This window comes from Pseudomonas sp. GM78 (assembly GCF_000282475.1).
GTDB lineage: Bacteria > Pseudomonadota > Gammaproteobacteria > Pseudomonadales > Pseudomonadaceae > Aquipseudomonas.
Map to the genome: position 1 here is coordinate 1 of NZ_AKJF01000019.1, position 44,915 is coordinate 44,915.

The window sequence follows — 44,915 nt, forward strand, 5'->3', positions numbered from 1 at the left end:
CCCCCCCCCCTCTTTCCTGCCTCCCTCCCAACCCCCTCCCATCTCGGGAGGGTTAAGCGTTGTGCAGTCAATGTTTACTTGTCCGGCCAGTCTCTGGCGGCCGGGGTGGTTGGGGAGGGAGGTTTTTTCACAGGGAATCCAAGAGCCAAAGAGTGGTGGATTGAACCGTAGCGTCGGGATTATTTAGGAATGTGAACAATGATAAGAATAAGTTCGCCACAAACAGGCTTTGTCCGGCATCAGCTTGGTCAGGCAGTCGTGCTTGGAATTCTCGGAGTGGGCGCCGGCAATGCCCAGGCATTCAATTTTGATACCGAGAGCGGTTGGTCGGGGAGCCTCGACACCACACTTTCCGTTGGCAGCAGCTGGCGCGCCGAAGGGCGCGATAACGAGTTGTACAGTCGACTCGACGGACAGGTGATCGGCAAGAACGACGGCCTGGGCGGTTCCAATACCGATGGCGGCAACCTCAACTACGATCGCGGCGACCGGTTCTCTACCATCGGCAAGTTCCTCACCGAACTGAACCTGCACAACGGCGACATGGGCGGCATGCTGCGCGTGAAGGGCTGGTACGACCAGGCGCTGGAAGACGAAGACGTGCATTTCGGCAACCAGGCCAATGGTTACCAGAAAAAGCCATTGTCCGATAATGGCTTTGACGACCTGCAAAGGAACAAAGGCGTTTACCTGCTCGACGCCTACGTCTACGACACCTACCACCTGGACGATCACCCGCTGCAGGTGCGCCTGGGTCGCCAGGTGCTGAACTGGGGCGAGAGCATCTTTGTTCAGGGGCTCAACCAGATCAACCCGATCGACGTTCCTTCACTGCGCCGTCCGGGCACCGAGGTCAAGGAAGCGTTGCTGCCGGTGTGGATGATTTCCAGCAGCTTCGGTTTGAGTGACGGGCTGTCGCTGGAAGCGTTTTACCAGTTCAAGTGGGAACCTACTGCCGTTGAGGGCTGTGGCAACTACTGGTCGACCACCGAAACCATCATTTCCACTCATCCGGGTGGTTGCACCATGGCCACATCGCTGCCTAACGTCAGCAACCCGGTCGGCTTTCGCAATGGCATGAACGTCCCACTGAGCACTGGCGATGAAGCCCGGGATTCGGGGCAATGGGGGGTGGCGCTGCACTATCTGGTCGAATCGATCGACACGGAGCTTGGTGCCTACGCCATGACCATCCACTCGCGTACGCCAATCATTTCCGCCCAAAGCGGCGATTGGGGCCGGATTCCCGCCGGGGCGCGCGCACCATTCCTCAACCCGGTGCAGGTCCATGAAAATCTGCCGTTCGGTGCGACCTCGACGACTGCCTTCTGGGAGTATCCCGAAGACATCCACCTGTATGGTCTGAGCGCCGCCACAACGCTGGCCAGTTGGTCGGTCGGTGCGGAACTGAGCTACTCGCCAAACACGCCGGTACAACGTAACGGCAACGACCTGCTTGCCGCCGCTGCCCAAGGGGTGGGGCCGCAAGGCGCGGGCGCGCGAGCCGCTGGCCCGAATGCCTATATCACCGGGTATGACCGCTTCGATAAAACCCAGCTGCAGATCAACGGCATCAACCTGTTCCCCAACGTTCTGGGCGCATCGAGTCTGCAGGTGGCCGGTGAAGTGGCCTTCCAGTGGAACGACATCCCTCAGGGTGACAGCGACATTCGTTACGGTCGCGGTTTCATCTTTGGCCCGGGTTCGGCGCCCAGCTATGGCGGGAACCTCTGCGGCACTGCGACCAACCCGCAACCCGACGGCTGCAAGAACGACGGTTACATCACCGACTTCGCCTGGGGCTACAGATTGCGAGGGCAACTGGAGTACCCGGACCTGTTGGGCGTAGGCGTCAGCACTTACCCGAGTTTGTTTCTGGGGCAGGACGTGGAAGGGGTTTCGATGGACGGTCAGTTCAACGAAGGCCGGTTTACCGTCGGTGCCGGAGTTCGTTTCGACTACCTGAAGGCCCACAGCCTGGAGTTCAACTATGTGACGTACAACAACGACGCCAAGTACGACCCGTTGCGTGACCGGGACTACTACTCGATGAATTACAGCTACAAGTTCTGATGAGGAACAAGGCATGAAAACAATAAAGACTTGCCACACCCCGCGTGCCCTGGCTATTGCCATCGCACTGTTGCTTGGCGGGAACGACGCTTTCGCCAAATTGACCGACGCAGAGGCTGCGCGCCTTGGTAACGACCTCACTCCGGTTGGCGCCGAGAAGGCCGGCAATGCCGATGGCAGCATTCCAGCCTGGCAGGGCGGCCTGACGGCTCCTCCGGCAGGCTGGAGTCCGGAGAAGGGCTACGTTGATCCGTTCCCGCAAGACAAACCGCAGATGGTGATCACCGCGGCCAATGCCGATCAATACAAAGACAAGCTGTCGCCCGGCACCCTGGCTTTGTTGAAGAAGTATGACAACTTCAAGATGCCGATCTACCAGACCCGGCGCACTGCCGCACTGCCGGCTGAAGTCACCGCCAAAGCCAAGACTCAGTCCACTCAGGTCGAGTTGCAGGGTTTCGGTCTGAGCAACCTCAATGGCTCGAACATACCGTTCCCGATCCCGAAGAACGGTCAGGAAGCAATCTGGAACCACTTGGTTCGCTACTTGGGCGGTGGCTTCGAGCGGACCTATCACTGGTTCCCGGTACGTAGCAGCGGCGAGTTCTACAAGGTCGGGTTCCGCGAGAACCGCGTGTTCGACCAGAACATGGATCGCAGTATGGACAACCACCTGTTTTCCTTCCTGGGCTACTTCCTCGAACCGGCCACGTTGCAGGGCACGGTCTACCTGGTGCGTGAACCGGTGGACCAGGTCAAGGAAGCGCGCTCGGCCTGGATCTACAACGCCGGTGCACGTCGTGTGCGCCGCGCGCCGGATCTGGCGTATGACAACGTCAGCGATGGCACCGAGAGCATGCGGGTGACCGACCAGTACGACGGCTATAACGGCGCGCCCGACCGCTATGACTGGAAACTGGTTGGCAAGCAGGAAATCTATGTTCCGTACAACGACTACAAGTTGTCCGATAAGTCGCTGAAATACGAAAACATCCTGCAAAAAGGCACCGTCAATGCCGACCTGATGCGCTACGAACTCCACCGTACGTGGGTTGTCGAGGGCACGCTCAAGGCCGGGCAGAAGCATATCTACGGCAAGCGCGTGATGTATCTCGACGAGGACAGCTGGACCGTGTTGCTCGAAGACGCCTACGACACTCGCGGCCAGCTATGGCGCATTGGCGTGCACCCGATGATCCAGTTCTATGACGTCGGTGTGCCGTGGTACCGCGCCAACATCTTCCATGACCTGAGCAACGGCAACTACATGGTCTCGGGCTTGGACAATGAGGTCAAGCAACCCTGGAAGTTCGGCGTCAAGGGGCGTCAGGCCGACTTCCAGCCCGATGCCCTGCGTCGCGCTGGTCACTAAGCCCTCAGGCAGTCTCAAGGCGACCCGATTGCGGGTCGTCGATTACAAATACAAGAGAGGAGCGGCCAATGGCTATTTTGGGCAAGTCCGTTCACAGGGTGTTGTGGGCGGCACTCATCGCGGCATCTGCTGTACATGCCGAGACGCCTGGCTCGATCCAGACCGGGATCAATTCACAGCGAATCATCCTGCTCGATATCCAGCGTGTGGGCAGTCAACTGTTCAGTGCCGGCGAGCGCGGCTGGATCCTTCGTTCCGCGGACGATGGGCAACATTGGCAGGGCATTCATACGCCAGCCGATCGAACGCTGACCGGGCTTGCGTTCGCCAACGACCGACTGGGCATCGCCGTTGGACATGGCGCGACCCTGTTGCGCACCACCGATGGCGGTCAGCAATGGACAGCCGTAGGGGTGGACGGTATCGGTCATGATTCGCTGTTCGGTGTCACCTACCTGGGCGGCCAGCATTTCGTCGCCTATGGCGCATTCGGTCACTATCTGGAATCCGTCGACGCTGGCTTGAGCTGGAGCAAGAAAACGGTGATGGGGGAGAACTTTGATCGGCACATCGCCAAAGTGCTGAAGGTCGGTGGTGACCTGTTTCTTTTCGGCGAGTCCGGCACCTTGCTGCGCTCGCGTGACCTGGGGCTGAACTGGGAAGCGTTGCAATCCCCTTACGAGGGTTCTTTTTTTGGCGGACTGCAGACGCCAAGTGGTGCGCTGTTGGCTTTCGGCATGCGCGGCAATCTGTATCGCTCAAACGATCAGGGAGATACCTGGCAGCTGATTCCCCTGGACGCCAAGGTTGCACTGCAAGGGGGGCAGGTTTTGCCTGACGGGCGTATCGCCCTGGTCGGCAATGCCGGGCTACTGGCACTGAGTAACGACGATGGCAAAAGCTTTGAGCTGAGTCACACCGCCCGTGGCGGGCTCTCGCAGATAGTTGCGGTGACCGGCGGTGCCCTGGCCGTGGGCGATGCCGGTGTTCAGTCTCTGAGCTTGACGCAAGCGACAGCCAATTGAGGTTTCTATGAGTAAGTACCACGACAATCAGGGGCTCGAGCTTGTGGGCGACGTTCAGGTGCTCGACCGCCACCACTTCTCCCGTAGTCTGGTCGGTCAGGTGTCCTGGTGGATTTTTCACTTGCGTCGCCCGCTTCTGATTTTTTTCATTCTATTGACGCTGCTGTTTACCTTCACCGCCACACGGCTGCGTGTGGAGGCGGGCTTTTCCAAGATGATCCCGCTGCAGCATGAGTACATGCAGTCCTTTCTCAAGTATCAGTCGGTTTTCGGCGGCGCCAACAAAGTATTGCTGGCGTTGAAGAACGAAAAGGGCGAGATCTTCGACCCCGGATTCATGGAGAGCTTGCATCAGGTCACCGAGGAAGTTTTCTACATCAAGGGCGTCGAGCGTAGCTCGGTCACTTCGTTGTTCACCTCCAATGTGCGCTACAACGAGGTGGTAGAAGACGGCTTCAGGGGCGGCAACATTGTTGCGGCCGACTTCTCCGGTACTCCAGAGCAACTGAAGGCGGTGCGCGAAAATGTGCTGAAGTCCGATTGGGTCGGCCGTATCGTCTCCAATGACTTGAGCGCCGCCATGGTGGTGGCGAACTTGCAGGAAGTGGACCCGGAGACCGGCTTACGCCTGGATCTGCAAGCTGTCAGCAAGTCCCTGGAGGCGATTCGCGCCAAGCACGAAAAAGATGGCGTCAGCGTGCACATCATTGGTTTCGCCAAGTCGACCGGGGATATCGCAGACGGTGCCGCCGGGGTGCTGCTGTTCTTCGCCGTGGCCTTCGTGATCACCGCACTGTTGCTTTATTGGTATTGCGGTTCGCTGATGCTGACGTCCTGGGCGTTGGTTTGCGCCATGGTCCCGGTGGTATGGCTACTGGGTCTTCTGCCGCTGTTGGGGTTGGCCCTCGACCCCATGTCGATTTTGGTGCCGTTCCTGATTTTCTCCATTGGTGTCTCCCATGCGGTGCAGATGACCAACGCCTGGAAACTGGAGGTGTTGCGTGGTCACGACAGCATTACCGCTTCGCGCAATTGCTTCCAGAAACTCTTCATTCCAGGTGCCATGGCACTGCTGGCCAATGCACTGGGTTTTCTGGTAATCGCCTTCGTGCAGATCGAGATGGTGCGGGAACTGGCCATCACCGCTACCTTGGGGGTCAGCCTGATGATCCTCACCAACAAACTGCTGTTGCCGATCCTGCTGTCTTACATGCGTATTTCGGCCAAGGATGCCGAGCGCCTGCGGGGCAAGGAAACCTCTGGGGACTGGTTGTGGGAGCACCTGGGGGGATTGGCAACCCGCAAGGGCAGTGTGCCGGTCATCCTGATTGCGATGGTTCTGCTCGGCGTCGGCATGTGGCAGGCGGGAAAGTTGAAGGTGGGAGACACGGGGCAGGGTGTCCCGGAGCTGCGTGCCGATTCGCGTTATAACCAGGACGTGGCGATGGTCACCCGTAACTTCGCCATCGGCGTTGACCTGTTGCAGGTGGTGGTTGAGGCAAAGGGCAACGAGTCGCCCTGTGTTGATCGCAACATTCTGGGCAAAGTCGAAGATTTCGAATTCGAGATGAAGCAGACCCCGGGTGTCGGTACGGTGCGAGGGCTGGCGGGCTATGTCGGGCAGATCACCCAGGGCTACGCGGAAACCTTCATCAAATGGCGCACCATTCCGGAGGAGCAGGCGCAAATTGCCCAAGGCGTGGGGTTCGCTACGCGCCTTGGCAATGAACTGATGAACTCCACCTGCAGTGCCATGCCGATCTCGCTGTACACCGAAGATCACCAGGCCTCGACTATCAGCAACATCATCGAACGGATCAAGGCGTTCAAGGTAACCCACGACGGCGATGACCTCCGTTTTCAACTGGCCAGTGGCAATGTCGGGGTAATGGCCGCGACCAATGAGGCGGTCGAGGCGGCGGACAAGTGGGTGAACCTCGCGCTTTTCGGCTCGGTGACCTTACTCTGCCTGCTGAGCTTTCGCTCGCTGCGTATCACCCTGTGCATCATCCTTCCACTGGCGCTGGTCACGGTGCTGTGCAACGGGTTGATGGCATGGCTGGGTATTGGTCTGAAGGTCAACACGCTACCGGTGGTGGCACTGGGCGTCGGGGTCGGCGTGGATTACGGCATTTACTTGTTCGAGCGGATCAAGCACGAAATGCATTCACGTCATTCGGACCTGCGTCAGGCGTTTGTCGAAGCGCTAAAGCAACGTGGCACTGCCTCGTTGTTCACCGCCATGACAATGACGGTGTCCGTATCCACATGGGTGTTTTCCACCCTCAAGTTTCAGGCTGACATGGGCGTACTGTTGGCGTTCATGTTCCTGGTCAATGTTTGGGGCGCCATCCTGTTGCTACCGGCACTGGCGGCATGGCTGCTACCGCCGGTGCACGCCGGCATGCATCCTGAGCAGCCACCCGCAAACTAACTCCATGCAGTACTTTGGCGGCCTTCGGGCCGTCTTTTTTTGGGGTGCGCCAGGCATGGCGCGTTGCGCGTAAGCGCAGCCAGCTTGGCTGTGGTGGCCAGGCTCGTGACTTGGAGGTGCAAGTCCTCTCACACCCGGCAAGGGGAAGTGTTAGCCAGAGGCAAGGGTGTCGCGGGCGACTGCGAATCTGAAGGAAGCCCGAGGCAAAATGCTGGCCTGACGAACAGGAAGCGGATAGAGGCGGCGCAGCGGGGTGAGACGGCCCAAATCGTCAAAGCCCAATACTTGCACGGGACGCTGTGACGTAAATCCGACAGGCATAAGCAGGAAGGTCGCGCGAATTACCCTGGGAGATCTGCACGTTTGCCAGTGTGCTACCGAGCGTCGAGAGGCGACGGGATGAGCGTGCAGAAGTCAGTCGAAGCCGTAGTAAGTGGCGAATAACCCCGCCACCAAGGGCTGAACAGGTTATGCCGCCAGTAGGCGTCAGAGTCTCGTCGAATGCTGAAACGCAGAATATTCTCCAAGAGAAAACTGTTACCCCAAGTCCCGGACGGTATCCGAAGATGACGGCTGACAGGGCGCAAGCATCGACGGCGTCTGTGACGTGGACGAACGCGGAGCCGGACACGCTGATGGCGCGGGTGCTTGCACCCGCCAACCTCAGGCGTGCGTATCAGCGCGTAGCCAGCAACAAGGGTGCACCGGGTGCCGATGGCATGACGGTCGCCGAATTGGCGGGCTACGTGAAACAGTATTGGCCGACCCTCAAGGCCCGGTTGCTGGCCGGCGAGTATCACCCGCATGGTGTACGCGCCGTCGAAATCCCCAAACCCAAAGGTGGAACACGGCAACTGGGTATTCCCAGTGTCGTGGATCGCCTGATCCAGCAGGCTCTGCTGCAACAGCTCACGCCGATCTTCGACCCACTGTTCTCGGATTATAGCTACGGCTTCCGTCCGGGCAGAAGTGCTCATCAAGCCATCGAAACCGCCCGCGCCCATGTGGCGGCGGGTCACCGCTGGTGCGTGGAACTTGATCTGGAGAAGTTCTTTGATCGGGTCAACCACGATGTATTGATGGCCTACATCGAGCGTCAAATCGAAGATAAACGTGTGCTCACGCTGATCCGTCGTTATCTCGAAGCGGGAACGATGTCAGACGGACTCGTCAGCCGCCGGGAGGAAGGGACGCCGCAAGGCGGCCCGCTAGCGCCGGCAACAATAGAGCAAACTACTCTCGGATAAAATGGGGGCTGCGCATCGCAAGGGAGAGTTTTGCTCCGAGGTATGCGGGATGCCCCGACGTCGAGATTGTTCTCGTCATTGAGGTCATCGCCCCCACTGACGGGAGACTTCAGTCATGAGCCGAAAACCGCGGGTCTGGCGTATTCGCTTGGCTTTTGAGCCAAATCGATTCTCTTGTGAACAGCTCGAGAGGGTCTATGAGCAGCTAAAACCGACAGAAACGCGGGTTTCCTCAGAATCGCCACAATCTCAACCCTCTGTCAAAAAACATCGTGCTGCCAAGCGAGGTGAGCAATGAGCCAGGCTGTGATGGTGGCGTTCTATGCGAGGGTATCCTCTGATCAACAGGCTAAACGCGGCACGATTGAAAGCCAGATTGCCGCGTTGACAGAGCGGATCTGTGGCTGATGGAGCCCAGGTTGCTGAAGACATGCGCTTTGTCGACGCAGGCGTTAGCGGCGCGACGCTGATTCGCCCACAATTGGAACGGCTCAGAGACCGCGCGGCACTTGGCTTGGTCGATCGTCTCTACGTCCTGGCCCCAGACCGGCTGTCGCGAAAATATGCTCACCAGGCCTTGCTGATGGACGAACTATCGGCGTGCGGCGTAGAGGTCGTGTTCCTCAATCATGCCATTGGCGTCACGCCAGAGGAGTCGTTGCTGCTGCAGATGCAGGGCATGATTGCGGAGTATGAGCGTGCCAAAATCATGGAGCGCCATCGTCGCGGCAAGCTTCATGGCGCCAGACGCGGCAGCATCAATGTGCTGTCGACTGCGCCGTACGGTTATCGCTACATTCGTAAGCAACTTGATGGCGCACCGCACAGTACGTTATCGACTTGGCGCAAGCAGCGACGGTCAGAGCCATCTTTCAATGGATTGGGATGGAGCGGCTGAGCATTGGCGAAGTGGTTCGGCGTCTTGGTGCTACTGGCACCGTCACCGCTTCAGGTAAACCGTATTGGGATCGCAGTACCGTGTGGGGGTTATTACAAAATCCAGCGTACATGGGACGAGCTGCTTTCGGTAAAACACAGGCGCGTGATCGTTTACCTCGGATACGCGCGCAACGCCACAGTGCGGAAGTGCCCAGGAAGGGGTATTCAACCGTACGTACGGATCCAAGTCAGTGGGTCGAGATATCCGTACCGGCAATCGTCAGCGAAGGGTTATTTCAGTCGGTTCAGGAACAGCTTACCGAAAATCGCAAATCGGCTCGTCAGCGCGGTCATGGTGCAGTTTACCTGCTTCAGGGCTTGACCGTTTGCGGCCATTGTCACTACGCCTATTACGGTAAAAAAGTCAGCAAGGCAGCGGTCAAAGGCCAACGTCGGAACTATGCCTATTATCGTTGCATTGGAACCGATGCCTACCGCTTTGGTGGCGAACGCGTCTGTGATAATCAGCAAATACGAACGGATCGTCTTGATGAACTGGTGTGGCGGCAGGTTGTTGAGCTGCTCGCCCATCCTGGAAGAGTAAAGAATGAATATGAGCGTCGGCTGGGAATCCTCGAAGAAAGAGAAAAAACAGATCCTGATACTGCCACACTGGAACGACAACGACTGCAACTCGAGAAAGGCAAGTCCCGGCTCATCGATAGTTATGCCGAAGGTATGATCGACAAAATGGACTTTGATCCAAAGATGCGAAACTTGAAGAGCCGTCTGGAACAGCTTGATCGGCAGATTCAGGACTCACGGCGTCATCAGGTGGGTCAACGCGAGCTGTTTCTCGTCATTAATCGTCTCGAAGAGTTTGCCGCTGCTGTCCATGACCGATTGGGTGCTGTGGATTTCGTCACGAAGCGCGAGGTCATCCGTGGCCTGGTCAAACGAGTCGAAATTCATAAGGACGAAATTTTGGTGGTGTTCCGGGTTGATCCGGATCCCGGGTTCAACGCCAGCGAGACGTTGATTGGCTCAGGCACCAGAGAAAAAAGTATGCAAGATCGTACGCGGCGTACTCTCGCCGCTGCTGTCGAACATCCTGCTCAACGAACTCGACCGCGAATTGGAACGGCGGGGCCATTGCTTCGTGCGCTATGCCGACGACGCGAACATTTATGTGCGCAGTTGTCGTGCTGGCGCGCGGGTGATGGCTGGCGTCGAGCGCTTCCTGAGTCAGCGCCTGAAACTGACGCTGAACCGGGAAAAGAGCCGAGTAGCCGGGTCGTGGATGTGTGATTACTTGGGCTATGGAATGAGCTGGCATCAACAGCCAAGGTTGCGAGTGGCGACGATGAGTCTGCGTCGCTTGCGCGACCGACTCAGGGACCTCTTGCGCCGGGTGCGTAGGCGCTCAATGAGTCACATCGTTGAGCAAATAACCCCCGTACTTGTAATGCCAAAATCTGCGCTCCTTCCAAACTTCTCCTTGCCTTGGAAAGTCGCGCTTTGTTGCAATAGACAAAAAGGCCGGCAGCACACCGTTGCAGCGTTCATTCGACCCGGTTTGATGGTTGTCATGCACAGGGTGCTTTCGAGCCTGCCGCTCTACTCGCGTACTAGTCTACAAACCAGTGCAAGCTGCCCCCTTCGGCGAAAAGCCACCCATCAGAAAGGACCGCTTTCGGCTGAAGATGCCTTTCGCTAATGGCAGCTATGTGTCGCGACCTGAAATTGTTATCACTGAAAAATGGTCGCGACAGCTCGATGGGCCCGCGAAGACTGGGATTGAGGTAGGCAGCAGAAATACATGATGTACCTAGCCAAAAATTCCGATTGTCTATAGGTAAAACCGTCTAGTTCGGAACAGTAAAAGGCTGACCCGGCAGGGCGATCGAATTGACTATAATCGCACCGGTATGACCAGTCACTATTACTGTGGCGACTGGTGCATCGGCCAATGGATACGGCATACATGCATTTTGGCAACGTACGTCGGCCCGAATATTCTCCCCTTCAAATTCCGTAGTAGTGTGTGCCCCCCTGAATTCCAAAGTCGCCTCCTGAACGTGAATCCGCCTGCCTGAACATTCGCCGCTGACCGAGTCTTGCTCGATTGTTAGGGGGCACGTTGCGAGGCGTTGGTCAGTACCTCCTCATTATTTTTGTCGAATCTGAGTTCCGGATTGTTATGCGAGTGTCGCGCCTGAAAACATCTATCCGCCCGGACTCACGCCCCTACCTATTGATCTGGTTCAGTTGCATCGCGTTGATCAGCCTGATTATCGGCCTGGGCAGCCTGAGCCTGTGGCGCGACTTTGAGGATCAGCAACGGACGATGACTGTTCGCACGCAAGTATTGGCGGCGGCGATTGCCGGTCATTTGGCCAATGAGCTGGAACAGCGCACGTTCGCCATGGATGCCCTGGCCAATCATTTGCTCAATCTGGACTGGCCATTGACGGACGCGCAGGTGGGCACCGAACTGCTGCGATTTGTCGATTCCGACCCGCAAAACGGCCCCTTGATGGTCAGTGCCGGCCAGCAACACTGGGCATTGCCCGAAGCGGCTTTTCAAGGCATCGACTGGCAACCGCCCAAGGATGCCGGTCGTGGTGTCTGGTTTGGGGCCAGCCGGCACATGAACGGGAAACTCTGGTTGCCGGTCTTTCGTCGCTACGAATGCCCCAATGGCAAGTGGTTGACGGTCGGCGCGCTCATGCCGCTGACGAGCCAGCGTGACTACTTTTCCGGCCTGGGCTACACCTTCGATATTCCTCTGGTGTTGCTCGATCTACAGGGCAACGTCTATCGACAGCAGGGCCAAATGCCCGAACAGGCGCTTGTTGCCGGTGCAGAAGGGGGGCAATGGCTGAACAAGGCGTGGGGCGAGGATGTGCTGCTGGTGCGCAAGACCGTCAACCCATATCCCTTGCAGTTTGTGGTTGCCCGTTGGCCGCAGGAATACCTCGCCCAGTGGAACGAGCAGCGATTCTTCACCCTGATTGCCCTTTCGCTCACCTGCCTGGTGATCTTGTTGGCGTCCTTCGGTCTGGCCGCGGCCTGGCAGCGCATCGGCCGCAGTGAGCATCGCTACCGGCGGTTGTTTCAATCAATACGCGACGGCGTACTGCTGCTGAGTTCCTCCGGTATCCAGGAGGCCAACGAACGTGCCGCCAAGCTGTTTGGCGTAGACAACGCGCAATGCCTGGGGGGGCATCGGTTTGTCGACCTTTGCTGCCCCGAACAGTTGAACAATCATCAGGCCCCGGCGCTGATTGCCCAGCTGTTGCTCGACGCCCATGACGGTGCCGAAATGTGCGTGACCCTGAAGTTCCGGCGCCTGGATGGCCAAGGGACGTTTTTCTGTGAAGTGCATTTATCGCCGATCCAACTGGGCAGGAAGGTCTACGTCCTGGCCTGCCTGCATGATATTTCGGTGCAGCAGCAGACCGAGCATGAGTTGAAGGTTTCGCAACAGAAGCTGTTGGAAGCACAACTGATTGCCGGGCTCGGGGTGTGGTCCTGGGAAGTCGGCGCCGAGAAGGCCACCTGGACAGATGAATGCGCGCGCATTTTCGGGCTGCCCGGTATTTCCGACGAGGTCGCCTACACAGACTTCTTCGACAGCATCGTGTCCGAGCAGCGGCACTCAGCCCGGGAAGCGCTTGACCGGGCGCTGCTGGGCGAGCGGCTGGACATCGAATTGCAGATTCGCCGGCCCGACGGGCACCTGCGCAACATCCTCATCTGCGGCGAGTTGCGTCCGCACGATGACAAACCGTTGCTGCTGGGGGCGTTGCTCGATATCACCGAGCAGAAGCGCGTGGAACGCCAGTTGAGCGAAGGTGAGCGGCATTACCGCGAACTGGTGGAGCTGCTGCCGGAAGGCTTGATGATTTTCCGTGGCTCGCGGGTGGTTTTCGCCAACTTGACCGCGGCGAAGTTGTTTGCCGCTGACTCGGTCGAACAGTTCATCGGGCAGAACATTTTCCAGCTCATGGACGCCTGTTTCCACCCGCAGCTGATGGATGATCTCGAGCGGGTCTTGCGGCCAGAGTATGTTCCGGCCTTTTTGCCGCGCCATTATCGACGGCTCAATGGCATCGAGTTCGAGGTCGAGATGGCCGCGCGAACCCTGTTGATGGAGGGCGAAGTGTGCATTCAGGTGATGTTGCGCGATGTCAGCGAACACCGTCGTTTGCAGGGAGACCTGGAGGCGGCCAATGGTCGCTTGCAGCGGCTGTCCGGACAGATCATCGAGGTACAGGAAAGCGAGCGGCGCCATCTCGCCCGTGAATTGCACGACGATGTCGGGCAACTGCTGACGTGCATCAAGATCAGCGCGGCAGGTATCCAGCGTCATCTGGACGGCACGATCGAAGCGCGCCAGGGAATGCTGGTGCGCATTGCCGATGAAGCGTTGAGCAAGGTGCGCGATCTCTCGCGCACGCTGCGTCCGGTGCAACTGGACAGCCTGGGATTGGTCGCGGCCATGCGCTGGCAGATCGATAACTATTTGCCCGATCTGCCGGGCGGTGTGTGCTGCCTGCTCGATTGTGTCGAGCTGCAACCGCGTTGCGAACCCTGCGTGGAAATCACCCTGTTCCGGATTTTCCAGGAGGCGCTGAGCAATGTGCTCAAGCACGCGGCTGCCGCTTCGGTGGAGATCAGTCTGGCGCGGGTCAACGACAACATTCATTTGCGGATTGCCGACAACGGACGCGGCTTTGACTATCACGATGCATTGTCGGATGGCAGTGGCATGGGGCTGATGAGCATGGCAGAACGCGCCAAACTGCTGGGCGGCGAGTTCGTTCTGACGTCGATCCGGGGGCAGGGCACCCGGATCGAGGTCGTGGTGCCCGACAGGTGTGATACTGAGCGAGGAAACGAGGCATGACTGTTCGAATTGTCCTGGTGGACGATCACAACCTGGTGCGCGCGGGTATCCGGGTCCTGCTGGAAGATTGGGGATATTCGGTGGTTGCCGAGGGCTGTGACGGCGACGATGTCGAAAGGCTGCTGGCGCAGCACAAACCGGACATTCTGCTGATGGATATCACCATGGAGCGTTTGTCCGGGCTTGAGGCGCTGACCCATCTGCGCGTGCATTGGCCGGCGCTGCCGGTGATCCTGCTGTCGATGCACGATACCCGGGATTTCGTCCTCAAGGCCATGCAGGTGGGGGCCTCGGCCTATCTGCTCAAGGACGCCGCCGAAGTCGAGTTGCGCATGGCGATCCAGGCCGTGTTGAGCGGTCATCGTTACCTGAGCCCGAAGATTTCCGGGCGGGTGATCGAGGCCATGACTGCTCCCCGGGCAGCCGACCCCGAAGAGGTGACCCTGACTGCACGTCAACGGGAAGTGCTCTATTGGCTGGTCAATGGCAAGACCAACAAGGAAATTGCCTATCAGCTCAATCTCAGCGTCAAGACCGTCGACGCCCATCGCGCGCAACTCATGGTGCGCCTGAACATCCGCGACCTGGCGGGGTTGGTGGTGTACGCCATTCGGCAGGGGATTCTGGATCTGGGTTAATAACTCCTGTTTGTAGGAGCCAGGCTTGCCGGCGAACCGGGCTCCGCGGTTTGCCGGTTGTATCATCGTTCTTCGCGGGCAAGCCTCGCTCCTACGGGAGTGCGCGTGCCTGTGGCTCGGGCCAGGCGCCCAAAACTGTATAGGTTGTTTTACCTAGTCGTTCCCGGTAATTGGCTCGTAGTCGCTTTCCGTCACCCCCTCTAGACTTTGCCGACAATGGCGTGGCCTTCTGCCAGCATTTTTCGCTTGCTCGAGCAGCGCTGCCCTGGCAGCAGGCGCCCGCAAAAAAATAAAACGATGGGGTGAGTCTGATGGAGCTGAATCCGCTGCGCACGGAGGGGCGTAATCCCTGGGTGCTGATCGCAGGATTGTTGCTGACCATCGGGATTTGCAGCGCCCTGGCAGATGCGTGGTGGAAGGCCGGCCTTGCCGTGCTTGCTCAAGGAACGTGCGCCTGGTTGTGCTGGCGCCGGGTGCCTGTCGCTGCGGTAAAACCTGCCGAAATACCGGTCGAGCATGAAGACTCTAGCGCTCTCTTCGCCCTTCGAAAGCTGCTGTCGAGCGTCCTGCCCCTGTGGGAAAAGCAGGTTGAACTGGCGCGCACGCAAACCGAAAACGCCGCTGACGGCTTGACGCAAAAATTCATCGCCATGAGCCGCCAGATGGGTGAAACCATCGCCTTGAGCGCTGACGACAGTAACGGCGATGGCGTCTTCGAGGTCATCCGCAGTGCGCAGGTCGAATTGCCCAAGGCCGTTACCGCGCTGGATGCAACCCGTGCCGAGCGTGAACATTTTCTGAGTGAAGTCCACACCCTCGGCAGTGTCGTCGAGGAACTGTTCGGTATGGCTGAAGACGTCGCCAAAATCGCCTCGCAAACCAATCTGCTGGCGCTCAATGCCGCCATTGAAGCCGCCCGCGCCGGCGAGTCCGGACGCGGCTTCTCGGTGGTGGCCGACGAAGTGCGCAAGCTCTCGACCCTGTCCGGTGCCACCGGGGCGCGCATCACCGAAAAGGTCCGCGTCATGGGCGGTTCGATGCATGAGTTGATCGAGCATGCCGGGCAAGTCGCCGAGACCGAGCAGGAGAAAATCCGCGAAGCCGAGCACATCGTCAATCAGGTGCTGGCAGAACTGACCCAGGGCATCGACCGGATGGAGCAGCGGATCACCCTTCTGCAGACCTCCAGCCGCGAAGTGGAACACACCGTCAATGAAGTCCTCGTCGATCTGCAGTTCCAGGACCGGGTCAGCCAGATCTCGTCGGTGATCACCAGCGACATGCGCCGTTTGCTCGAACGCCTGTACGACGTGGCACCGCTGGATGCACGCGCCTGGCTGCAGGTGCTGGAGGCCGGCTACACGACGCTCGAGCAAAACCGTATCCATGGCGGTGATACCCAGGCGCAGGTCGAACAGTCTTCAGTGACCTTCTTCTGATCTTCCGAAGCTAAAACCAGAGACAAGCTTATGACAAAGACAGTATTGATCGTCGACGACTCCAGTAGTTTCCGCCAGGTCGTCGGCATCGCCCTCAGAAACGCCGGCTACAGCGTCGTGGAGGCGTTCGACGGCCGCGATGCCCTCGGCAAGCTGGACGGTCGTAAGATCAATCTGATCGTCTCCGACGTGAACATGCCGGTCATGGATGGCATCACCTTCGTCAAGGCGGCCAAGCAACTGCCGGCCTACAAATTCACCCCGGTGATCATGCTGACCACCGAATCGGGCGAGGCGAAAAAGAGCGAAGGCAAAGCCGCCGGCGTGCGTGCCTGGGTGGTCAAGCCGTTCCAGCCACCCGTCCTGCTGGACGCCGTGTCCAAACTCATCCTGCCTTAGAGGTACGACTGCCATGGCGACGATCAGCCACTTTGAACGCGCTGGAAAACACGGTCTCAGCCTGGTCGGTGAGCTGAATATCTACAGCGCTGCAACGTTGCGCCAGGAACTCTTGCAAGCCCTGGAGCCACACTCGCAGTTGCTGATCGACCTCGCCGGTATCGAGGACTTCGACACCGCTGGCGTACAGCTTTTGCTGGTACTCGAACGTGAAGCAGTGCGGCAGGAAAAAGTCGTCAACTTCGTCCGCCATTCCGCCGTCGTGTGGGAAGTGCTGGAGCTGCTCAATCTGGTCGCCGAGCTCGGTGATTCAACGTCAGGCACGCACGATCAAGCGGAGGTCAGCCAATGAATCTGGACAGCGCTCGTGGTGCGTTGGTGCAAGAGGGGCGCGAGTTGCTGGCGGCCATGGAAGAGGCGCTGCTGGCGATCGAAGACCAGGGCTTCACCGAAGAACGGATCAACGCGATTTTCCGTGCCGCCCACACCATCAAGGGCTCCGCCGGCCTGTTTGGCCTGGAGTCGCTGGTCAGTTTTACCCATGTCGCGGAAAGTTTGCTGGATCAGGTGCGCACCGGTGAACTGTTCGTCGAAGGGGCCATGCTTTCGCTGCTGCTGACCTGCGGCGATTACATCGGCAGCCTCCTCACGGCAGTCGAGGAGGGCAGCGAAATGCACGAGCCGAACGCAGTGCTGCGTGCGCATTTGCTGGTGCAGTTGCAAGAGTATCTGGACCGCACCCACAGCGACCCCGGGCCGGAAGGCGAGGTGTCCGGTTCGAGTGAATCCGCGCTTGATGAGACATCCGGTGAACCGCTGAACAGCCACTTCTGGCACTTGTCCCTGCGCCTGTCGGCGGACGTGCTGCGCAATGGCATGGACCCGCTGTCCTTCCTGCGCTATTTGAGCAAACTCGGGCGCATCGTCCATCTGCATACCGTCACCGAGCAACTGCCCATCGGCGACAGCTTCGATCCCGAAAGCTGTTACCTGGGCTTTGAGCTGGAGCTCGAATCCTCAGCCAGCAAGCAACAGATCGAGGACGTCTTCGAGTTTGTCCGCGACGATTGCCAGCTCAGCATTCTGGCCCCCCACAGTCGGGTCGAAGAGTACCTGGACCTGATCAAGGTACTGCCGGAATCGCCGCAGCGCCTGGGCGAAATCCTCTTGCAGAGTGGCGCACTCACGCCGACCGAACTTGACCGCGTGCTGGATCGTCAGCGTCTTGAAGCACCTCCTGCGCCGCTACTGGGTTCGCTGCTGCTGGAAGAACAACTGGTTCCGCCACCGGTGATGACCGCCGCGCTGAACAAGCAGAAACACAACGAAGACAAGCGTGTTCACGAACAGGTGTTCATCAAGGTCGAGGTGGGCAAGCTCGACCAGTTGATCAACCTGGTCGGTGAGCTGGTGATCGCGGGCGCGGCGACCAATCTGCACGCCCTGCGCCGGGACATGGACATGCTGGAAGAGGCGGCGCAATCCATGTCGGTGCTGGTCGAAAGCATCCGTGACGCATCGCTGAGCCTGCGCATGGTCGCCATCGGCGAAGTGTTCCAGCGCTTTCCCCGGGTGGTGCGGGACATCTCCAAAGAGCTTGGCAAGGACATTCAGCTGCTGGTGACTGGTGCCGACACCGAACTCGACAAATCCATGGTGGAAAGACTCGCCGACCCATTGATGCACATCGTGCGCAACGCCATGGACCACGGGATCGAGACGGCGCAAGAGCGCCTGGGCAATGGCAAGGTCGCCAGCGGTTCGTTGCGCCTCAACGCCTACCACGAGTCCGGCAGCATCGTCATTGAAGTCAGTGACGACGGCCGTGGGCTGGATCGCCAGCGCATTCTGGCCAAGGCGATTCAGCGTGGCCTGGTCCCGTCGGATCAACCGCTGAGCGATGCCGAAGTCTATCGGCTGATATTCGAACCGGGTTTTTCCACCGCCGAACACGTGACCAATCTGTCCGGTCGCGGTGTGGGCATGGATGTGGTGCGCCGCAACATCGAACTGCTGCGCGGGGAAGTGGAAGTGCTCAGTGAGTTTGGTCGCGGCACCACCGTGCGCATTCGTCTGCCGTTGACCCTGGCGATCATCGACGGGTTCCAGGTGCGGGTCGGCGAAGAACACTTCGTACTGCCGCTGGAACAGGTGATCGAGTGCGTCGACCTGCCACCGCAGGAAGGGCGTCATCACCTGATCAGCCTGCGTGGCGAACCCTTGCCATTCCTGCGTCTGCGCGATCTGTTCGGCATCACCGGCGGTGCCACCGGGCGCGAAAGCCTGGTGGTGCTGCAGCACGGCGCACACCGTGCCGGCCTGGTGGTGGATCAACTCGTTGGAGAATTCCAGGCGGTGATCAAGCCGCTGGGCATGTTGTTCCAGAAAAGTCGCGGTTTGAGTGGTTCGACCATCCTCGGTGACGGGCGCGTTGCGCTGATCCTCGATGTCGCCAACCTGCTCCAGCGTGCCAATGCCTTGTCAGTCGAAACGCCCGGTCGCCCCATGGATGTTGCACCTGACGTCAATCGCAGTGTGATGAATTAACTTAAGTCGTCGGAGAGAAAATATGCAGTGGTTCGCGAATCTGAAGTTGGGTGCAAAGCTGATCTCCACGTTCCTGGTGGTCGCCCTGGTCGCGCTGGTAATCGGCCTGGCCGCGGTCATCAATATCGGCAAAGTCAACGATCTGATGACCTCGATGTACAGTGATCGACTGGTGCCGATCCGTGACTTGAACAAGCTGCAGATCGAGTTGGTTCAACACAACCGCCGGGCCTATGTTTCCGTGGCCATGAACGACCCGGCGATCACCACTTACCAGCAAACCGAAAACGCCAACTCGGTGCGCAAGATCGAGGAACTGGTTGCGGCCTACCGCCAGACCTATCTGGTCGACGCGGAAAAACGCCTGCTGGAACAATATGATCAACAAATGCCGGCCTACCTGGCTTCGGCCAAAACCGTGACGGATCTGTTGCTGGCGAGCCAGTCCGCAGAGGCGCTCGAACGTCTGCGCAATGAAACCAAACCAACGTTCGAAGCCGTGCTGAAAACCGTCTCCGATCTGGTTGAGGTCAACAGCAAGACCGCCGAGACGGTCAACCTCGAAGCTGACCAGATCGTTGTCGGCATCAATAACTTCATGATCAGCCTGATGATCGGCGGCTTTGTCCTGGCCCTGGCATTGGGGTTGCTGATTACTCGCATGATCGTGCGTCAGGTGGGTGGCGAGCCGGCGGCGGCAATGGATGTCCTGCAGCGTGTATCGGGCGGTGATCTGACGGTCGACGTGCAACTGCGCCAGGGCGACAACACCAGCATGCTCTACAGCTTGCAACTGATGGTGGGCCGTCTGCGGGCGATCATGAGCGACGTACGCATGACCGCCGATTCGCTGGCCTCTGCCTCGGAACAAGTCGCGGCGTCTTCCGAAGCCTTGAGCCAGAACGCTTCCGAGCAAGCGGCCAACGTCGAGGAAACCAGTGCATCGGTAGAGCAGATATCCGCCACCGTGGCGCAGAACACCGAGAACGCCAAAGTCACCGACAGCATGGCCAGCCAGTCGGCCAAGGATGCGGTCGAGGGCGGCGAAGCGGTGGGCCAGATGGTCCATGCGATGCGCCAGATTGCGCAGAAGATCAGCATCATCGATGACATTGCCTACCAGACCAACCTGCTGGCGCTCAACGCGGCCATCGAAGCGGCGCGCGCCGGCGATCATGGCAAGGGCTTCGCGGTGGTCGCGGCCGAAGTGCGCAAGCTCGCCGAGCGCAGTCAAGTGGCGGCCCAGGAGATCGGCGGCGTGGCCACCGACAGCGTGACCCTGGCCGAGCGCGCCGGGCAGTTGCTTGATCAGATGGTGCCGTCGATCCGCAAGACGGCCGACCTGGTGCAGGAAATCACCGCGGCTTCGCGCGAGCAGAATACCGGGCTTGAGCAAATCAATCTGGCGGTCAGTCAATTAGCGCAGACCACTCAGGTCAACGCGTCGGCCTCTGAAGAGTTGTCCTCGACGTCGGAAGAAATGAGCACCCAGGCGGTGCAGCTGCAAGAGATGATTCAGTTCTTCCGCATCGGCGATGAAAACCTGAAAAAGTCCAGCCAGGCACTGGCTCCGGCACGCCGGCCACAACGGGCCGAGGTGATTCCGATGCGACGTCCTTCGCAGGAAGAGATAGTCGATGAAGCAGCGTTCACTCGATTCTAAGAGGTTGTCGCCATGTCTTCGTCAACACTGAGTCAGAGCCGTGCACCGGCTCTGCAAGAAGCTCCGCTGATTCAACAGTTCCTCACGCTGACCCTGGGTGATGAGCTGTACGCGCTGCCGATCGAGCACATCCGCGAGATCATCGAATTCGGCGGCCTGACGAAAATCCCGATGATGCCGGCGTTCCTGCGCGGGGTGATCAACCTGCGTGGGGCGGTGCTGCCGGTTGTCGATCTGTCGGTTCGTTTCGGTCACGAGCGAACGACGATCGGCCGGCGCACCTGCATCGTGATCGTCGAGGTGGTACAGGACGACGAGGCCCAGATGCTGGGCATCATCGTCGACGCGGTGAATGAAGTGCTGGCTGTCGAAGCCAACCAGGTGGATGCGCGGCCGGCGTTCGGCGCACGCATTCGCGCCGACTTCATCGCCGGCATCCTCAGCCAGAACGATCGGTTCGTCATCGTGCTCGACATTCGCCAGGTTCTGTCGGTAGACGAAATCCGCGAATTGGTGGGCATGACTTCGCACGACAAATAGGACGCAATGCATGCCAGTCGATAGTGCGTGTTCAGCATTGGTTTCGACCATCAGCGATCAGGAGTTCGGCCTGTTCCAGCAGTTTTTCCATGAGCAGATCGGGCTCCAGTTGACCACCGTGAAAAAGCCGTTGCTGTGTGGACGGCTGTCGAAGCGACTGACGGCTTTGGGACTGGACAATTACCGCGCCTATTACAATTTGCTGGTGTCGAAGGCTGGCGCGCAGGAGCGGGAAACGGCGATCGACCTGATTACCACTCATGAGACCTACTTCTTCCGCGAGCCCAAGCACTTCGAACTGCTGCAGCACAAAGTGATTCCCGGCCTGCATGCCAGCCCGGAGTTGCGGGTGTGGAGCGCCGCCAGCTCGACCGGAGAAGAGGCCTACACCCTGGCGATGATTCTCGACAGCTTTCGCTCGCCCAAACCCTGGACGGTCATCGCGTCCGATATCAGCCGCCAGGTCCTGGTCAATGCCCAGCGCGGGCTGTACCCGATGAGTCGCGGCGAGCGCATTCCCGCGCCTTACCTCAAGCGTTACTGCCTGCGGGGCACCGGGCGTTACGCCGGGTATTTCATGGTCGAGGCGCCGTTGCGCGAGCGCGTGGAGTTCATTCCGGGCAACCTGACGCAGCAGGACAGTTCACTGGGCATGTTCGACGTAATTCTGCTGCGCAACGTGCTGATCTATTTCGATCAGCCGACCAAGCTGCTGGTGCTGCGCAATGTGGTGGAGCGGTTGAAGCCGGGCGGCTGGCTGATGGTCGGGCATTCCGAGTCGCTGCATGATTTGCGTTTGCCGCTGGAACTGGTCACGCCGTCGGTTTATCGCAAGGTCTGTGCATGAGCGAAAAATTGTTCATCAAACCGGGCGGCTGGTTTTTCGGCAGTGGCGACTGCCAGGTCGAAACGGTGCTGGGCTCCTGCGTCACGATCACACTTTGGCATCCCGCGCAAAAGCTAGGCGGGTTGTGTCATTTCATGCTGCCCAACCGCTTGCGTGATGCAGTGCAGAAGCTCGATGGTCGATACGGCGAAGAGGCTGTGCTGTGGTTGAAAGGCCAGGCCTGGGCCAACGGCGTGGATATCCGCGACTGCGAAGCCAAGCTGTTCGGTGGCGCGCGGGCTCTGGTCGGGACCAACGGGCACCATGGCGTAGGCGTGCGCAATATTCGCTTTGCCGAGGAGTGCCTGCGGGCCGAGGGCGTCGCCGTCGTCAGCTGTGACCTGGGCGGGCAGGGGCATCGCTACCTCAGGTTCGATCTTTCCAATGGCGACGTCTGGGTGCGCCATGGGGCGCCTTTGGCATTGCCCGGCAGTTGGGGCAAGAAGGTTTTATGAGCATCAAGGTAATGATCGTCGATGACTCCGCTGTCATGCGCCAGGTCATGCAGGAATTGTTGTCCGGGCATAAAGACATTGCGGTGATCGGCACGGCGATGGACCCGCTGCTGGCTTTGCAGAAGATGCAAGGCAACTGGCCGGACGTGATTTTGTTGGACGTCGAGATGCCGCGCATGGACGGCATCACCTTCCTTCGGCAAATCATGGCCAGCCGACCGACGCCGGTGGTGATCTGTTCGACGCTGACAGAAAAAGGCGCCGACGTGACGCTTCAGGCGCTGGCTGCCGGCGCTGTCGAAGTCATCGCCAAACCCACCGCGGGCCTGCGCGATTTTCTCCAGCAGAGCGCCAATGAACTGGTGACGGCCATCCGCACTGCGGCGCAAGCACGTCCTCGTCGCAACCGGCCCGAGGCAGGCAGCTACAAATCGCCGCCGGTGAAGCTGACGGCAGATGCGTTGCTACCGGCGTCCGGCAGTCTGCACACCCTGCGCACGACGCAAAAAATCGCCGTGCTCGGCACGTCCACCGGCGGCACCCAAGCGCTGGAAGTGGTGCTGCGCGAGCTGGGGGTCAACTGTCCGGGCATTGCCATCGTGCAACACATGCCCGAGCGATTTACCCGCAGTTTCGCTGAACGCTTGAACTCGCTGTGTGCCATCGAAGTGCGTGAAGCGCGCGACGGCGACCGGCTGTTGCCAGGCCTGGCGCTGATTGCGCCGGGCGGGCGGCACATGCAGATAAAACGCAGCGGTGCGCAGTATTACGTTGAGGTCAGGGACGGTCCGCTGGTCAGCCGGCACCGGCCTTCGGTCGATGTGCTGTTTCGTTCTGCGGCGCAGCAGGCCGGCAGCAATGTGCTCGGGGTGATCATGACCGGCATGGGGGACGATGGAGCCAGGGGGATGAAAGAAATGTTCGACGCGAAGGCCCGTACTTATGCGCAGGACGAGGACAGTTGTGTGGTGTTCGGCATGCCCAAAGAAGCCATCAAGCTGGGAGGGGCCGGGCAGATCGTTGCGCTCGACGCTATTGCGGCGTTGTTGATGGGTTGGCAGTGAGACAGGGAGGGGCGGGTATGCAGTCGAGTATTACTCCAAAACGTATCCTGGTCGTGGACGACAGTCAGGTACAACGTGAATTCGCCGTGGACCTGTGTTCGCGACTGGGCGCTACGGAAATCCACCAGGCCGAGGACGGACATCAGGCCATTGCCATGTTGCGTGAAGTGCCGCACATCGAAGTGGTGATTCTCGACCTGGAGATGCCCGGCATGGACGGTGTGCAGGTGTTGCACGAGATGGTCCGGCTGGGCATGGACCCGGCGGTGATCGTCGCCAGTGCGCGGGAAAGCGTACTGCTCACGGTCGTCGAGAGCATGGGCAAGAGCCTGGGCGTCAAGCTTCTGGGCGTGTTGCAGAAGCCGGTTAGCCTCAGTCAACTGGCGACGAGCCTGGGGCGTTATGCCGCGGTGGTGCAGCAGCGCGACACCTTCCTCGCGCTGGCCGAGCAAGGGCCGGAACTGACCGCAGAAGACGTCGCCGACGGCTTGCGCAATCAGCAGTTCTGCGCCTATTTCCAGCCCAAGGTTTCATTGCAGGATGGCCGGTTGAGCGGTGTGGAAGCCCTGATTCGCTGGCAACATCCCAAGCATGGTCTGTTGCTTCCCGGACATTTTCTCGATCTGGTCGAGCGCAGCGAAAACATGTCGGCGATCACCATGCTGATACTCGAATTGTCCTTGCGTCATTGTCAGAAATGGCACGCCGACGGCCTGCCGGTCAGCGTCGCGATCAACCTGTCGGCACGCTCGCTGGCGGATTCGAAACTGGCGGACGCGATCATCGAACGGGTAGCGGCCAGCGGTATCGCTCCGCACTACCTGATGCTGGAAATTACCGAAAGCGCGCTGATGACCGACCTGGCCATCACCCAGGGAACGCTGGCACGTTTGCGCCTCAAGGGTTTCGGTCTGTCGGTGGACGATTACGGAACCGGCTTCTCCTGCATGTTGCAGTTGTCACGCGTGCCATGTTCCGAATTGAAGGTCGACCGTGCTTTCGTCAACGGCGCGAGTGAAAACGTTCATCTGCGAATTCTGCTGGAAAGCGCACTGGACATCGCCCGGCGATTGAAGCTCAAAGTGGTGGCCGAAGGTGTGGAAACCCATAAGGACTGGGAGCTACTTCGCGAGTTGGGATGCGATGAGGCGCAGGGTTACTTCATTGCCAAGCCCATGCCGGGTGAAGCCTTGCTGCTCTGGTGGAGTGCCAACCAGCAGCGGTTGCAGAAGCTGTTGAAGCCTGCTGGTTTTTTTCGGCGGATTTTCGGTAGCGATTGACGCGATGGATTTGTCGGCACCGCGGGTGGGGGGGCATCAAAGTGCCTTGGGATTGGCAGACTGGAATGAGGTGACAGTTTTGAACTGGACCAAACCTATTTCCCAACCATCATCGAGCCACGAGGGCCGTACGCCATGGGCAGATTTTTTCTACCCTGGCTCGCAGCTCCAACCTGTTTGGTGTCTGACCGTTTGGAACCCTGGGCGGCGAACAATGGCCGTATTACTCGCCTGTTAGGTCACAGCACAGAGTTGGGCGGTTTTCTTTTTCCCAAAGCGGGCGGATTTTTCTGCGTCCTCGCTTTAACGGCATGAAACCTTCCAAAGTTGATCGAGCCTGGTCGTGTAGTTCTGGCTCATCAATTCCCGACGCATGCCCCAGGCAGGATTCACCGGTACGCTGGCCGTACGCAGTGTGCCTTTCCCCCAGCGCTGGTTGATCTCATCCAGGACCGTCATGACCTTCGTGGCCTCGGCGGGCTGTGAGATGGCAAACAGGTCATCGGTGTACTCACCAGGTTGGCAGAGGTTGAGTAGCATCACTTCGGCCTTGCTGTAGTTGAATCCTGGTCTGAAAAGTCGATCAAGTGCGTCGACGGCGGCTTTCGTCAATAGTGTAGGGTCACAAAATAGACGATTCGGGAGCCCCAGCAAACGTTGGTAGAAAATCATCTTCTTCGTGGATCCGCCGGTTGGGATTCACAAAATAAATGAGAAAAGCTTACTCACCTAAGAATGCTCCAATCAACTTGCCGCACGGCGGCAAGTCGAAATTTCCTCGGGACGCACCGCTATTTGCCAAAAAACGACCGATGCTTCGTGTATTGAGGGCTATTTCGTCTGGTCTTCCGTGTTAAGCACGCAACTCGCCCATACCCATCAGCTGTTTTCGAGCCATCCACAGGTTTGACAGGGCGAACAGCGTGGTCAACTGAGCTGTGATTTTCATCAGTCCACGAAAGCGCACTTTAACGTAACCAAACTGCCGCTTGATCACCCGAAACGGATGTTCAACCTTGGCCCGTGTCTGAGCTTTGCAGTACTCGATCTTGCGCTTGGCTTTGTACAGCAGGCTGCGTTTATTCAACTTGGAATAGGTGCTGCGGCGCGCTGCGATTTGACAGATCACTTCACGATTTTCATGCTCTTCACGCTTCTCGACACCGGTGTATCCAGCGTCCGCATAAACCGCGTTTTCTTCGCCATGCAGTAGCTCGGCGACCTGTGTGACATCGGCCACATTGGCGGCGGTACCATGGACGTGATGAACCAATCCCGACTCTGCATCGGCGCCAATATGGGCCTTCATCCCGAAGAAATACTGATTACCTTTCTTGGTCTGATGCATCTCAGGATCGCGCTTGCCTTCCTCGTTCTTGGTGGAACTGGGGGCATGAATAATGGTGGCATCGACGATAGTGCCTTGACGCAGCGACAGGCCTTTTTCTTGTAAATAACCGTTGATGACCGCGAGGATCGCAGGTGCGAGTTGATGCTTCTCCAGCAAGTGCCGGAAGTTCATGATCGTAGTGTCTTCCGGGATCGGCGCGCTCAACGTCAGGCGTGCGAATTGGCGCATGGGCGTGATTTCGTAGAGCGCTTCTTCCATGGCCGGATCGCTCAGGGAGAACCAGTTCTGCAACAGATGGATGCGCAGCATGGTTTCCAGCGGATACGGTTTACGGCCACCGCCGGCCTTGGGGTAGAACGGCTCGATCAGCCCCAGCAGGCCTGTCCAGGGCACGACCTGATCCATCTCGGCGAGGAAGCGTTCGCGGCGTGTCTGCTTACGTTTTCCGGCGTATTCGAAATCGGAAAAGCTCATCTGGCTCATGGGCAGCTCGGATCAGGTTGTCAGGCGTATTTCAGCACAGTTGAAGACTTGTTCGGAGATTCCCTAACAGAATAGATGCGACCGAGTAGAAACGTGCTCAATTCGACCTTCAGCCGTTCATCCAGCGCGTTTGCGTATAAACATAAATTTGACGGTGCAGAGCCCATGCCTCTGATCATAAAATCAGACATCCCTCGGTATCGGTATCACAAGCTCTAAACAAGGGATTCAGCATGAACAACCCTCGCTCCGCCCAAACCGCTAAACCGAAGCCACGTGCCAAGAAAGGTAACCGCGACTCCGTTACCGTGGTGCGCGAAACGGCTCGCACCGGCGACGAGGATTTCACTTACTTCGTTGTCACCGGAAAACTTCGGTCGACCAAGTGAGGCCGAGTGGTGTTACCGCCAATGCATTTTTGACCCAGGTGCCGACGCAATTCTGACCCAACCCAGCAGTCTGAAAGCGAAACTCAACAACGAGTTCGGAATTCGAAACTAGGTCAATGAAATTCCAGCGTGTGGGTGCGTCGGCGGCAACAAACTCACTTCGCCGGCCAGCCAAGCAACGCCATAAAACGCACCTTGACCGCACCCTCAGGCATATCCTGAAAAAAAGATAGAAGTAGCTTGAATTGTTGGAACCGAACCCACCGCCCCGATTCATTTACTTCCCCCTCACGTTCCTCGGAGTACACGTCGGCAAAAAAGATTGCAGCCACTTCCGCTACTCGCTCAAGAATACTCTCCGGATAGCCCCTAGCAAAAATCTCCCCAGCACGAGGGGCCAAAAATTCCATTCTTCCCGCATTAAATCGGGACTTATTCATGAAAGAGCAGCATCAGGCATTATATGATGCCTATAAATGACGTAGCCGCATAATCGCATCGGTGATGGATCGTGCATTCGTGTCCAGCGTTTCCATGGCCCCCATTGCATTAGCAGCAACACTCCCCACGCCATTCTCAGAGAGCCACTTGGTTACCTCTTCAATGGCCGCACATATGGCATGCTGGTTGTGCAGGAGTAGTGTGAGAGCGTCCGCTGTGGCAATGTTGGCTTGCGAGTTATCTGGCATGGGTATCGTCCTTGAGGAACGGGTGTGGGAATACTAGCTTAACTCGTCGCTGTCTGGAGCCACTTCTCCAGACTCGCTGACACCTGGGTAATTGCACTGACTTGACCATTCATTTGCAATCGACCTAACCGGCCATTTGCAACGGATTTGACCTTCACCCCCAAGCCTCCATGACCAGGAGTGAAAGGCTAAAAGCAGCTGGTGGACGCGAAAGCTATGCTTGGTTTGTACGGGGCTGCAGGTAGTGCGGATAGGGTAGTGTTGGTGCGGGGCTCAGCCAACGAGCCATCCAACGCGCAAACTGGCAAACGGAGTTCCGCCAAGAGGACTGTGGGTAGGCTCGATGCTGGATGTGTACATTTCAATATTCCTGAAAAATTTTAATTTATCTTGAAAATGACCGCTTCCTGTTTGCAAACATAACCCGAGGCGCCCGATTGCATGCAGCGTATACCGAACAGCGTCGGGCATTGTGCAGTCAATACCAAGGTTCTCGGGGGCGTATGCATGGCGTTGAATCGTGTCAGCACTTCCAGGCCATCCAGTTTGGGAATGCTGATATCGAGAATGAGCAGGTCGGGCATGCATTCGCGCACCATCTGCATGGCATCGACACCATTATCGGTTTCACCGATGACCTTGAAGCCCTCGTGTTCAAGCAACATACGAACGGCAAGCCGGATGACTGGGTGATCGTCGACGATAAAAACGGAGTTCATAATCAAATCCCATGCGAGCTCAGATAAAGCGCGCACCTTAGCTCAGATAGTTGAGGCGACGTATGAACTGACGAGGCCGTCGTTGCAATATAGGAATGTTCCTACATGCAAAAAGGAATTGGCTTACGAGTCAAACGGTTTTTTGCCGGGTTTTCACAAATAGTGTTGCTGTTTAATTGCGCGGTGCAGGGCGCTGTTTTGTGAGTTGCACAGTTTTTATCAGCGCCTGGTTGCAGGGTCAGGGAATCAATTTCAATAACTGCCTCAGTTCGCACTGTTTCAATGGTTTTATCAAGTAACCAAGTAATGGCAGCCCATTGAGGATGGCCAGGTTTTCAAGTTCACCCAATTCAGTGGATGTCAGACTGCTTAAAAGTATTGCCTGCTTGATCATCCCCTGATGACTGGCAATTTTAATCAGGTCAATACCGGATACTTCGGGCAGGCATTGATCGCATAATAGGATATCGAACGGCTGCTCTGCCCTGAGCATGTGTTGCAACGCGCCTCTGGCACAGTCGCTGGTGGTCAAGTGAGTGAAGCCGTAACTCTCAAGCAGGCATTGAGTCGCCCTGAGCTGAAACGGATGGTCTTCCACCAGCATGATGCGCAGTTTGTCGTTGATCATATTATTCACGCTTCTTCTATCGGAACCGATAGGCGTGATTGTTTCGCGTCCAAGCCGCGCATTCGATCAGTGCACTCGACAGAAGCTGTAGGGGGATTCGGTGTTTGTTGAATGTTTTTTGGGTTTTCAGGACGGATCGGCCATTACCGGAGGAGGGTGATGGCTGATCGGCCGTTTGTCGTCAGTGGCTGGAACGCCCCGTCATCTCGAGGGCCATGTGGCTGGCGTAGCTGTCGGTCATGCCGGCGATGAAGTCGATCATGCGCAGGAACGAGTTGTGCAGGGGGCCGTTCGGGTCGGGCGCATTGTTGCCCAGCAGGTCGAGAACGCGCCGGCTCTTGAAGGACGGCGTTCGACCGTTGTGTTGTTCCAGTGCGGCGCCGCAGAATGCATTGAGCAGGATCTCCAGGGTGGTGTAGGCACCGATCTCGTGCAGGGTCTTGCGTTTGTCCTGGAAGATCTTCTGTCGAGCCATGTCCTTTGCGTTGAGGACGCAACGTTTGGCCGGGCCGTGCATATGCTCCACCAGGTCGCCGGTCAGGGAGCCGGCCAGCAGCGCGTCCTGTTGCTCGACAAAGGCGCGGGCCGCTGCGTTGGTCAGGTGTTCGATGGCCTTGCCCCGCAGGATCGCCAGTTTGCGCCGACGCGAATCCTCGGGGCCGAGCAGGCGATAGGTTTGCGGTAAATCGTCGCCCACCAGGTCCAGTAGCAGGGATTCGACTTCGGCGTACTCCAGCAACTCCATTTCCAGGCCGTCTTCCAGGTCGATCAACGCATAGCAGATGTCATCGGCGGCTTCCATCAGGTACACCAGCGGATGGCGTGCCCAGCGCTGCTCCTCAAGCTGCGGCAGGCCAAGTTTTTGCGCGATCTGCTCCAGCAGCGGCAGTTCGCTCTGGTAGCAACCGAACTTGTGTTTCTTGTACCCCAGGGAGTCGGCGTGCCTGGCTGTCCATGGGTATTTCAGGTAAGTGCCCAGGGTGGCATAGGTCAGCCGGGTGCCGCCGTCGAACTGGTGATATTCAAGCTGGGTCAGTACCCGGAAGCCTTGGGCGTTGCCTTCGAAATTGAGAAAATCATTGCGCTGCTCTTCGTTCATCGCGTCCAGCCAGCCCCGTCCGGCGGCTTGCTGGAACCAGTGCCGAATCGCGTCTTCGCCGGAATGGCCAAAGGGTGGATTACCGATGTCATGGGCCAGGCAGGCCGATTGCACCACCATCCCCAGATCGCTGGGTTCACACCACTCGGGCAGGGCGCTGCGCAGGGTTTCGCCGACGCGCATACCCAGTGAACGGCCGACGCAACTGACTTCCAGCGAGTGGGTCAGGCGCGTGTGGATATGGTCGTTGCTGTGCACCGGATGAACTTGAGTCTTGCGCCCGAGACGGCGGAACGCTCCCGAGAAAATGATCCGGTCATGGTCTTTGTGAAAAGGGCTGCGGCCCACTTCTTCCGGGCTGTACAGGGGCTTTCCGAGGCGTTCGCGGGTAAGCAGGGTAGGCCAATCCAAGGCTGGTTCTCTCCGTCAGGTGACTGATTGTCTAGCTTCCCGGTTCGCATCGGTGCCTGCAAGTGTCGCTACAGCCCGATTGCGTCGATATCGATGAGCAACAGGCGTTTGCCGTTGTCGAAAAATTGCCCGGCGGTGAGGCAGTACTGATTGCTGGTGGCGTCGCGGTAGGTATTGGAAAGGGTCAGCTGACGGTCTTCCCAGCCCTGGGCCAGCAGGTGATAGAAATACGGACGCCACGACCAGTTATGGCCCAGGTAGCGGTTGTCGGCGACCCAGCCGTTGTTGCGCCATTCCAGGTTGGGCGTCAGCTGCGTACCGTGCCGGTCGCACTGGTAGAAACGCAGCAGCCAGGGAAAGGCATCCAGTTGTGGCAAGGCATCCAGGGGCGCGCAAGCCTGTGCCCAGGCCTGCAGGATCGCCATCAGTTCGCTCAGTTGCTGGCGCATGATCTTCAGGCGACCGCGCTCGGCCAGCTTTTGCTGCACATAACGCTGGCGCAGGTACGCAAAGCGCTCGACGAAGGCGTCAGCGGCAAAGAAATCCGCTTGTGCTGCGGCAAACAGAAAGCCCTGGACATAACGTGAGCCGCACTCCAGGGCAAAATTCAGTTGCGCTTCGGTCTCCACGCCTTCGGCGATGATCCAGCATCCGGTTTTTTCCGCCATTTGTGCCAGCGCCTTGACCACATCGCTGCTTGGCCCGCCCAGCGCCGCCGCCTGGAACAGGCGCATATCGAGCTTGAGAATGTCCGGTTGCAGCGCCAGTACCCGATCGAGCTGAGAGTATCCGGCGCCGAAATCATCGATGGCGATCCGTGCGCCGGCTTGCCGATAGCGTGCCACCACTTGTGCCAGGCGCTGGATGTCGCCACCCAGTTCAGTGATTTCGAAAACGATGCGCTGCGGGTCGACACCGTGTTTTTGCAGTTGTGCGAGGCTCGGCAACGGTTGGTCCGGGCGCAGGCGGCTGATCCAGCGTGGGGAAATGTTCAGGCTGAGAAACCAGTCGCCGGGCGCTTCATGCAAGCGACTCAGCGCGTTGTCGCGTAGCTGGCGGTCCAGGCGACGCAGGGCAACGGCGTTGGTTCGGGGATCGTCGAACAGCGGCCCCACTGAAGCCAGTTGGCCGTCGGCCTGGCGCAGTCGACCCAGGGCTTCCACGCCGGCGATACGGCCGGTGGCGGTATCGATGAACGGCTGAAAGCAGGCGAGCGGTTGCCCGTGGATCACAAGGCCTCCTTAGATGGATCTTGTTTTTGGATAAAGCCTGGTCACCGGGTAGGCGCGCAGGATAGAACCCCTCGATGGAGAGGTTCAATCCCGTGGGTACTGCAAGAATGTAGCCAGATCTGACAGTGTCAGTGTTTGCGCGAAGAACCTTGCAAGACCAGTTTGACCAGGGGCGCCAGGGTGGTGCCCAGGCGGACCAGTCGGGCCAGGCTGCCCAGGCCAGCGCCGCTCTTGGCGCCTTTGCCGCTCAGAAAACCCAGCAGGGTGACGGCGGCCACGCCCCACAGAGGGGCATGCTTGATGCCGAAGCCGTCCTGCAGGTTCTGGGTCATGCCACGCACCCGCTGCAAGGGTTGCAGCAGTTGCGCGGATTCGTGGCGGATCTCCTGGCGATGCATTTCCATGCGCAGGCGAATCAGTGCCTTGCGCATTTCCGTGCGCGAGCTGTTTCGAGGCAGTTCAGGCAGGTTCATGGCAGCAGGCGCTCCCGATCATTGGCCAGCTCTTCCAACGTGCCATGGAAGGGCGAGGACTCATCGAAGATCGCGGCTCGCAGGCGCATTGCGCAGAAGACGCAGGCAAGGCTGTAGAACACGCAGAGCGAAATGATGGCGGCCAGGCGGTATGTGTCCCAAAACAGGATCAACACCAGGGTCGACAACCCCACCAGCAACAGCAAGGCAAACACCAACGCCAAGCCTGCAAACAGCAACAGGCTCACGGTGCGGGCTTTTTGTTCCTGCAATTCGATGCCGAACAATTCGACATGGCTGTGCAGCAGTCCAAGGAAAGCGGCACCCAGGCGCCGCGGTGATGAACTTGGGCCTGTTCCGGACGAGCCGGATTCATCGATCGCCATATCAGCGCCGAGTTGCCAGCAGGCCAATCAGGAAGCCCACGCCGGCCGCGATGCCAACCGATTGCCATGGGTTGGCCTGGACATAGTCCTCGGTGGCGGTCACGGCAGCCTTGCCGCGTTCGCGCAGGGAGTCTTCGGTCAGCTTCAGGGTTTCACGTGCACGCAGCAGACTGTCGTGGATCTGGTCGCGCAATTCATCGGCCTGGTCACCGGCCAGGGAGGCGGTGTGTTCCAGCAACCGTTCGGTATCGCTGACCAGTGTCTGAAAATCGCTCATCAGAATTTCTTGAGCAGTCTTTGCCTTGATGCTGGCCATTGGTGATCTCCATAAGTGGCGTCTGAAACGTTCGAGTATGAGCCTTGTGCGAAGGTTCAGTACAAATGACTGGTACAACTTTTGCTGTGTCCTGGTGCGTCTGCCCGCGCCGTTGCGCTGTTGCTGGGCAAGATTCCAGTAAAACCTTAACTCAAACAATCGAAACCCGCGCAAATGTCCCGGTCGTGATTGGCCTTGATGAACCCTGTGCTCCAAAACGGTTCATCGGGAGAGATTTGGTCGAATCGACAAGTCTCAACTTGGTGCATGGATTGCCCGCGCGAACTGCTTTGGTGCTTTTTTCAGCCTTAAGGTCTGCCAAATCCATGGAAAATCTGCAAAGCGCTGTGGACACCCTGGTCCATAGCTCCAATACGTTGTTCATCCTGATCGGTGCGGTCATGGTGCTGGCCATGCACGCCGGCTTCGCCTTTCTCGAGGTCGGTACGGTCCGGCAAAAAAACCAGGTCAACGCCTTGTCGAAAATCCTCAGCGACTTCGCCGTTTCGACCCTGGCCTACTTCTTTATAGGCTATTGGATCTCCTATGGGGTTACCTTCATGCAGCCGGCGGCCGTGATCAGTGCCGATCACGGCTATGGCCTGGTGAAGTTTTTCTTCCTGCTGACCTTTGCCGCGGCGATCCCGGCGATTATTTCCGGGGGCATCGCCGAGCGTGCCCGGTTCGTCCCGCAATTGTGCGCGACAGCGCTGATCGTGGCGTTCATCTATCCCTTCTTCGAGGGCATGATCTGGAACGGCAACCTGGGTTTGCAGGCCTGGCTGCAAGAGCGCTTCGGTGCCAGCTTCCATGATTTCGCCGGTTCCGTGGTGGTGCACGCCATGGGCGGTTGGCTGGCGCTTGCAGCGGTGCTGTTGCTGGGACCGCGCAATGGGCGTTATCGCGAAGGGAAGCTGGTGGCATTCGCGCCGTCGAGCATCCCGTTTCTGGCCTTGGGCTCGTGGATTCTCATCGTCGGCTGGTTCGGCTTCAACGTGATGAGCGCGCAAACCCTGCAAGGGGTCAGCGGGCTGGTCGCGGTGAACTCGCTGATGGCCATGGTCGGCGGTACGGTGGCGGCGCTGATCGTCGGGCGCAATGACCCGGGCTTTCTGCACAACGGCCCACTGGCTGGCCTTGTGGCAATCTGTGCCGGCTCCGACCTGATGCACCCGGTGGGCGCGCTGGTTACCGGTGCCATCGCCGGGGCGCTGTTTGTCTGGTGCTTTACCGCCGCGCAAGGAAAATGGCACATCGATGACGTGCTGGGCGTGTGGCCGCTGCACGGTCTGTGCGGCGCGTGGGGCGGGATCGCCTGCGGCATTTTCGGCAAGACGACCTTGGGCGGGTTGGGCGGTGTGAGCCTGGTCAGCCAGTTGATCGGCACTGCACTGGGTGTGGTAGTGGCGCTGGCCGGTGGTTTTGCGGTGTATGGCGTGATCAAGGCATTTCATGGTTTGCGCCTGAGCCAGGAAGAGGAGTATTACGGCGCGGACTTGTCGGTGCACAAGATCGGCGCTGTCAGCCAGGATTAGCTTGGGTTCATTGGCTCGACGGCATTTCGGGGCAGGCCTAGAATAAGCACTTAATTTTCTGGTAGAGCGCTCATGCTTCCTGAATGTCAGCTGTTCGGCACTCTCGGGTGCCATCTCTGTGAAGTGGCCGAAGCCATGTTGATGGAGTTTGTCGAGCGAGGCTTGCTGGTGGAGTTGGTGGATATCACTGAGGACGAAGCATGGTTCCAGGCCTACAGCCTGCGGATTCCGGTGTTGCGTCGGGTCGATACAGGTGCCGAGTTGGGCTGGCCTTTTGGTTCCGACGAAGTCGTGCAATTCCTGAAATAAGCGGCCGCCCGCCTGACAATCCCCTTGGCTAAACTGACGCGATTCGGATACTGTATACGCATACAGTTATTCGGATTGTTGCCTTACTGCCGCTGATTTCGGCGTTCAGCGGGGCAAGTCCGGGCGTGAGAGGGTCAGTCGTGGTCAATGTCGAACAATTGAAGAACAGCGTTAACCGCATGTCGGTGGATGTGGTACGTGAAGCCGTCGCCGAATTGCGCTTGGACGGCTTAGTGACGGAAGGCAAAACGCCCTTCAACAAGCTGCATTTCAATACCTGTTTTGCTGAAATCGAAGCCTTGTTTCAGCGCGCAGGCTATCACCGGCAGCTGGATGTCGTGGGTTATCAGGGTTTGCTGTACGCATTGTATGACCCGGGTCGCTGGGAGGCGGTCGACGTGCTGCGCTGGCTCAAGGAGTACACCGAGGCCGCCGGGCGCGCACAGATACCGGCTTGAGGATTCTGCGCTAGGTTCGTTTGCGCCGCTGTTGGATAATGCCGCCCTGCATTCAAGGTAAGAGCTTTTGTATGTCCACTTCATCATTTTCTGCTGCACACAGCCAGGCCAGCACGCTGTACTTGCCGCCCGGCCCGTGGCAGACCGTTTTCGATTGCCTGTGCGAGCACTTCAGCGCCATCGGTCGTGAACAGTGGCTGGACAGAATTGCTCGCGGCCGCGTGCTCGATGGGCAGGGCGCACCGATTGCCTTGGACCTGCCTTACAAGGAAGGCCTGCGGATTCACTATTTTCGCGAAGTGCCGGACGAAAAAGCGATCCCGGTGGTCGAGTCGATCCTCTACGCGGACGAGCATCTGGTCGTGGCGGACAAACCACATTTCCTGCCCGTGACCCCGGCGGGTGAATACGTCGAACAGACCTTGTTGCGCCGCCTTATCCGTCGCCTGGATAACCCGCATCTGGTGCCCTTGCATCGCATCGACCGGCATACGGCGGGGCTTGTGCTGTTCTCCGCCAACCCGCAAAGCCGCTCGGCGTATCAGTCGTTGTTTCCAACGCGGCAAATCGAAAAGCGCTACGAGGCCATTGCCCGGGCGTTGCCTGAGCTGACTTTCCCGTTGGTGCACAAGAGCCGGCTCATCGATGGCGAGCCTTTCTTCCGCATGCAGGAAGGTCCGGGCGCGAGCAATACCGAGACGGCTGTCGAAGTCAGGGAAAAAAACGGTGATCTTTGGCGTTATGGGCTTTATCCGGTAACGGGCAAGAAGCATCAGTTGCGGGTGCATATGACAGCCCTGGGCGCCAGTATCTGCAACGACCCGTTTTATCCTCGGGTGCTCAAGGACGTGGAAGATGACTACTCCAACCCGCTGAAATTGCTGGCCCAGGGGCTGAAGTTTGTAGACCCGGTCACCGGCGAGAACAGGGAATTCGAGAGCGCAATCACGCTGCAATGGTGAGCAAGGGATTCAATAAAATCGAATTTATGCGCAGGTCTGGAGTCTTTTGATCAGGCGCCACGCCTGTGGCGTTCTATGAACTCGGTACAGCCACAACGTTTTTCGGCGTCCCGAGACCTCCCATGCAAGGAGATTTTCATGAAACGCACCGTTTTCGCTGGAATGTTGATTTGCACCGCCCTGTTGGCCTCTCCCGTATTTGCCGCGGACAACGACCTGTGCACTATCAAGCTGCAGGAACTCAAGGACAAAATCACCAGCCTGCCTGCCACGTCTGAAAACACCACCATGGAAATCAAGCGGATGCAGGCCAGCGCTGAAGCGGCCCGGGCTGCCAAAGATGACAGGAAATGCATCACCGAAGCCACGCAGGCGCTGGCAAGGGTGGATAAACTGAACAATGAGCCGAACCCGTAGCCCCGGGTTTTTCAGATGCAAACAAAAATGCCCCGACACGTCGGGGCATTTTCATGTATCCGGTAGTTGCCGCGAAGATTACAACTCTTTGACGGTACGAACCTGATCCTTGTTGATGCGGGTCTGCTTGCCATCCAGCTGTTCGAATTCGTAGAAGCCCGAATCCTTGTCGTAGTTTGGCGTGTCGACGGCCTGGATTTCGCGACCGTCATTCAAGGTGATCACGGTAGGCGATGCGCAACCGGCGAGGGTAGCGAGGCCCAGTGCAAGCATGAAAGTGGCCAGGGTCCGTTGAGTCATGGAAGTGTCTCCGTAAATGAATTCTTTTGGTTGCTGGGATTGAGACGTAAACAGCGCGTGCAAGTTCCTTGGTACTCAGTCTGACACAGCGTCCGGCGTGCTTAACAGTTCCGGCGTGTTGAGGTTCGCCAGGCGTGGATCGTTGTCGGGGCACTGCAATGCAGTCACGCCCAACTGGCGCATGAGCCGACCCGGACTGCGCTCACCCTCCCTCCAGGCGCTTTCGAAATCAGCACGCAGGGCCACGGGAATGATGCACAGTAGAGGTTCCCAGTGGCCGTCATGGCGCAGCATCAGCGGTTTGTCGGGATGCTCGGCGGCGGCTTCGCGCATGCGGGTGAGCAGTGCGTTGTCGATACGCGGGACATCACAAGGCAAGATTAGCAGGTGTGTATGCCGAGCAGCCTTCAGACCTGCACGAATACCCGCCAAGGGGCCCGGAAAGTCGCCTTCGTCGTCATGGACCAATTGATCGGCGTAGGGCGCGTACTTGTCCAGGTTCCTGTTGCACGAAATGATCAGGTCATCAGTCAGAGGGCGCGTCTTGCGGTGCAAATGCGCAATCAGCGGCTCGCCGTGCCATTCCAGCAATCCTTTGTCCCGGCCGCCCATGCGTTGGCCACGGCCGCCTGCCAGGAGCAAAATGGAGCAGGGTGGCAACGCTGGGTTCGAAGTCATGACAGGTCTCCATGGGGGCGGCGAAAAATGGGGGCGCTGTGATATAACACCGGGCTGTTTCTCCTACAACTGGACGAGCCTATGAAAGCCAAGGCTGATGTACCTTTCGCGCCGCTCAACATCGCGGTGCTGACGGTCAGCGATACCCGTACCCTGGAAACCGATACCTCAGGCCAGCTCTTCGTTGACCGCCTGACGGCTGCCGGACACAACCTGGCCTGCCGGGTCTTGCTCAAAGATGACCTCTACAAGATTCGCGCGCAAGTTGCCAACTGGATCGCCGACGAAGTCGTACAGGTGGTGCTGATCACTGGCGGCACCGGCTTCACTGGTCGCGACAGCACACCGGAAGCGGTGAGCTGCCTGCTCGACAAGCAAGTCGATGGTTTTGGTGAATTGTTCCGCCAGATATCGGTGGCGGACATCGGCACCTCGACCGTCCAGTCCCGCGCCTTGGCCGGCTTGGCCAACGGCACGCTGGTGTGCTGCCTGCCGGGGTCGACCAATGCCGTGCGCACAGGTTGGGATGGCATTCTTGGCGAGCAGCTGGATTCGAGGCATCGGCCGTGCAATTTCGTGACTCACCTGAAACAGGCGGCACCCTGTGAATCCCGCGGGTAAGCCGGGCAAGACCGGTACCCTGATGCCGGTCGAGGTGGCCCTGGCACGTTTGCTGGAAATGGCGGACGCCTCACGGATTGTCGAGCGCGAACGTTTGCCGTTGGCGCAGGTCCAGGGCCGGGTGCTGGCCGATGATCTGCTGTCGACCCTCGATCTGCCGCCGTGGCCCAATAGCGCGATGGATGGTTATGCCTTACGCGTGGCCGACTGGAATGCAGAGCCGCTGGTTGTCAGTCAGAAAGTCTTTGCTGGCCAGGCCCCTGTTGCGTTGACGCCGGGCACCTGTGCACGAATCTTCACCGGGGCTCCTGTGCCACCGGGCGCAGATTGCGTCGAGATGCAGGAGAATGCCGAAGTCCTGGCGGATGGACGTGTACGTTTCACCGAAGCCCTGGTTCTCGGGCAGAACATTCGTCCGCAAGGCCAGGAAACCACCGTTGGCGAACAGGTCCTGCCGGCGGGCACGCGGTTGGGTCCGATCGAACAAGGCCTGGCAGCCTCCTTGGGGTGTGCCGAGCTGGAAGTGATTCGCAAGATGCGCGTGGCGGTGCTGTCCACCGGGGATGAACTGATCGAGCCGGGGCAGGTGCTGGGGCCAGGGCAGATCTACAACAGCAACCGTGTGTTGCTCTGCAGCTGGTTGCAGCGCCTGGGTTGCGAGGTGATAGACGCCGGGATCCTGCCGGATGACCTGGCCACTACACGCGCGCGCTTGGGCGAGTTGGGGGATGTCGACCTGATTCTCTCGACCGGTGGCGTATCGGTGGGGGAGGCTGACTTTCTGGGCATCGCCCTGAGAGAAGAGGGCGAGCTGGCGCTGTGGAAACTCGCGATCAAGCCCGGAAAACCCCTGACTTTCGGGCATTTTCGTGGCGTGCCGGTGATCGGCTTGCCGGGCAATCCAGCCTCGACCCTGGTGACCTTTGCCTTGCTGGCAAGGCCTTATCTGCTGCGGCGCATGGGTGTCCTCGAGGTGGAGCCACTCAAGATACAAGTGCAGGCAGGGTTCGACTGGCCCAAGGCCGGCAACCGGCGCGAGTACCTGCGCGGTCGCCTGGAGAACGGCCGGGCCATCATCTACAGGAATCAGAGTTCCGGTGTGCTGCGCAGCGCGGCCTGGGCCGATGGACTGGTCGAGGTCATGGAGGAGCGCACGCTGGTACAAGGCGATTGGCTCTACTTCATCCCGCTGAGCGAAGTGTTGGGCTGAGCCTGGCCGCCGCCAGGTTGGCAAGCCCGGTCGATCGGCCGGGTTTTGCAGCCATGGCGGTTCAATGGGCCAGCAGCATTGACACGATCTGATCGAAACGGCTGTTGGCGATCCAGCCCATCAGCCCCAGGACAACGGCCGTTCCGCCCGCCGAATAGGCAAGCCTGTACCTGACGGACTTGATGTCACTGCGAATCTTTTCCAAATCGCTGCGCAGGGTGTCGAGGTGTGTCTCAAGCTCGTTGACGCGAGGTGGCATATCAACTTCTCCGCTGGATTTTGCATGGCTGACGAGTTCGGCTTGATGATCGGCCCGTTTCATTGCGAGCGGCACCACCGAAATCGCCGGTGACTTGATGTCTTGTAGTTGCATTGCACGTCCTTGTGTCTGTCCTGCTGATGACTGAAAACCGCTGACACAAAAGTGTACCAATTGCCATTTCTGGTCAATTGAGCCGATTCCTCACGTTTTGTAAGAAAAATCTCCTTATTGGGCTCAGGTGTAAATAATTCAGTTTTTTTCGACTTTTCCGCAGGGTGGCAAGGTCACATGTCCCATACGTCTTCAATCATGGGAGTGACAACAATGAGCGAACGCAAGGCGCTGTTGATCTTGCATGGCAAGCAGGCGCTCAACGAAGCGGTTCGGGCCGCCGTCGACAGCAAGCGTGAACAAGGCTGGGAGCTGGCCGTTCGGTTGACCTGGGAGGCCGGCGATGCGCAGCGGCTGGTGGGCGAAGCGCTGGAGGCAGGGTACCGGCAGATCATCGCCGGTGGCGGCGATGGCACGCTGCGCGATATTGCCGAAGCCATGGCCGGGCAGTCGCAGCAGGCCAGCCTGGTCCTGATGCCGCTGGGTACCGCCAACGATTTTGCCCGTGCCGCGGGTGTTCCGCTGGAGCCGGATCAGGCACTGGCGCTGCTGGACGTTGCCCCCAGTGCCATCGACCTCGGTGAAGTCGGGGGGCAGGTGTTCCTGAACATGGCCACCGGTGGCTTTGGCAGTCAGGTCACGGCCAATACCTCCGAGGAACTGAAAAAAGTTTTGGGCGGTGCGGCGTATCTGTTCACCGGCTTATCGCGTTTCAGTGAGTTGCATGCGGCGTATGGCGAGCTGCAGGGACCGGATTTCCACTGGAGTGGTGAGTTGCTGGCCCTGGGGATCGGCAATGGCCGGCAGGCAGGCGGTGGGCATGTGCTCTGCCCGCAGGCACTGGCTGATGACGGGATGCTCGACATCAGCATACTGCCGGCACCCCAGGAGCTGGTCAGCACTTTGAAAGACCTGCTGGCCGATGGCTTCGGAATCGATAGCATGTTCGTTCGTGCCCGCCTGCCATGGGTTGAGATCAAAGCCTCGGAGGGCCTTTGCATCAACCTCGATGGGGAGCCGCTGGAGGGTGACAGCTTGCGATTCTCGGCGCGGCCGGCAGCATTGCGGGTGCATTTGCCCGAGCAGTCACCCTTGTTGAGCGGGACGCAAGCGGTCAGTCGTCCAGACTGATGATCTGCTCTCGCACGGCGAACAATACCAGGCCGGCCACGTCAAAGATCTGCAAGCGCTTCATGACTTGCGAGCGATGGGTTTCGACCGTCTTGACGCTCAGGCCCAGGCCGTTGGCGATTTCCCGGGTGGATTTTCCACGCACGATCAGCCGCAGGATTTCCAGCTGGCGAGCTGTCAGGTTGTGCGAGTCTGCCGGGGCCGCCTGGTTTTTCTGGGTCCGGTTCAATGCCTGGGTGATCACGGTATGGGCGATGGCGGGGCTCAGGTAGCGCTCATTGTTACGCAAGGCGTGCAGCGCGTGTTCCAGTTCGGTGGCCGTGGTGTCCTTGAGCAGATACCCATGGGCACCCGATTCCAGGGCCTGCATGATCAGTGCCGGGTCGGTGTGCATCGACAGGATCAGCACCTTGCTCTGCGGACGGACCCGCTTGAGCCGTTGCAAGGCTTCGAGGCCGCCTGTCTGCTTCATTGAAATATCCAGCAGCACGATATCCGGGGACAGTTGCTGGACCATCTCGAGCAACTGCGAGCCATCGTTTGCCTCGCCGATCACTGCATAGCCAGGAAGGTCCAGCACCAGGGCGCGCACGCCAGCCCTGATCAGCGAGTGGTCATCCACCAGGAGTAAGTTACAAGTCAATGCATAACCTTATTCGTACTGGCCCGTTCGAACGCACGCGGCGCCCATGGGAAGAGGGCTTCGATTTGAGTGCCTTTGCCTGGCTCGCTGGTCACGGTCAGCGTGCCGCCCAGTTGCTTGATCCGTTCCGACATCCCGGCCATTCCGCGCTGTCCTTCACGCCCCGGGTCGGTGGCGGGCGAGAAACCCAGGCCATCGTCACTGATCATCAATGCCAGGCCCTGGGGCAAACGCTGCAGGCAGACCAGCAGGTTTTGCGCCTGGGCATGGCGCAGCATGTTGGTGACGGCCTCCTGAGTGATACGAAAGGCCGCCACTGCCATTTCTTCCGGGATCCCGGTCAGCCGTTGATGGCACTCCAGGCTCCAGTGCACGGGGGTGTTGCTCAGGGTCTTGAGCAAATGCGCCCGCAGGCTGGCTTCCAGCCCAAGGCTGGCCAGTTGCCGGGGATTGAGGATGGCCGAAACATCGCGAACCTTGGCGAGGGTTTCCTCTAGCGTGTCGCACAGCACCGAGCATTGCCCCTGGAGGTCTTCGGGCATCCTGCGCTTGAGCCAGTCGCTCTGGAGTTTCGCCGCGGTCAGCAACTGGCCGATGTCGTCGTGCAATTCCCGGCTGAGGCGGTGGCGTTCGTTTTCCTGGACTTGCAGCAACCGGTCGGCCAGCTCCTGGGGCTGGAATTTGATCGACTTGCGTGACAGGCGGTACTGCACCCAGACGCAGCCCAGAGCAGCAATCTCGAGCACCAGCAGGCTCAGCGGCAAACGCGTAGACAGGCTGTAGACCAGCAGGCTGCCGAGCGTCGAGCCGATGCACAGCAACAGCGTGAATCTGCGTGCGTTTTCTCGGGAGGGTGGCCATTTGGCGATTGTCTTGAGGCTGGCGTACATAGCGGATGGAGCCAAAGGATGTTCGCTGCGGGCCGATCGGTCATGCGCTGACAAATCGATATTTTTTTATTGTCAGCTGCCGACTTCAACGGATTTTGTATAAGAAAATCTGTTGTCTTGTATAAGAAATCAGACTTGTAACTTGTCATCTGAAATCGTTGCCGTTAATTGACGTCAACTAATGGGCGGCATAATACCACTTCGGATACCGTTGGTCGCGCCTGTGATCAATGTTCGGGAGGTCAGGAAATAACGCGGGAGAAATCGGGATAACGTCGCGCAGCTTGCGATTATTCGGGTCGTTACATACCCGAAAAACCGGGTCAGGCAGGGCGACACTTGTACAAGTAATAGTTAATTGTCTCAAGGTGTCGCTGGCAGATATGAAGTATTCAATTGCGACATGAATCTTGTGATGCAGTCGTCCATTCGCAACTGCACATGCGGGGGAATTTAAGCCTGGCGCTCTGAATAAGAAACGAGTGTGAACGGCCTGGAATTAACCGGGGGACGAAATTGACTCTGGCCGACCTGGAACGCAAAGGCTTCGATCAAGGTGGCTTGTTCCGTTTCATCGAGGCTGAGCTGACCGGTGTTCTGGTCGATCAGCTCAAGTTGCCAGGCGATCAGCGTGAGGCAGTCCCTGAGCGCATCCAGGGCCTCGTCGTGCAGTTCCATATGATTCTGGGCGTGATTGAGCAAGCCATGGATGTGTAATGAAAATTCTGACACAGCGGCGAGGGCCAGCGCATCGGCCTTGCTTGCCAGTTTGAGCAGGGTGCTTAGCATGCAGTCAATGGCGTCCGGGTCATTGCTGATCAATTGCAGATGACTCAGGCATTCCTCGGTTCTGGCCAGGAGTGTTTCAGCCTCGACGATAAACTCCGGAATACGCTTTGCCCACTCTTTACGATTGTTCGGCATGCTTATCTCCACAACGTCATGTCAAATGAGGAGGGTGTCGTGTGTGTCGACGAGGGCAATGTAAACCTGATGTCTTGAGTTCCCGCTCTGGACGGCTCAAGTGCGCGATGAACGCTTGAGAGGGTGGCTGGCCACCGGTTTTCAATCGCGCGCAAATGCCCGACTCCATTTCATGCAATGAGAATGGCGTCACATTAATGGCTATTGGATATTGCGAATATCAGGTTGCACCTGATTGTTGCTAGGGGAATCCCTTACAGGGGGGAACCAATCGCACGGATTGGGGTCGCGACGTAAAAAATGCAACAGATGAAATAACTGCCCCCAGTAAAGCATGATGTTAATGTGACATCAATGCCCGCGCGCGGCATTTGCCAAGGGGTCAAGCTCCGGCAACAACAGCCGATAACCCTCTATCCAGTGAATTCATCCGAACACGCCCAGGAGTCATCGATGGCCGGCATTCTTGATACGGTAGATCAGCGTACGCAACTTGTGGGTGAGAATCGCCTGGAAATTCTGATGTTCCGGCTTGCCGGGCGGCAACTGTTCGCGATCAACGTGTTTAAAGTCCAGGAAGTCCTGCAACTGCCGAAGTTGACACTGATGCCCCAGCGTCACCCATTCGTTTGCGGCGTGGTCAATCTGCGCGGCCAGACCCTGCCGGTCATCGACCTGTCCCAGGCCATTGGCATGCGTCCTTTGGTGCCAGGTCCTGGGAGCACGATCATCGTCACGGAGTACAACCGTTCGGTGCAAGCCTTCCTGGTGGGTGGGGTGGACCGTATCGTCAATATGAACTGGGAAGCGATTCTGCCGCCGCCCAGCAGTGCCGGCCGGCAACATTATCTGACCGCCATCAGCAAGGTCGATGATCAGTTGGTAGAGATCATCGACGTCGAGAAAGTCCTCGCTGAAATCGTGCCTTACAGCGCCAAGGTCTCCCGGGAAAAACTCGAAGACCCGCTGTTGGCACACGCCCGTGGCCGCGAGGTGCTGCTGGTGGATGACTCGAATGTGGCCCTGGCGCAGTTGCGCGATACCCTTGGGCAGCTGGGTGTGAAAATGCATATCGCCAGCGATGGCTTGAAGGCGTTGAATTTGCTCAAGGCCTGGGCGGACACTGGCGTCAACATGACCGACAAGCTGCTGATGGTGTTCACCGATGCGGAAATGCCGGAAATGGACGGCTATCGCCTGACTACCGAAATTCGCAACGATCCACGGTTGCGTGGCCTTTATGTGGTGCTGCATACGTCGCTGTCCGGGAGTTTCAACGAGTCGATGGTCAAGAAGGTCGGCTGCGACAACTTTCTCTCCAAATTCCAGCCGGACAAGCTTGTTGATGTGGTGCGTGAGCGCTTGATGCTGGATGTGGTGCCGGCCTGATTGGGATGGGTTACTGGGAGTGTCGGCGAGGGCGGCCTGACAGCCG

At 58.6% G+C, this 44,915-nt stretch carries 41 protein-coding genes and 6 pseudogenes; 30 read left to right on the forward strand and 17 right to left on the reverse strand.

The window, feature by feature from the left end; translation table 11 throughout:
- Positions 1-198 precede the first annotated feature (198 nt).
- The 20 genes and pseudogenes from PMI35_RS29485 (at position 199) to PMI35_RS29410 (ending at position 24,853) form a co-directional block, all read left to right on the forward strand.
- Positions 199-2,073 (forward strand): DUF1302 domain-containing protein, encoded by a 1,875-nt coding sequence (locus tag PMI35_RS29485; protein ID WP_008055071.1) that lies wholly within the window; start codon positions 199-201, stop codon positions 2,071-2,073.
- Between the two features lie 13 nt (positions 2,074-2,086).
- Complete coding sequence (locus tag PMI35_RS29480; RefSeq protein ID WP_008055072.1) at positions 2,087-3,445, forward strand: DUF1329 domain-containing protein; 1,359 nt, start codon at positions 2,087-2,089, stop codon at positions 3,443-3,445.
- 68 nt (positions 3,446-3,513) lie between these two features.
- Positions 3,514-4,470, forward strand: coding sequence for a WD40/YVTN/BNR-like repeat-containing protein (locus tag PMI35_RS29475; protein WP_008055073.1), 957 nt, complete (start codon positions 3,514-3,516; stop codon positions 4,468-4,470).
- Positions 4,471-4,477: 7 nt separating this feature from the next.
- The gene (locus tag PMI35_RS29470) at positions 4,478-6,904 is read left to right on the forward strand and encodes an efflux RND transporter permease subunit (protein ID WP_008055074.1); all 2,427 of its coding nucleotides are present in this window, start codon (positions 4,478-4,480) and stop codon (positions 6,902-6,904) included.
- 470 nt (positions 6,905-7,374) lie between these two features.
- Positions 7,375-8,121 (forward strand): annotated as a pseudogene (locus tag PMI35_RS29465) (reverse transcriptase domain-containing protein); the annotation flags it as partial.
- Between the two features lie 460 nt (positions 8,122-8,581).
- On the forward strand, positions 8,582-9,049 hold the full coding sequence (locus PMI35_RS35125) for a recombinase family protein (RefSeq protein WP_008055077.1): 468 nt from the start codon (positions 8,582-8,584) through the stop codon (positions 9,047-9,049).
- A pseudogene (locus PMI35_RS35130) lies at positions 9,037-9,591 on the forward strand (recombinase family protein); the annotation flags it as partial. The gene PMI35_RS35125 and the pseudogene PMI35_RS35130, both read left to right, overlap by 13 nt.
- A gap of 520 nt (positions 9,592-10,111) precedes the next feature.
- Positions 10,112-10,492, forward strand: a pseudogene (locus tag PMI35_RS33520) (reverse transcriptase domain-containing protein); the annotation flags it as partial.
- A gap of 744 nt (positions 10,493-11,236) precedes the next feature.
- Positions 11,237-13,942, forward strand: coding sequence for a PAS domain-containing sensor histidine kinase (locus tag PMI35_RS29460; protein ID WP_162135889.1), 2,706 nt, complete (start codon positions 11,237-11,239; stop codon positions 13,940-13,942).
- Positions 13,939-14,580 carry a response regulator gene (locus PMI35_RS29455; RefSeq protein WP_008055080.1) on the forward strand — a complete coding sequence of 214 codons (642 nt, stop codon included), beginning with the start codon at positions 13,939-13,941 and terminating at the stop codon, positions 14,578-14,580. Before PMI35_RS29460 ends, PMI35_RS29455 begins: the two co-directional genes overlap by 4 nt.
- A gap of 857 nt (positions 14,581-15,437) precedes the next feature.
- A pseudogene (locus PMI35_RS35795) lies at positions 15,438-16,019 on the forward strand (methyl-accepting chemotaxis protein); the annotation flags it as partial.
- 30 nt (positions 16,020-16,049) lie between these two features.
- Positions 16,050-16,418 (forward strand): response regulator, encoded by a 369-nt coding sequence (locus PMI35_RS29450; RefSeq protein ID WP_008055082.1) that lies wholly within the window; start codon positions 16,050-16,052, stop codon positions 16,416-16,418.
- A 13-nt stretch (positions 16,419-16,431) separates the two neighbouring features.
- Positions 16,432-16,770, forward strand: a complete 339-nt coding sequence (locus PMI35_RS29445; RefSeq protein WP_008055083.1) for an STAS domain-containing protein — start codon at positions 16,432-16,434, stop codon at positions 16,768-16,770.
- The gene (locus PMI35_RS29440; RefSeq protein WP_008055085.1) at positions 16,767-18,965 is read left to right on the forward strand and encodes a chemotaxis protein CheA; all 2,199 of its coding nucleotides are present in this window, start codon (positions 16,767-16,769) and stop codon (positions 18,963-18,965) included. Before PMI35_RS29445 ends, PMI35_RS29440 begins: the two co-directional genes overlap by 4 nt.
- A 22-nt stretch (positions 18,966-18,987) precedes the next feature.
- Positions 18,988-20,628 carry a methyl-accepting chemotaxis protein gene (locus PMI35_RS29435; RefSeq protein WP_008055087.1) on the forward strand — a complete coding sequence of 547 codons (1,641 nt, stop codon included), beginning with the start codon at positions 18,988-18,990 and terminating at the stop codon, positions 20,626-20,628.
- A 12-nt stretch (positions 20,629-20,640) separates the two neighbouring features.
- The gene (locus tag PMI35_RS29430) at positions 20,641-21,168 is read left to right on the forward strand and encodes a chemotaxis protein CheW (RefSeq protein ID WP_008055088.1); all 528 of its coding nucleotides are present in this window, start codon (positions 20,641-20,643) and stop codon (positions 21,166-21,168) included.
- A gap of 10 nt (positions 21,169-21,178) precedes the next feature.
- On the forward strand, positions 21,179-22,015 hold the full coding sequence (locus PMI35_RS29425; RefSeq protein ID WP_008055089.1) for a CheR family methyltransferase: 837 nt from the start codon (positions 21,179-21,181) through the stop codon (positions 22,013-22,015).
- Positions 22,012-22,509 carry a chemotaxis protein CheD gene (locus PMI35_RS29420; protein WP_008055090.1) on the forward strand — a complete coding sequence of 166 codons (498 nt, stop codon included), beginning with the start codon at positions 22,012-22,014 and terminating at the stop codon, positions 22,507-22,509. Before PMI35_RS29425 ends, PMI35_RS29420 begins: the two co-directional genes overlap by 4 nt.
- Positions 22,506-23,573, forward strand: a complete 1,068-nt coding sequence (locus PMI35_RS29415) for a protein-glutamate methylesterase/protein-glutamine glutaminase (RefSeq protein WP_008055091.1) — start codon at positions 22,506-22,508, stop codon at positions 23,571-23,573. Before PMI35_RS29420 ends, PMI35_RS29415 begins: the two co-directional genes overlap by 4 nt.
- A gap of 17 nt (positions 23,574-23,590) precedes the next feature.
- Entirely contained in the window at positions 23,591-24,853 is a 1,263-nt protein-coding gene (locus PMI35_RS29410) for an EAL domain-containing response regulator (RefSeq protein ID WP_008055092.1), read from the forward strand.
- Between the two features lie 303 nt (positions 24,854-25,156).
- On the opposite strand, the pseudogene PMI35_RS0132180 reads toward PMI35_RS29410, so the two are convergent.
- Positions 25,157-25,477, reverse strand: a pseudogene (locus PMI35_RS0132180) (DUF4113 domain-containing protein); the annotation flags it as partial.
- 229 nt (positions 25,478-25,706) lie between these two features.
- The gene (locus PMI35_RS29405; RefSeq protein WP_008055094.1) at positions 25,707-26,687 is read right to left on the reverse strand and encodes an IS5 family transposase; all 981 of its coding nucleotides are present in this window, start codon (positions 26,685-26,687) and stop codon (positions 25,707-25,709) included.
- Between the two features lie 233 nt (positions 26,688-26,920).
- On the opposite strand from PMI35_RS29405, the gene PMI35_RS34875 reads away from it, so the two are divergent.
- The gene (locus PMI35_RS34875; protein WP_008055096.1) at positions 26,921-27,076 is read left to right on the forward strand and encodes a hypothetical protein; all 156 of its coding nucleotides are present in this window, start codon (positions 26,921-26,923) and stop codon (positions 27,074-27,076) included.
- Between the two features lie 155 nt (positions 27,077-27,231).
- Here PMI35_RS34875 and PMI35_RS0132185 read toward each other — a convergent pair whose 3' ends face one another.
- The 9 genes and pseudogenes from PMI35_RS0132185 to PMI35_RS29365 all read right to left on the reverse strand — a co-directional run bounded on the left by PMI35_RS0132185 (position 27,232) and on the right by PMI35_RS29365 (position 33,029).
- On the reverse strand, positions 27,232-27,516 hold the full coding sequence (locus PMI35_RS0132185) for a hypothetical protein (RefSeq protein ID WP_157295531.1): 285 nt from the start codon (positions 27,514-27,516) through the stop codon (positions 27,232-27,234).
- Between the two features lie 30 nt (positions 27,517-27,546).
- Positions 27,547-27,765 carry a hypothetical protein gene (locus PMI35_RS29400; RefSeq protein WP_008055098.1) on the reverse strand — a complete coding sequence of 73 codons (219 nt, stop codon included), beginning with the start codon at positions 27,763-27,765 and terminating at the stop codon, positions 27,547-27,549.
- Between the two features lie 404 nt (positions 27,766-28,169).
- Positions 28,170-28,484 (reverse strand): annotated as a pseudogene (locus PMI35_RS29395) (response regulator); the annotation flags it as partial.
- A 238-nt stretch (positions 28,485-28,722) separates the two neighbouring features.
- The gene (locus tag PMI35_RS29390; protein ID WP_008055100.1) at positions 28,723-29,112 is read right to left on the reverse strand and encodes a response regulator; all 390 of its coding nucleotides are present in this window, start codon (positions 29,110-29,112) and stop codon (positions 28,723-28,725) included.
- Positions 29,113-29,293: 181 nt separating this feature from the next.
- A complete protein-coding gene (locus PMI35_RS29385; protein WP_008055101.1) occupies positions 29,294-30,622 on the reverse strand; it encodes a deoxyguanosinetriphosphate triphosphohydrolase in 1,329 nt (442 codons plus the stop codon).
- A 68-nt stretch (positions 30,623-30,690) separates the two neighbouring features.
- The gene (locus tag PMI35_RS29380) at positions 30,691-31,854 is read right to left on the reverse strand and encodes an EAL domain-containing protein (RefSeq protein WP_008055102.1); all 1,164 of its coding nucleotides are present in this window, start codon (positions 31,852-31,854) and stop codon (positions 30,691-30,693) included.
- A 128-nt stretch (positions 31,855-31,982) separates the two neighbouring features.
- Positions 31,983-32,327 carry a hypothetical protein gene (locus PMI35_RS29375; RefSeq protein ID WP_008055103.1) on the reverse strand — a complete coding sequence of 115 codons (345 nt, stop codon included), beginning with the start codon at positions 32,325-32,327 and terminating at the stop codon, positions 31,983-31,985.
- On the reverse strand, positions 32,324-32,713 hold the full coding sequence (locus tag PMI35_RS29370; protein WP_008055104.1) for a phage holin family protein: 390 nt from the start codon (positions 32,711-32,713) through the stop codon (positions 32,324-32,326). The genes PMI35_RS29375 and PMI35_RS29370 overlap by 4 nt, the downstream gene beginning before the upstream one ends.
- Position 32,714: 1 nt before the next feature.
- Entirely contained in the window at positions 32,715-33,029 is a 315-nt protein-coding gene (locus tag PMI35_RS29365; protein WP_008055105.1) for a DUF883 family protein, read from the reverse strand.
- Positions 33,030-33,355: 326 nt separating this feature from the next.
- On the opposite strand from PMI35_RS29365, the gene PMI35_RS29360 reads away from it, so the two are divergent.
- The 5 genes from PMI35_RS29360 (at position 33,356) to PMI35_RS29340 (ending at position 36,710) form a co-directional block, all read left to right on the forward strand.
- Complete coding sequence (locus PMI35_RS29360; protein ID WP_008055106.1) at positions 33,356-34,564, forward strand: ammonium transporter; 1,209 nt, start codon at positions 33,356-33,358, stop codon at positions 34,562-34,564.
- 72 nt (positions 34,565-34,636) lie between these two features.
- On the forward strand, positions 34,637-34,873 hold the full coding sequence (locus tag PMI35_RS29355) for a glutaredoxin family protein (protein ID WP_008055107.1): 237 nt from the start codon (positions 34,637-34,639) through the stop codon (positions 34,871-34,873).
- Between the two features lie 140 nt (positions 34,874-35,013).
- Positions 35,014-35,331: a hypothetical protein gene (locus tag PMI35_RS29350; RefSeq protein ID WP_008055109.1), complete on the forward strand. Its 318-nt coding sequence runs from the start codon at positions 35,014-35,016 to the stop codon at positions 35,329-35,331.
- A gap of 71 nt (positions 35,332-35,402) precedes the next feature.
- Positions 35,403-36,293: a pseudouridine synthase gene (locus PMI35_RS29345; protein WP_008055110.1), complete on the forward strand. Its 891-nt coding sequence runs from the start codon at positions 35,403-35,405 to the stop codon at positions 36,291-36,293.
- Positions 36,294-36,431: 138 nt separating this feature from the next.
- Positions 36,432-36,710 carry a hypothetical protein gene (locus PMI35_RS29340; protein ID WP_008055111.1) on the forward strand — a complete coding sequence of 93 codons (279 nt, stop codon included), beginning with the start codon at positions 36,432-36,434 and terminating at the stop codon, positions 36,708-36,710.
- Between the two features lie 78 nt (positions 36,711-36,788).
- Here PMI35_RS29340 and PMI35_RS29335 read toward each other — a convergent pair whose 3' ends face one another.
- On the reverse strand, positions 36,789-37,010 hold the full coding sequence (locus tag PMI35_RS29335) for a YgdI/YgdR family lipoprotein (RefSeq protein ID WP_008055112.1): 222 nt from the start codon (positions 37,008-37,010) through the stop codon (positions 36,789-36,791).
- 75 nt (positions 37,011-37,085) lie between these two features.
- Complete coding sequence (gene mobA / locus PMI35_RS29330) at positions 37,086-37,688, reverse strand: molybdenum cofactor guanylyltransferase MobA (protein ID WP_008055113.1); 603 nt, start codon at positions 37,686-37,688, stop codon at positions 37,086-37,088.
- Positions 37,689-37,769: 81 nt separating this feature from the next.
- Here mobA and moaB point away from each other — a divergent pair, with 81 nt between their 5' ends.
- The gene (moaB, locus tag PMI35_RS29325; RefSeq protein ID WP_008055114.1) at positions 37,770-38,309 is read left to right on the forward strand and encodes a molybdenum cofactor biosynthesis protein B; all 540 of its coding nucleotides are present in this window, start codon (positions 37,770-37,772) and stop codon (positions 38,307-38,309) included.
- Positions 38,293-39,519, forward strand: coding sequence for a molybdopterin molybdotransferase MoeA (locus PMI35_RS29320; protein WP_008055115.1), 1,227 nt, complete (start codon positions 38,293-38,295; stop codon positions 39,517-39,519). The genes moaB and PMI35_RS29320 overlap by 17 nt, the downstream gene beginning before the upstream one ends.
- Before the next feature lie 61 nt (positions 39,520-39,580).
- On the opposite strand, the gene PMI35_RS29315 is transcribed toward PMI35_RS29320, so the two are convergent.
- Positions 39,581-39,892, reverse strand: coding sequence for a hypothetical protein (locus PMI35_RS29315; RefSeq protein WP_008055116.1), 312 nt, complete (start codon positions 39,890-39,892; stop codon positions 39,581-39,583).
- A gap of 213 nt (positions 39,893-40,105) precedes the next feature.
- Here PMI35_RS29315 and yegS point away from each other — a divergent pair, with 213 nt between their 5' ends.
- Complete coding sequence (gene yegS, locus PMI35_RS29310; RefSeq protein ID WP_008055117.1) at positions 40,106-41,023, forward strand: lipid kinase YegS; 918 nt, start codon at positions 40,106-40,108, stop codon at positions 41,021-41,023.
- Here yegS and PMI35_RS29305 read toward each other — a convergent pair.
- The 3 genes from PMI35_RS29305 to PMI35_RS29295 all read right to left on the reverse strand — a co-directional run bounded on the left by PMI35_RS29305 (position 41,007) and on the right by PMI35_RS29295 (position 43,480).
- The gene (locus PMI35_RS29305) at positions 41,007-41,666 is read right to left on the reverse strand and encodes a response regulator (protein ID WP_008055118.1); all 660 of its coding nucleotides are present in this window, start codon (positions 41,664-41,666) and stop codon (positions 41,007-41,009) included. The genes yegS and PMI35_RS29305 overlap by 17 nt on opposite strands.
- A complete protein-coding gene (locus PMI35_RS29300; protein WP_008055119.1) occupies positions 41,663-42,556 on the reverse strand; it encodes a sensor histidine kinase in 894 nt (297 codons plus the stop codon). The genes PMI35_RS29305 and PMI35_RS29300 overlap by 4 nt, the downstream gene beginning before the upstream one ends.
- Positions 42,557-43,009: 453 nt before the next feature.
- Positions 43,010-43,480 (reverse strand): hypothetical protein, encoded by a 471-nt coding sequence (locus PMI35_RS29295; protein WP_008055120.1) that lies wholly within the window; start codon positions 43,478-43,480, stop codon positions 43,010-43,012.
- Between the two features lie 453 nt (positions 43,481-43,933).
- On the opposite strand from PMI35_RS29295, the gene PMI35_RS29290 reads away from it, so the two are divergent.
- Positions 43,934-44,869, forward strand: a complete 936-nt coding sequence (locus PMI35_RS29290) for a chemotaxis protein CheV (RefSeq protein WP_008055121.1) — start codon at positions 43,934-43,936, stop codon at positions 44,867-44,869.
- The last annotated feature ends 46 nt before the right edge of the window (positions 44,870-44,915 follow it).

Bases quoted from the DNA above. Each gene is read 5' to 3' on its own strand.
- PMI35_RS29365 (WP_008055105.1), bottom strand. From the start codon at position 33,029: ATGGCCAGCATCAAGGCAAAGACTGCTCAAGAAATTCTGATGAGCGAT.
- PMI35_RS29375 (WP_008055103.1), bottom strand. From the start codon at position 32,327: ATGAACCTGCCTGAACTGCCTCGAAACAGCTCGCGCACGGAAATGCGC.
- PMI35_RS29390 (WP_008055100.1), bottom strand. From the start codon at position 29,112: ATGATCAACGACAAACTGCGCATCATGCTGGTGGAAGACCATCCGTTT.
- mobA (WP_008055113.1), bottom strand. From the start codon at position 37,688: ATGACTTCGAACCCAGCGTTGCCACCCTGCTCCATTTTGCTCCTGGCA.
- PMI35_RS29295 (WP_008055120.1), bottom strand. From the start codon at position 43,480: ATGCCGAACAATCGTAAAGAGTGGGCAAAGCGTATTCCGGAGTTTATC.
- PMI35_RS29455 (WP_008055080.1), top strand. From the start codon at position 13,939: ATGACTGTTCGAATTGTCCTGGTGGACGATCACAACCTGGTGCGCGCG.
- PMI35_RS34875 (WP_008055096.1), top strand. From the start codon at position 26,921: ATGAACAACCCTCGCTCCGCCCAAACCGCTAAACCGAAGCCACGTGCC.
- PMI35_RS29300 (WP_008055119.1), bottom strand. From the start codon at position 42,556: ATGTACGCCAGCCTCAAGACAATCGCCAAATGGCCACCCTCCCGAGAA.
- yegS (WP_008055117.1), top strand. From the start codon at position 40,106: ATGAGCGAACGCAAGGCGCTGTTGATCTTGCATGGCAAGCAGGCGCTC.
- PMI35_RS29410 (WP_008055092.1), top strand. From the start codon at position 23,591: ATGCAGTCGAGTATTACTCCAAAACGTATCCTGGTCGTGGACGACAGT.
- PMI35_RS29360 (WP_008055106.1), top strand. From the start codon at position 33,356: ATGGAAAATCTGCAAAGCGCTGTGGACACCCTGGTCCATAGCTCCAAT.
- PMI35_RS0132185 (WP_157295531.1), bottom strand. From the start codon at position 27,516: ATGAATAAGTCCCGATTTAATGCGGGAAGAATGGAATTTTTGGCCCCT.
- PMI35_RS29315 (WP_008055116.1), bottom strand. From the start codon at position 39,892: ATGCAACTACAAGACATCAAGTCACCGGCGATTTCGGTGGTGCCGCTC.
- PMI35_RS29425 (WP_008055089.1), top strand. From the start codon at position 21,179: ATGCCAGTCGATAGTGCGTGTTCAGCATTGGTTTCGACCATCAGCGAT.
- PMI35_RS29450 (WP_008055082.1), top strand. From the start codon at position 16,050: ATGACAAAGACAGTATTGATCGTCGACGACTCCAGTAGTTTCCGCCAG.
- PMI35_RS29445 (WP_008055083.1), top strand. From the start codon at position 16,432: ATGGCGACGATCAGCCACTTTGAACGCGCTGGAAAACACGGTCTCAGC.
- PMI35_RS29335 (WP_008055112.1), bottom strand. From the start codon at position 37,010: ATGACTCAACGGACCCTGGCCACTTTCATGCTTGCACTGGGCCTCGCT.
- PMI35_RS29355 (WP_008055107.1), top strand. From the start codon at position 34,637: ATGCTTCCTGAATGTCAGCTGTTCGGCACTCTCGGGTGCCATCTCTGT.
- PMI35_RS29440 (WP_008055085.1), top strand. From the start codon at position 16,767: ATGAATCTGGACAGCGCTCGTGGTGCGTTGGTGCAAGAGGGGCGCGAG.
- PMI35_RS29290 (WP_008055121.1), top strand. From the start codon at position 43,934: ATGGCCGGCATTCTTGATACGGTAGATCAGCGTACGCAACTTGTGGGT.
- PMI35_RS29430 (WP_008055088.1), top strand. From the start codon at position 20,641: ATGTCTTCGTCAACACTGAGTCAGAGCCGTGCACCGGCTCTGCAAGAA.
- PMI35_RS29435 (WP_008055087.1), top strand. From the start codon at position 18,988: ATGCAGTGGTTCGCGAATCTGAAGTTGGGTGCAAAGCTGATCTCCACG.
- PMI35_RS29345 (WP_008055110.1), top strand. From the start codon at position 35,403: ATGTCCACTTCATCATTTTCTGCTGCACACAGCCAGGCCAGCACGCTG.
- PMI35_RS29405 (WP_008055094.1), bottom strand. From the start codon at position 26,687: ATGAGCCAGATGAGCTTTTCCGATTTCGAATACGCCGGAAAACGTAAG.
- PMI35_RS29480 (WP_008055072.1), top strand. From the start codon at position 2,087: ATGAAAACAATAAAGACTTGCCACACCCCGCGTGCCCTGGCTATTGCC.
- moaB (WP_008055114.1), top strand. From the start codon at position 37,770: ATGAAAGCCAAGGCTGATGTACCTTTCGCGCCGCTCAACATCGCGGTG.
- PMI35_RS29340 (WP_008055111.1), top strand. From the start codon at position 36,432: ATGAAACGCACCGTTTTCGCTGGAATGTTGATTTGCACCGCCCTGTTG.
- PMI35_RS29475 (WP_008055073.1), top strand. From the start codon at position 3,514: ATGGCTATTTTGGGCAAGTCCGTTCACAGGGTGTTGTGGGCGGCACTC.
- PMI35_RS29420 (WP_008055090.1), top strand. From the start codon at position 22,012: ATGAGCGAAAAATTGTTCATCAAACCGGGCGGCTGGTTTTTCGGCAGT.
- PMI35_RS29485 (WP_008055071.1), top strand. From the start codon at position 199: ATGATAAGAATAAGTTCGCCACAAACAGGCTTTGTCCGGCATCAGCTT.
- PMI35_RS29370 (WP_008055104.1), bottom strand. From the start codon at position 32,713: ATGGCGATCGATGAATCCGGCTCGTCCGGAACAGGCCCAAGTTCATCA.
- PMI35_RS29415 (WP_008055091.1), top strand. From the start codon at position 22,506: ATGAGCATCAAGGTAATGATCGTCGATGACTCCGCTGTCATGCGCCAG.
- PMI35_RS29400 (WP_008055098.1), bottom strand. From the start codon at position 27,765: ATGCCAGATAACTCGCAAGCCAACATTGCCACAGCGGACGCTCTCACA.
- PMI35_RS35125 (WP_008055077.1), top strand. From the start codon at position 8,582: ATGCGCTTTGTCGACGCAGGCGTTAGCGGCGCGACGCTGATTCGCCCA.
- PMI35_RS29470 (WP_008055074.1), top strand. From the start codon at position 4,478: ATGAGTAAGTACCACGACAATCAGGGGCTCGAGCTTGTGGGCGACGTT.